We start from the raw sequence: 54,685 nt of genomic DNA, 5'->3' as shown, positions 1-54,685 counted from the left end.
GTTCCCCCGAACCGGTGATCGAAGAGCTGACCGGACTCCTGCTCCGGGTCGTCGCCGAGGCCGAGGGTGAGGGGCTGTGGCCGGCGGGGCTCACCGTGGCCGTGCCGGGCCTGGTGGCACGGGGCACCCGGACCGTCGTACGCGCGCCGAATCTCGGCTGGCGCGACACCGACCTCGGCGCCCTGCTCCCGGCACGGTTCCCGCTGACCGTGGCCAACGAGGCCGACTGCGGCGCGCTGGCCGAACTCTGGCTCGGCGAGGGCACACCACGCGACTTCCTCCATGTGTCGGCCGAGACAGGCATCGGCGCCGCCGTGGTCGTGGACGGGCGGCTGCTGCGCGGGACCCGGGGCTTCGCGGGCGAGTTGGGGCATGTGCCGGTACGGCCCGACGGCCCGGAGTGCGGCTGCGGCGGACGCGGCTGCCTGGAGCAGTACGCCGGTGAGAGGGCGGTGCTGCGCGCCGCCGGTGTGGAGCCGGGCGAGGACCGCGTGGGCCTGCTCGCCGGCCGCGCCGAGCAGGGCGACCCTGCCGTACGGCGCGCCCTGCACGACGCGGGAACGGCGCTCGGCATCGCACTGACCGGGGCGGTCAATCTCCTGGACCCGGAGAGTGTCGTGCTGGGTGGCGCGCTGTCCGGGCTCGCGCCCTGGCTGCTGCCCTCGCTCCGCTCCGAACTGGCCCGGCGCACGGCGGGCCCGGCCTGCCCCGTCTCGGTATCGGCCCTGGGCCCCGAAGGCCCCCTGCTGGGCGCGGCGCACTCGGTGGTCCGGGGAGTCCTGGACGACCCGGCTGCGGTCGCCGGAAGGGCCTGAACCCACCTGCCCCGCAGACCTGACCGGCCGGCCCCGCGCCGGCCGCTCGTCACGGGTCTCGTGGTCGGGCACGAACCCGAGCCGGTTGCCGTGTGAGGTCACGAGGTGGCCGACTGTCATGATGTGATCATCTGTAAGGGGTGCACCGCCTCACCGATCGATTACGAAACGCCCAACCACTGGTTGCCGCACGGTGAGCAGGTCACTATGAGGCCATGAAACCGGCGCAGCGAGCCATGGAGCTACTTCGGACCTGGCCCGACCTCACTGCCTGCAAGGCGGGTTGCGGTACCGGACCGGCCCTCCGCTCCGCTCGCGAAGAAATCGTCCACTTCCACTCCGAACGGGACGTCGATCTCCACCTGACCCGCCGCGCCATTCAGCGCTTCCACTACGATCTGAACGCCTCAACCGCGATCCAGCTGACCCCGGGGTCGAGTTGGGTGACGGTGCATCTGGACTGCGCCACCGACGTCGACCTGCTGCTGAGCCTGGTGAGCGTCGCGCTCAAGGCCCACCAGGCACCACCGCACCCCTCCTGCGCGCCGACGACCGCCGGGTGCAATTTCCACCGGGTCACGGTGCTGCCGCGCGACGTGGTGACAGACCACTGAGAACGCTGAGAACGCTGAGAACGCCTGGAACACCACGAACACTGCGAACACCGAAAACACCGAGTCACCCGGTGAGCCCGGGCCTTACGGCCGCAGGCCGCTGACGATGTCCGCCGTCGCGGTCAGCCCGCTGTGGATGGTGGGGGCGATGCTCGTACTGGCCAGATAGAACCCGAGCAGCAGACAGACCAGAGCGTGGGAGAGCTTCAGTCCGCCGTTGCGCAGGAAGATCACCGCCAGGACCGCGAGCAGCAGCACCACAGAGATGGAAACGGCCATCGTCAACCTCCTCCGCCACGTCCGCTTCGCGGCGTTCGGCCGTAAGTGTGGCGTAGCGGAGGGTTCGTCCGGGCGGCTGACCTGTCCTCCGAACGTGTGGTGTCTACCGCGGGCGGTACGCGTCGAGGAAGGATTCCAGTCCCGCGAGGTCGTCGGTGTTGAGGTGGTCGACGCCGGCGGCGGCCAGTTCGCCCCACAGGGCGTCCCGGGCGGGGCCCGGCTGGTCCGGGGTGGCCCAGAAGCGCACCCGCCGGCCGCGCGCGTGCGCGGTGCGCACGATGTCCCGCAGTTTTTGGCGCTCGGCGGCGGGGAACGCGCCGACACCCCGCCAGGTGAAGTGGAGCGTCCAGTTGTCGCTGATCAGCGGGATGAGAGAGGACCGGGCCGGCCCGCCGAGGTCGGTCAGCCGGCCGTCGTAGAAGGCGCGCCGCACCCGCTGGGCCTCCATGGGCGCGCGGGCCGCGCGGTCCCCGGAGACGACGGCGGTGACCGGACCGGGCAGCACTCGGCCGTCGGCGCAGGTGGTGAACAGATGCCGGTACCGGCGCAGGCGGCGGTCGAGTTCGAGGTAGGTGGACGCTCCCTCGGTCTTGATGTCGACGAGGAGTTGGAACGGTCCCCGGTGTCCCCGGTACACCGAGCCGCGATGGGCCCGCACGCGGGCGGTGAGCGGGTCGAGGTAGAGGGATTCGAGAGTGCGGGACGGGTCGAGGTCCTCGGGGTCGTGGGCGACGAGGAGTCGGTCGCCCACGAGGAAGATGTCGGCCTCGACGCTGCCGAACCGGTGGTCGAGTGCGTCGAGGAGGGGACGCGGGTGCTCGTAGTCGTTGTGGGCGTGGGCGCGCCACAACGGACGCGGGTGGTGCCTCTGTTCACCGGCCGACGCCTCGGCGGCGGGCAGGGCCACCGAGCCCGCGAAGGCGGCGCCGAGGGTGGTGAGGGCTCTGCGACGGGTGGTGAGGGCCATGCTCTGCCTCCCTGGAAGTGCCGTACGGGACCACTGGAGTATGGGGTCGGCACTCACCCGAAGAGCAGTGCCGTGCGGGGAGTTGGCCGATCCGCCGTCGCGCGTTCACCTCACCGGGACCGAGCACGCGAAGGAGCCCGCCCCGTGCGGGGCGGGCTCCTTCGGCCAGGACCGGACTTGTGATGTCGCCTCAGGGCGCCCGGAGGTCGACCAGTTCGGCCAGTGCCTCACGATGGGCGCCCGCCGTGCCGTAGGCGATGGAGTCGGCCTTGGCCCGCTTCAGGTACAGGTGGACCGGATGCTCCCAGGTCATACCGATGCCGGCGTGCAGTTGCAGTGCCTCCTCGGCGGCGTGGACGGCGACCTGTCCCGCGTAGGCCTGCGCGACGGCGACAGCCACCTCGGTGTCCTGGTCGGCGGACAGGGCGGCAGCGGCGTTGCGGGCCGCCGCACGGAGGTTGACGACCTCCAGCCACAGCTGGGCGAGCCGGTGCTTGAGCGCCTGGAAGCCGCCGACGGGCCGGTTGAACTGCCTGCGGTCCTTCAGATAGCGGACGGTCTCCGTCAACGCCCACTCGGCGACACCGAGTTGTTCCGAGGCCAGCAGTCCGGCGCCGGCTCGCAGGGCCCGTCGCACGGCAGGTTCGGCGTCGCCCAGCCTGCGTCCCCGGGCGCCGTCGAGGACGACCGTGGCGACGGGGCGGGTGAGGTCCAGGGACGTCTGACCGGTGACGGTGACCTCGGCTGCCTCGACGGCGTACAGCCCGCCGTCGTCCGCCGGTACGAGCAGCACGTCGGCCGCGGCGGCGTCGGCGATGCCGGTCAACTCGCCGTGCAGCACGCCGTCCACCGCGCGTGCGGTGGCGAAGGCCGCGCCGGGCGCGGTGTGCAGCCCGACGGCGAGGACGCCGATCCGGCGCGCGGACGCCAGGGAGGCCAGCACGCCCTCCCCGTCCGCGCCCCCGTCCGTGCAGGCCAGCAGCGCCTCGGTGGCCACGACGGCGCTGGTCAGGTAGGGCACGGGGGCGACGGCCCGTCCCAGCTCCTCCAGTACGACGGCGGCCTCCCGGTGTGTGGCGCCCTGGCCGCCGCGGTCCTCGGGCACCAGCAGACCGGCCAGGCCCATGCCGTCGGCGAGCGACTTCCACAGTGCCAGGTCGTGCGGGGTGCCCGACTCGGCGCGGGAGATCACCCCGGCCGCGTCGCAGTGGTCGGTGAGCAGGTCCCGGACGGCGGCGCGCAGCGCCTCTTCCTCCTCCGAGTAGAGCAGGTCGGGCTGCGGGTTCCCCAGGGGCGCCGTGCTCGTCGCGCTCGTCGTGTTCGTCGTGTTCGTCGTGTTCACCGGATCAGGTCCTTCCACGCGACGTCCTTGTCGGTACGCGGCTCGGACGGCAGCCCCAGGACGCGTTCGGCGACGATGTTCAGCAGGACCTCGCTCGTCCCGCCCTCGATGCTGTTGCCCTTGGAGCGGAGATAGCGGTAGCCGGCCCCGCGGCCGGTGAAGTCGACCAGTTCGGGGCGGCGCATGGTCCAGTCGTCGTACAACAGGCCGTCCGCGCCGAGGAGTTCCACCTCCAGGCCGCTGATCTGCTGGTTGAGACGGGCGAAGCCCAGCTTCATCCCGGCGCCTTCGGGACCGGGCTGGCCGGCCGCGAGCCGCTGACGGAGGCGTTCGCCGGTGAGCCGGGCGACCTCGGCCTCCACCCAGAGCCCCAGCAGGCGCTGATGCAGGTCGTGGGTGCGCAGTTCGGGGTGCTCGCGCCAGGTCCTCGCGACCGGGCCGATCATGCCGCCCTCGCGGGGCAGCCGCGTGCCGCCGATGGCGACGCGTTCGTTGTTGAGCGTGGTCCGCGCGACCCGCCAGCCGTCGCCGACCTCGCCGAGGCGGTGGGAGTCGGGGATGCGGACGCCGGTGAGGAAGACCTCGTTGAACTCGGCCTCGCCGGTGATCTGGCGCAGCGGCCGCACCTCGACACCGGGGTCGGTCATGTCGCAGACGAAGTAGGTGATGCCCCGGTGCTTGGGCGCCTCGGGGTCGGTGCGGGCGATGAGGATGGCCCAGCGGGCGAGATGCGCGCTGGAGGTCCACACCTTCTGCCCGTCGACCACCCAGTCACCCTCGTCCGTGCGGACCGCCCGGGTGCCGAGGGCGGCCAGGTCGGATCCGGCGCCCGGCTCGCTGAACAGCTGGCACCAGACCTCCTCGCCGGTCCACAGCGGACGGAGGAAGCGCCGCTTCTGCTCCTCCGTGCCGTACTGCAGGATCGTCGGCGCCGCCATGCCCAGGCCGATACCGATGCGCCGCGGGTCGTTGTCGGGTGCCCCGGCGGCCTCCAGCTCGGCGTCCACCACGGCCTGGAGGGAACGCGGGGCACCGAGTCCGCCGAGCCCCTCGGGGTAGTGCACCCAGGCGAGGCCCGCGTCGAAACGGGCGCGCAGGAAGTCGAGGCGGTCGGTGTCGGCAGACGAGGGGGACGGGCCCGCAGGGCCCTCGGTCGAGGGTGGTGGCGGGAGACGGGTGGGCGGCTGCGCCGCCAGCAACTCCCTGGTGCGGTGCCTCAGTTCGGTGGCGTCGGTCATGCCGCGGCTCCGTTCCGCGGTACGGGCAGCACGGCGACGCGTCCGGTGGTGACGCCGTCCGCGACCCGCTGCACGGCGTCGGCGGCGCCGGCGAGCGGCACGCGCTCGCTCACCAGTGGCTTGACGGCGCCTCGCGCGGCCAGCTCGGTGAGCTGTTCGTGGCAGTCCTGGACCAGCTTGGGGTTCCTGGTGTTGTACAGGCCCCAGTGCAGGCCGAGGATCGAGTAGTTCTTCACCAGGGCGTGGTTCAGCGCCGGGCTGGGGATCGTGCCGCCGGCGAAGCCCACGATCACGATGCGGCCCTCGAAGGCGACGACCTTGGCGGACTGGGCGTAGGCCTGACCGCCGACCGGGTCGTAGATCACGTCGGCGCCCCTGCCTCCGGTGGCGTCCTTCACCGCGGCGATGACGTCCTGCTCACGCCGGTCGATCACCACGTCACAGCCCAGTTCACGGGCGACGGCCGCCTTCGCGGCGCCGCCGACCACGCCGATGACGGTGGCGCCCGCGGCCTTGCCCAGTTGCACGGCCGCGCTCCCGACACCGCCCGCCGCGGCGTGCACGAGCAGGGTCTCACCGGCCTCCAGACCGGCCCTGCGGTGCAGCCCGAACCAGCCGGTCTGGTAGCCGATGTGCAGGGCGGCGGCCTCGGCGTCGTCCAGCGCGTCCGGGGCGTCCCGCAGCGCGGCGGCGTCCGCGACGGCGTACTCGGCGAACCCGCCGTACGGCAACGCGGGGTTGGCGATCACCCGGCGTCCGTCCTCGGTCTCACCGCAGATCTCCAGGCCCGGGGTGAACGGCAGCGGCGGCCTGACCTGGTACTGGCCCTGGCACATCAGCGCGTCCGGGAAGTTGATGTTCGCGGCGCGCACCCTCAGCAGGACCTGACCGTCGCCGGGCGTCGGCCGCGCCACGTCCGCGAGGCGCATGACCTCGCCCGGCTCGCCGATCTCGTGCACTTGCCATGCCTGCATGCGGAGCCTCCACGGGACTGTGAACGTCGTGTTCGCCTGACCGGGTTCCTCGCATACTAAGCGGTCGCTTGCCCGCAGGGAACCGTCGCGTACGTCACGGTCGCCCGGGACGTGCCCGTACGTGCATCCGCTCCCCCTGCGGTCCGAACAGGCTGAGGAACTCCACCGGCCCCTCCCCCGTCGACCCGAACCAGTGCGGCACGCGCGTGTCGAACTCCGCCGCCTCCCCCTCCGTCAGCACCACGTCGTGCTCGCCGAGCACCATCCGCAGCCTGCCGGACAGCACGTACAGCCACTCGTAACCCTCGTGGGTGCGGGGTTCCGGCTCGAGCCTGCGCTGCGGTTCGAGCACCTTGTACGCCTGGAGCCCGCCGGGCCGGCGGGTGAGCGGCCAGTGGGTGCGGCCGTCGCGCCGGATCGGCTTGGAGCGGACGCGCGGATCACCGACCGGCGGCGCGCCGACCAGTTCGTCCAGCGGCACCTGATGAGCCTGGGCGATCGGCAGCAGCAGCTCCAGGCTGGGTTTGCGCAGTCCGGACTCCAGCCTCGAGAGGGTGCTCACGGAGATGCCGGTCGCCTCGGACAGCGCGGCGAGCGTCACCTCCCGCTCCTTCCTGATCCGCCGCAGCCGGGGGCCCACATCCGCGAGAACGTCATCCGTGGTCATACCGGTATTGCAGGATCGGCAAAGACATTTGTCAATCCGGCAGCGACTGGGCGACCGTCGTCGTGGAGGTGGTCACGATGGACGAGACGCACAAGGACGAGGACCACAAGAACCTCGCGCACCACGACGTGGTCGTCGTGGGCGGCGGTGCGGCGGGACTGTCCGCCGCGCTGGTACTGGGCCGGGCACGTCTGCGGACACTGGTCGTCGACGCGGGTGAGCCGCGCAACGCGCCCTCGGCCCACATGCAGGGCTATCTGTCCCGGGACGGGATGTCGCCAGCCGCTTCCTAGCCGTCAACCGGGAGGAGGTCGCTCGCCACCGGGGTTTATTCGCAGCGCATCGGGGTTCACCCCGGTGGTGAAGCCAGTCCGGTGGGTGCGCCGCGGAGTGTCGCGGGATCGTTCCGGCGGAGCCGGATTCAGCCGATCCGCCCCGGACTGCCGATGGCGGGTGTTAGCGTCCGGATTATGCAGCTTCGGTACGCCTTCCGGCTCGACCCGACACCGGGCCAGCGCAGTGCGCTGGCCCGGGCGTTCGGCTGCGCGCGGGTGGTGTACAACGACGCGATCGCCGCCCGGGAACAAGCGAGGGCGGCCGGTCGGCCGTTTCCCACCGCGGCGGTCTTGTCGCGGACGCTGATCACCGAGGCGAAGAAGACCCGGGAGCGGTCCTGGCTGGGCGAGGTCTCCGCGGTGGTGCTGCAGCAGGCACTGCGGGACGTGGAGGCCGCCTACCGCAACTTCTTCGCCTCCCGCACAGGAAAGCGCAAGGGCCCGGGGCTGGGCGCGCCGCGCTTCAGGTCGCGCCGGGACGCGAGGCAGGCGGTCCGGTTCACCGCGAACGCCCGCTGGAAGATCACCCCCGCTGGCCGGCTGAACCTGCCGAAGATCGGCGAGGTGCGGGTGCGCTGGTCGCGGGCCCTGCCCGCCATCCCGTCCAGTGTGACCGTGGTCAAGGACGCGGCCGGGCGGTACTTCGCCTCCTTCGTCATCGACACCGATCCGGAACAGGACCGGACCCGTCTCGGCGAGCCGGCCCCCGACAGTGCCGTCGGCATCGACCTCGGCCTGGCGCACTTCGCGGTTCTGTCCGACGGCACGAAGATCGACTCCCCGCGGTTTCTGCGCCGCGCGGAGAAGAAACTCAAGAAGGCCCAGCGGGAGCTGTCCCGCAAGCAGAAGGGATCCAGCAACCGGGAGAAGGCCCGCCAAAAGGTCGCCCGCGCGCACGCGAAGGTGGTCGACGCTCGCCGCGAGTTCCACCACCAGCTCTCCACGAAGCTGATCCGTGAGAACCAAGCGGTCGCGGTGGAGGACCTGGCGGTGAGCGGACTGGCGCGCGCCCGGCTGGCCAGGAGCATCCATGACGCGGGCTGGTCCCGGTTCGTGCACATGCTCGCCTACAAGGCCCAGAGATACGGGCGGGCCCTCGCGAAGGTCGACCGGTTCGAGCCCACCAGCCAGGTGTGCTCCGCCTGCGGCCACCGGGACGGGCCCAAACCCCTCACCGTGCGGGAATGGACCTGCACCGGCTGCGGCACGGTTCACGACCGGGACCACAACGCCGCGAAGAACGTCAAGGCCGCCGGACTGGCGGTGACAGCCTGTGGAGCGCAGGTAAGACCGGACCCCGGTCCGGCACCGCGCGACGAAGCAGGAAGCCACGGAATCCGACCCGCAACCCGCGCCGCCTAGCGGCACAGCACTCGGTCGGAAGGCCAGAATCCCCGGGCTCCAGCCCGAGGAGCAAGTCAACGCGAGGACAAGCGCCCTCAGGAGGCGGACACGGTGGAGACGCTGCTCGCCGCACACCCCGAGGTACGGCCGTGAAGGGCGCCCGGAGTGCCGGTCTGCTGGTGTTCCGGCACACCGGTCACGGGCTCGAAGTGTTGCTCGGTCACATGGGCGGCCCGTTCTTCGCCCGCCGGGAGGCCGGCGCCTGGACCGTGCCGAAGGGCGAGTACGACCCCGGCGAGCCGGCCTGGGACGCGGCCCGCCGCGAGTTCCAGGAGGAGCTGGGGCTGCCGCCTCCGGACGGGGAGGCCGTACCGCTCGGTGAGGTCCGGCAGTCCGGCGGCAAGACCGTCACGGTCTGGGCGGTCGAGGCCGACCTCGACCCGGCGGCGGCCGTGCCCGGCACGTTCGAGAGGGAGTGGCCGCCGAGGTCGGGGCGGATCCAGGAGTTCCCCGAGCTGGACCGGGTGGAGTGGTTCGCCCTGGACCGGGCCCGGGAGTTGGTCGTCACGGCACAGACGGCGTTTCTCGACCGCCTGGCGGAGCACTCGCCCTGAGGAGCCCTTCCGCGTTGCGACGCCCACCGCGGCGCGGGAAGGTCGAGAAGCACAGCCCGTCCCGAGGGAGGCCCGCCATGCCCATCGCAACGGTGAATCCGGCGAACGGCGAGACGCTCAAGACGTACCAGGCCATGGGTGAGGAGGAGATCGAGCGCCGGCTCCAGCTCGCGGAGGCCACGTTCCGTACGTATCGGACGACGTCCTTCGAGGAGCGTGCCCGCCTGGTGCACCGGGCCGCCGACCTCCTCGACGAGGACCGGCAGAACATCGCCCGGGTGATGACCACCGAGATGGGCAAGCCGGTCAAGCAGGCCCGTGCCGAGGCCGCCAAGTGCGCCAAGGCGATGCGCTGGTACGCCGATCACGCGGCGGAACTCCTCGCCGACGAGGAACCCGACGCCTCCGACGTGAAGGACTCCGGCGCCTCCCGGGTCCTGGTGCGCTACCGGCCGCTCGGCCCGGTGCTCGCCGTGATGCCGTGGAACTTCCCGCTGTGGCAGGTCGTGCGGTTCGCGGCGCCCACGCTGATGGCCGGCAACGTGGGCCTGCTCAAGCACGCCTCGAACGTGCCGCAGACGGCTCTGTACCTGGAGGACCTGTTCCACCGGGCGGGCTTCACCGAGGGCTGCTTCCAGACGCTGCTCGTCGGTTCCGCCGCGGTCGACGAGATCCTGCGGGACGAGCGGGTCAAGGCGGCCACCCTCACGGGCAGCGAACCCGCGGGGCGGGCGGTCGCCTCCACCGCCGGGGAGATGGTCAAGAAGACGGTGCTGGAACTGGGCGGCAGCGACCCGTTCGTCGTCATGCCCTCCGCGGACCTGGACCGGGCCGCCGAGGTCGCGGTCACCGCGCGGGTGCAGAACACCGGGCAGTCCTGCATCGCCGCCAAACGCTTCATCGTGCACACGGACGTCTACGACGCCTTCGCCGAGCGCTTCACCGCGGGCATGCGGGCCCTGCGGACCGGCGATCCGATGGACGAGGAGACGGATGTCGGCCCCCTCTCCAGCGAGCAGGGCCGCGCCGACCTGGAGGAACTGGTCGACGACGCCGTACGCTCCGGGGCGGGCGTGCTGTGCGGCGGTGAGCGGCCCGACGGGCCCGGCTGGTACTACCCGCCGACCGTTCTGACCGGGATCACCCGGGAGATGCGCGTCCACCGGGAGGAGGCCTTCGGCCCGGTCGCCACGCTGTACCGGGCGGCGGACCTGGACGAGGCGGTACTGATCGCCAATGACTCGCTGTTCGGCCTGAGTTCGAACGTCTGGACGCGTGACGAGGCCGAGGTCGACCGGTTCGTCCGGGATCTGGAGGCGGGCAGCGTCTTCGTGAACGGGATGACGGCGTCCCATCCGGCGTTCCCGTTCGGCGGGGTCAAGCGGTCCGGGTACGGGCGTGAGCTGTCCGGGCACGGAATCCGCGAGTTCTGCAACATCACCACGGTTTGGCACGGTGCGTGACGTTCCCACGACTACGATCCCGACTGTGAACCGCGAAGTGACTCTGCCTCTGATCGTCGACGACCGCGGTACCCTGCAGGTCTCCGCGGCGGACGTGAGCAAATTGCTGCGCACGGTGGGCGGGCGGTGGCTGCGGCTCGTGGAGACCGGGGAGGACCGGCTCGACGAGGACACGGTGGCCGCGCTCACGATCGAGCTGGCGAAGCTGGCCGACCGGATCGACGTGGCCTGCATCGCCCACAGCAGCGGGAGCGCGCCCTGAACGGTACGGCGGCGTGAGGCCGTCGATCCCCGTCAGGCGGGGTCAGACGGGCCGCAGCAGCGTCCTCCAGAACAACGCCTCGTAGCTCTGCAGCAGGTGACCGTACCCCCGGGCACGGTTCTCGTCGAGGCGGCCCGCGTCCAGGGCGGCCTGGACCGCTTCCGTGGCCGTCCGGTCCAGGTCCGGGGCCGGTTCGGCGAAGAAGTCGAAGAACGCGCAGGCCTCGTCGGTGAAACCGTAGTGGGTGCGCAGCGCCTCGGCGATGGTGGCACAGTAACCTCCCCACGCCGAGAAGTTGGCGGTCACCGCGAGTACGGCGTCGGCGGGCGCGGCGTTGAGGGCCAGCCAGGCGATGTAGGCGGGATACGCCTGGCAGCCCGGCAGGGGGTCGTACGTCCCTGCCCGGTCGCCGCCCACGCCGCACGCCGCGGCGAAGGCGTCCAGCCGCCGTGCCGCCAGCGCTTCGCCCTCGGCGAGGGCGGTGAAGTACGCGGCGGCCCGCGGCTGATCCGCGGACCGGTCCGCCAGATGCCGGAACGCCCGGCGGTCCGCGGGAATCACCCGGTGCTGCTCGAGGGCGAGCGCGGCCAGGGTGTCCCGGTCGGCCTCACCACGGGCGATCAGCGGCACGAGAGGGTTGGACCGCGGGTCCGGGGCCAGTTCCCGCGTGATCGTCTCCAGCAGTTCCCCGGCCGTGCGCGTCATCGCGGCCTCCGTCGCGTCGGTCGGCCGGTCGGTCGGTCGCGCGGCCGGTTCCCCCACGATCTTCCCCCAGGAACCGGGGCCGCGGAACCCGGCGTGCCCCGGCGGGGTGACGGCCCCGCCGTACGGCGGCCCGACGGCGTGCGTCACACCGCCGGGCCGGCGTCCGGCTTCCTCATGGCTTCCTCATGGCCGGGACTCAGCGGATGGGCATGCCCGACAGGGTGCGGGCGATGACCAGGCGCTGGATCTCGCTCGTGCCCTCGAAAATGGTGTAGATCGCGGCGTCCCGGTGCATCCGCTCCACCGGATACTCGCGCGTGTAGCCGTTGCCGCCGAGGATCTGTATCGCCTGGGCCGTGACCTTCTTGGCCGTCTCACTGGCGTACAGCTTCGACATCGACCCCTCGGCCGCCGTGAACTGCTTGCCGTTGACCGCCATCCAGGAGGCGCGCCACACCAGGAGGCGGGCGGCGTCGATCCGGGTGCGCATGTCGGCCAACTGGAAGGCGACGCCCTGGTTGTCGATGATCGGGCGGCCGAACTGCTCGCGGGTCTGCGCGTACTCCAGGGCGACCTCGTAGGCGGCGCGGGCGGTGCCCACCGCCATGGCTCCGACCGCCGGGCGGGACGCCTCGAAGGTGGCCATCGCGGCGTTCTTCACCCTCTCCCCTCCCTGTCCCTGCCCGGCACGCTCCCGGGCACGGGCGAGGCGCTCGTCGAGCTTCTCCTTGCCGCCGAGCAGGCAGGAACCGGGGACGCGCACGTCGTCCAGGATCACCTCGGCGGTGTGCGAGGCGCGGATGCCGTGCTTCTGGAACTTCTGCCCCTGGGAGCAGCCGGGGGTGTCCGGCGGGATGATGAAGGAGGCGTGCCCCTTGGAGCCGAGTTCCGGGTCGACGACCGCGACGACGACGTGCACGTTGGCGATGCCGCCGTTGGTCGCCCAGGTCTTGGTGCCGTTGATCACCCACTCGTCCTTGGCCTCGTCGTACACCGCGCGGGTGCGCATGGAGGCCACGTCGGAGCCGGCGTCGGGCTCGGAGGAGCAGAAGGCGCCGAGCTTGACGTCGTCGGCGTCGCCGTACATCTGCGGGATCCAGGTGCCGATCTGCTCCTCGGTGCCGTTGGCGAGGACGCCGACGGCGGCGAGACCGGTGCCGACGATCGACAGGGCGATGCCGGCGTCGCCCCAGAACAGTTCCTCCATGGCGGTGGGGATGCCGAGGCCGGTGGGGTCGAAGTACTGCTGGGCGTAGAAGTCGAGGGAGTAGATGCCGACCTTGGCGGCTTCCTGGATCACCGGCCAGGGTGTCTCCTCGCGCTCGTCCCACTCGGCGGCCGCGGGGCGGATCACATAGGCTGCGAAGCCGTGGAGCCAGTCACGGACTTCCTTCTGTTCCTCGTTGAGTTCCATGGTGAACTCGGCCATGTCCCCTCCAGCGGCGGCGCACGCGCATGTTACTTACGGTAACCCGCAGTCTGTTACCGACCGGTAGGAAAGTCAACTCCTCCGGACCCCTCGGATCCCGTCCGATGCCCGGCACGCCGTCAGTGTTAGTTTGCGCAGGCGTCACCGAATCAGCACGGGTGGGGAGAGATCATGGACACCACGCAGCGGACCGATCAGCAACGGTCCGCCGACCGCCGCCGGCGCGAGTTGCTGGAGGCCGCCGACCGGGTGGTGCTCCGCGAGGGCCCTCATGCCTCCATGAACGCGATCGCGGCCGAGGCCGGCATCACCAAGCCGATCCTCTACCGGCACTTCGGTGACAAGGGAGGACTGTACGCCGCCCTGGCCCAGCGGCACACCGACGCCCTCCTGGCCTCCCTGCGGGAGGCACTGGACGCCCCGGCGGACCGGCGCGAGCGGGTCGAGAACACCCTCGACACCTACCTCGCGGCCATCGAGCTGCGCCCTCAGGTGTACCGGTTCCTGATGCACCCGGCCGAGGGCTCACCGGGCGACCAGGGTTTCGACGTCGGCAAGCACTCGGCACCGTTGCTGCGGCGCATGGGCGAGGAACTGGCCCAGGTCATCGAGGAGCGGCTGGACCTCGGACCGGGCAGCCGGCAGCTGGCCCGCGTCTGGGGGCACGGGATCGTCGGCATGATGCACGCGGCCGGCGACTGGTGGCTCGGCGAACGCCCCTGCTCCCGGGCCGAATTGGTGCGCAGCCTGGCCGATCTGCTGTGGGGCCGGCTGGCAGCGGCCGACGACCGGGTCGGCGGTCCCGGCTTCTGACCCTCAGCCGCGCCCGGCCCAGGAGGCCCGCCGTACCTGGCGGGTGAGCCTGCGCCGGCGCCAGCCCGTCAGCCGGTCGGCGTAGACGCGGCCCTCCAGGTGGTCGCACTCGTGCTGCAGGCACCGGGCGAAGAACCCGGTGCCGTGCACGGTGACCGGTTCCCCGGTCACCGTGCGGCCCTCGACGACCGCGTGGTCGTGACGTTCCGTCCCCGCCTCCAGGCCGGGCAGGGACAGACAGCCCTCCGGGCCGCGCACCACCACACCGTCCGTCTCGACCAGCCGCGGGTTGACCACATGGCCCAGGTGACGGACGTCCTCGTCGTCCGGGCAGTCGTACACGAACACCCGCAGCGGCACACCGATCTGGTTGGCGGCCAGGCCCACCCCCTGCGCGGCGTACATCGTCGCGAACAAGTCCTCCACGAGGCGGGCCAGTTCCGGACCGAAGTCGGTGACCTCCGCGCAGGGTGCGTGCAGCACCGGGTCGCCGAGCAGGGTGAGGGGCCGGACGCGTCCGTGGACGCCCGGGATGGAACCGTGTCGCATGGCGCTCAGAGTACGGTCCTCTCAACAACGCCCGTCTCATCGGTGGTGCCATGGTTCTGGAGTGCGAATGGACCTCGATAGGCTGAGGCCCACACCACGTGGCCGCCAGCCACAGGCGCGGCGCGTACGCAAGGAGGATCGAGAACTGATGGCAGGCAACTCGGACCCGCTCTCGCCGCGGGCCAAGCTGGCCGTGACCGCGGGCAAGGCGGTCGCAGCGGCGTCACGCGCCGCGGGACGCGGCAGTGGTTCGGTGATCGGCGGCCGGGTGGCGCTCAAACTCGACCCCGATCTCCTCGCCCGGCTCGCACAGAACCTGGACTGCGTCCTGGTCTCCGCGACCAACGGCAAGACCACCACCACCAGGCTCATCGCGGAGGCACTGCGCGCCGCGGGACCGGTCGTGTCCAACGCCCTCGGCGCCAACATGCCCGCCGGCATCACCTCGGCGCTCGCGGGCGGCTCGGAGTCGAAGTTCGGTGTCATCGAGGTCGACGAGAAGTACCTCGCCGGCGTCGCCCGGGACACCGACCCCAAGTGCATCGCCCTGCTCAACCTCTCCCGCGACCAGCTCGACCGGGCCGGCGAGACCCGTATGCTCGCGGAGAACTGGCGCGAGGGCCTGGCCGGTTCCAAGGCGGTCCTCGTCGCCAACTGCGACGACCCGCTGGTGGTGTGGGCCGCCTCCTCCTCCCCCAATGTGATCTGGGTCGCCGCGGGCCAGATGTGGAAGGACGACGCCTGGTCGTGCCCGTCCTGCGGCGGTGTGATGCAGCGCCCCGGCGACGACTGGTTCTGCGGCGAGTGCGGTTTCCGCCGGCCCACCCCGTCCTGGGCGCTCTCCGGCGACCACGTCCTCGATCCGCACGGTTCGGCCTGGCCGATCCACCTCCAGCTGCCGGGCCGCGCCAACAAGGCCAACGCCGCGAGCTCCGCGGCCGTCGCCGCCGTGTTCGGGGTGCCGCCGCAGGTCGCCCTGGAGCGCATGTACCAGGTGCAGGCCGTGGCCGGCCGCTACGACGTCGTCCAGTACCAGGGCCGTGACCTGCGGCTGCTGCTCGCCAAGAACCCCGCGGGCTGGCTGGAGACGTTCTCCCTGATCGACCCGCCGCCCACCCCGGTGATCCTCTCGGTGAACGCCCGCTCCGCCGACGGCACCGACACCTCCTGGCTGTGGGACGTCGACTACACCCGGCTGACCGGCCACCCGATCGTCGTCCTCGGCGACCGGAAGCTGGACCTCGCGGTGCGGCTCGAGGTCGCGAACCAGCAGTTCCAGGTCTGCGACGACCTCGACCAGGCACTGCAGCAGTGCCCGCCGGGCCGGATCGAGGTCATCGCCAACTACACCGCGTTCCAGGACCTGCGCCGCCGCGTCGGCAACTGACGCGGGCGACGTATCGCGACGTACTCACAAGGACAGTGACTTCATGAGCGACAACGGTCTGCGGATCGTGTGGATCTACCCCGACCTGCTCAGCACCTACGGCGACCAGGGCAACGTGCTCGTCGTGGAGCGCCGGGCCCGGCAGCGCGGCCTCGACGTGGCCCGGCTCGACGTGCGCAGCGACCAGCCGATCCCGACCTCCGGCGACATCTATCTGATCGGCGGCGGTGAGGACCGCCCCCAGCGGCTCGCGGCCGAGCGGCTGCGCCGGGACGGCGGACTGCACCGGGCGGTGGAGAACGGCGCCATCGTGTTCTCGGTGTGCGCCGGCTACCAGATCCTCGGCCACGAGTTCATCAACGACCTCGGCCAGCGGGAGCCCGGTCTCGGCCTGCTCGACGTCGTCTCGGTGCGCGGCGAGGGCGCCCGGTGCGTCGGCGACGTGCTGGGGGACATCGACGCGCCGCTCGGCCTGCCGCCGCTGACCGGCTTCGAGAACCACCAGGGCGTCACCCACCTCGGCCCGACGGCCCGCCCGCTCGCCCGGGTGCGCTTCGGCAACGGCAACGGCACGGGGGACGGTACCGAGGGCGCCTACAACGACACCGTGTTCGGCACGTACATGCACGGTCCGGTGCTGGCCCGCAACCCGCAGATCGCGGACCTGCTGCTGAAGCTGGCGCTCGACGTCAACGCGCTGCCGCCGACCGACGACCACTGGTACGAGGCGCTGCGCAACGAGCGCATCGCGGCCTCGCAGCAGCCCGCGTAGGACCCGCGCCACGACGTCCGCCCCGGTGTCCGCGAGCCCGTGGACACTGGGGCGCGGGCCGGGTGTCCACAGGGGCGCCACAGGCCCGTCTGACGGCTGGTCCGCACAGGTGAGCGGGCTCGTCCAGTAGGCGGACGCGCGCTGCGGGCCCACCCCCGGATGCCGTTAGGGTGGCGGGGATCGAGCCGGACGACGCGGTCCGGTCCCGGCCCACGGCGAGAAGGTTGTTTCGGGCTATGCGTATTGGTGTCCTCACGTCCGGCGGAGACTGCCCCGGTCTGAACGCCGTCATCCGGTCCGTAGTGCACCGCGCGGTCGTCGACCACGGCGACGAGGTCATCGGCTTCCGGGACGGCTGGAAGGGCCTCCTGGAGTGCGACTACCTCAAGCTCGACCTCGACGCGGTGGGCGGCATCCTCGCCCGCGGCGGCACCATCCTCGGCTCCTCCCGGGTGCGTCCCGAGCATCTGCGGGACGGTGTGGAACGGGCCAGGGGCCACGTCCAGGAACTCGGCCTCGACGCGATCATCCCGATCGGCGGTGAGGGCACGCTGAAGGCGGCCCGGCTGCTGTCGGACCACGGCCTGCCGATAGTGGGCGTCCCGAAGACCATCGACAACGACATCGCCGTCACGGACGTCACCTTCGGCTTCGACACGGCCGTCGGGGTGGCGACCGAGGCGCTGGACCGGCTGAAGACGACCGCCGAGTCCCACCAGCGGGTACTCATCGTGGAGGTCATGGGCCGGCACACCGGCTGGATCGCCCTGCACTCCGGCATGGCGGCCGGCGCCCACGCGATCGTGGTGCCCGAGCGGCCCTTCGACATCGAGGAGCTGACCGCGACGGTCGGCGCGCGGTTCTCGGCGGGCAAGCGGTTCGCCATCGTGGTCGCCGCGGAGGGCGCCAAGCCGAAGGCCGGGACCATGGACTTCGACGAGGGCGGCAAGGACGCCTACGGCCATGAGCGGTTCGCCGGGATCGCGCGGCAGCTCTCCGTGGAACTGGAGTCGCGGCTCGGCAAGGAGGCGCGTCCGGTGATCCTCGGGCACACCCAGCGCGGCGGGACGCCGACCGCGTACGACAGGGTGCTCGCCACCCGCTTCGGCTGGCACGCCGTGGAGGCCGTGCACCGCGGGGAGTTCGGGATGATGACGGCGCTGCGCGGAACGGACATCGTGACGGTGTCGCTGGCGGAGGCCGTCGAGACGTTGAAGACGGTGCCCGAGGACCGCTACGCGGAGGCGGAGTTCGTCCTGTAGCACCCGTGACGTCCCGCGCGGTGTCCGTGCCCTCCTGGGCCCGTGGCTCCCACAACGCCTGTGAGCAGAACCGCCCCCGGTCGCAGTCGCGGCAGGGGGCGGTTCTACTCTGGTGCGGACAGACAGCGCACAACCCCCACGAATCAGGAGCCGCCGGATGGATCACAGCGGGCACGGCATGACCATGGATCTGCCGCCGTTCACGCTGGCGCGAGGGCTCGCATGGTCGACCGAGCCGTTCTTCCTCGTCTCCTGCCTGTTGGGGCTGGCACTGTACGGCTGGGCGGTGGTGCGCCTGACGCGGCGCGGCGACAAGTGGCCGGTGGGGCGGACCGTCTCGTTCGTCCTCGGTGTGCTGAGCATCATGCTCATGATGTGCACCGGGCTGAACGACTACGGCATGGTCATCTTCAGCGTGCACATGGTGCAGCACATGATGATCAGCATGGTGTCGCCCATCCTGATCCTGCTCGGCGCCCCGATCACGCTCGCGCTGCGCGCGCTGCCGCCGGCGGGACGCGGCCGCAAGGGGCCGCGTGAGCTGCTGCTGATGCTGCTGCACAGCCGCTACATCCAGGTCGTCACCCACCCGGTGTTCACCATCCCGATGTTCATCGCGAGCCTGTACGGGCTGTACTTCACCCCGCTGTTCGACTTCCTGATGGGCTCCCAGGTGGGGCACATCGCGATGATGGTGCACTTCCTCGCCGTCGGCCTGGTCTTCTTCTGGCCGATCATGGGTGTGGACCCGGGTCCGCACCGGCCGGGCTACCTGATGCGGATGCTGGAGCTGTTCGCGGGAATGCCGTTCCACGCGTTCTTCGGCATCGCGGTGATGATGGCGTCCACCCCGATGGTCACCACGTTCCAGAACCCGCCGGCCTCGCTCGGCATCGACGCGCTCGCCGACCAGAACGCGGCCGGCGGTATCGCCTGGGCGTTCAGCGAGGTCCCGTCCGTGCTGGTGCTGATCGCGCTGCTCTTCCAGTGGTACGCCTCGGAGAAGCGGCACGCCAAGCGCACCGACCGCGCCGCGGACCGTGACGGCGACAAGGAGCTCCAGGCGTACAACGCCTATCTGGCCTCCCTGCACACACGCGGGAGCTGAGTCCCCCGGTCCCCGCTCCCCCCACCACCGGATCTTGCGGGAACGCCCACGTCCGGCACATGTCCAGACGTGGGATTCCCGCCTAGACTCCACCTTCATGCTGCGCGCTCTGGCCGTCGACGACGAACGCCCCTCGCTGGAGGAACTGCTCTACCTGCTGAACGCGGACCCCCGCATCGGCAGTGCCGAGGGCGCCGGTGACGCGACCGAGGCGCTGCGCCGCATCAACCGCGCCCTGGAGTCCGGGCCCGACGGCCCCGAGGCCATCGACGTCGTCTTCCTCGACATCCAGATGCCCGGCCTCGACGGACTCGACCTCGCCCGGCTGCTCGGCGGGTTCGCCCGGCCGCCGCTCGTCGTGTTCGTCACCGCCCACGAGGACTTCGCCGTGCAGGCGTTCGACCTCAAGGCCGTCGACTACGTCCTCAAGCCCGTCCGCAAGGAGCGGCTGGCCGAAGCGGTCCGCCGCGTCGCCGAACCGCGCGCCGCGTCGCAGCCCGCGGCACAGCACGGCAGCACCCCGCGCATCCCCGTGCACGAGCCCGACCCGGACCACATAGCCGTCGAGCTCGGCGGTGTGACCCGCTTCGTCGCCGTCGAGGACATCACGCACGTGGAGGCCCAGGGCGACTACGCCCGGCTGCACACCGACCGCGGCAGCCACCTCGTGCGGATACCGCTGTCCACCCTGGAGGAACGCTGGCGCTCGCGCGGCTTCGTCCGTATTCACCGCCGCCACCTGGTGGCCCTGCGCCACATCGGGGAGCTCCGGCTCGACGCGGGGACCGTGAGCGTCCTGATCGGCTCGGAGGAGCTCCAGGTCAGCCGACGGCACACCCGTGAACTGCGGGACCTGCTGATGCGCCGGACCACGGGCTAGGGGGACGGTGTGCCCCAGGACCCGACCGAACGCCGCGTGGTCGTCACCGGCCCGCCCCGCCGCGCCCGCCGCGCCTTCGGCTACTACCGCCCGCGGACCGAGATCGACGAGCAGACCACCCTCGGCCACACCTACGTCCGCTCCCTGATGCGCATCCAGCTGCGCACCGGTCTCATCGTGTTCGCGATCCTCGTGCTGCTCATCGGCCCGCTCCCGCTGGTCTTCGCCGCGGCCCCGGACGCCCGGCGGCTGGAGTGGGCGGTCCTCGGCTTCGGGCTGTACCCCCCGCTGGTCCTGCTCGCCCGCTGGTACGTGCGCCGCGCCGAACGCAACGAACGCGACTTCGTGCGGCTCGTCGAGGACCGCTGAGGTCGGGGAACGGAACGCCGGTACCGTGAACTCCAGTTACGCCGTCCCCGCCGTCGCGCTCGTCGTCCTGGCGACCGTCCTCGTCGGCGCCTTCGGCCTGCGCATCTCCCGCACCACCTCCGACTTCTACGTCGCCTCCCGCACCGTGGGCCCCCGTCTGAACGCCGCCGCCATCAGCGGCGAGTACCTCTCCGCCGCCTCCTTCCTGGGCATCGCGGGCCTCGTCCTGGTCCAGGGCCCGGACATGCTCTGGTACCCGGTCGGCTACACCGCCGGCTACCTGGTCCTGCTGCTGTTCGTCGCCGCCCCGCTGCGCCGCTCCGGCGCCTACACGCTGCCCGACTTCGCCGAGGCCCGCCTCGCCTCACAGGCGGTGCGGCGGCTCGCGGGCGCCTTCGTCGTCGGCGTCGGCTGGCTGTACCTGCTGCCCCAGCTCCAGGGCGCGGGGCTCACCCTGACCGTGCTCACCGGCGCCCCCGGCTGGCTCGGCGGAGTGATCGTCGCCGTCGTGGTCACCGTCATCGTCGCCGCCGGCGGCATGCGCAGCATCACCTTCGTGCAGGCCTTCCAGTACTGGCTCAAGCTCACCGCCCTGTTCGTGCCCGCGCTGTTCCTGGTCCTCGCCTGGCAGAGCGACGGGGCGCCCAGCCACGCCTTCGACGAACCCGCCGCCTTCCGCGAACAGCGTGTCGTCCGCATCGACGACACCCTCGACCTGCGGCTCGCCGAGCCGCTGACCGTGACCGTGGACGGCACCGTCGACGGCCGCGGACACACCGGCACCGAACTCCGCCTGCCCGCCGGCACCCACCGCATCGACGGCGGCACCCGGCTGACCTTCGCCGAGGGAGCCGAGGTCCCGGCCGCCGGGCGGGGCGCCGACGACGCCCTGTCGCCCTCGCGGGCCGAGTCCCGCGAGGAACGCCCGCTGTACGCCACGTACGGGCTGATCCTCGCCACCTTCCTCGGCACCATGGGCCTGCCGCACGTGGTGGTCCGCTACTACACCAGCCCGCACGGCGTCGCCGCCCGCCGCACCACCGTCGCCGTCCTCGGCCTGATCGGCGCCTTCTATCTGCTGCCCCCGGTCTACGGAGCCCTCGGCCGGCTGTACGCCCCCGACCTCACCCTCACCGGCAGCGCGGACGCCGCCGTGCTTCTGCTGCCCGGCCGCATGATCGGAGGAGTGGGCGGCGACCTGCTCGGCGCGCTGGTCGCCGGGGGTGCCTTCGCCGCGTTCCTGTCCACGGCGTCCGGGCTGACCATGGCCGTGGCCGGCGTGATCACCCAGGACGTCCTGCCCTCACGCGGCGTACGGCACTTCCGGCTCGGCACGCTGCTCGCCATGGCCGTCCCGCTCGGGGCGAGCATCCTGGTCGGCGGGCTGCCGGTGGCCGACGCGGTCGGGCTCGCCTTCGCCGTGTCGGCGTCCTCGTTCTGCCCGCTGCTCGTCCTCGGTATCTGGTGGCGCCGGCTCACCCCGCCCGGGGCGGCGGCCGGCATGCTGGTCGGGGGCGGCTCCGCCTTCGTCGCCGTCGCCGCGACCATGGTCGGCTTCCCGGGCCGGGGCGCACTGCACGCGCTGCTCGCCTGGCCCGCCCTGTGGTCGGTGCCGCTGGGCTTCCTCACCATGGTCCTGGTCTCCCTGGCCACCCCCGGCCGGGTGCCGCCCGGCACGGCGGCGGTGCTCGCCCGGTTCCACCTGCCGGAGGAACTGCGGACGGAGGTGTCCAAGTGAGCGGATTCCTGGCGGGACTGTGCGTCGCCGTGCTGCCCCTGCTGGCCGCGGGCTTCTGGCTCGGCCGGCGCACCGCCCGGCCCGCCAGTCTCGCCGGACTCGGCACGCCCGTCGAGCACGCCACCTTCGAGACCCTGCACACCGCCTCCCTGGCCACACCCCCGCTCCGGGCGGGCCTGACCGAGGAGGCCGCCGGCAGATCCGCCCGCAAGCTGCGCTCCCTGCTCGGCACCGACGCCCTGTGCCTCACGGACCGCGAACAGGTCCTCGTCTGGGACGGCGCCGGCGCCCATCACCGTACCGAGATCATGGAACGACTGGCCGGGCCCCTCGACTCCGGCCGCGGTGAGGCGTTCCCGCTCAGCTGCGACACCCCCGACTGCGCGGTGCGGTGGGCCGTCGTCGCCCCGCTCACCGTCGACGACCGGGTGCACGGCGCGCTCGTCGCCTGCGCGCCCCGCGAGTCCGCGGTCCTGGTCCGGGCGGCCGGGGAGGTGGCCCGCTGGGTCTCCGTCCAGCTCGAACTGGCCGACCTCGACCAGTCCCGCACCCGGCTCATCGAGGCCGAACTCAGGGCGCTGCGGGCCCAGATCTCCCCGCACTTCATCTTCAACTCGCTCGCCGTGATCGCCTCGTTCGTCCGCACCGATCCCGAGCGCGCCCGCGAACTGCTGCTGGAGTTCGCCGACTTCACCCGTTACTCGTTCCGCCGGCACGGCGACTTCACCACCCTCGCCGACGAACTCCACGCCATCGACCACTATCTGGCGCTGGTTCGCGCCCGTTTCGGCGACCGCCTCTCCGTCACCCTGCAGATCGCCCCCGAGGTGCTGCCGGTCGCGCTGCCCTTCCTCTGCCTGCAACCGCTCGTCGAGAACGCCGTCAAACACGGCCTCGAGGGCAAGACCGACAAGTGCCACATCCAGATCACCGCACAGGACGCCGGCGCCGAAGCCCTCGTGGTGATCGAGGACGACGGCGCCGGAATGGACCCCGACCTGCTGCGGCGCGTTCTCGCCCGCGAGGTCGACCACACGGGCGGCATCGGTCTGTCCAACGTCGACGACCGGCTCCGCCAGGTCTACGGCGACGACCACGGCCTCGTCATCGAGACCGCGGTGGGCGCGGGCATGCGGGTCACCGTCCGGCTGCCGAAGTACCAGCCGGGCGTGCACCTGGCGGGGCGGCTCACGCCGAGGTGAGCGCCGAACGCCACGGGTAGCTCAGGCGCTGCGCGTGGCGACCATTGCGAGGGTGATCAGCCCCAGGACGACCCAGCCGAACCACAGCCATCCGTTGCTGCCGAGCGCCACCGTGTAGGCCGTCACCGCGACGAGGCCGCCGACGGTGAGCACTCCCATGGTCTTCGTCGAGTTCGAACCGTTGTGGGAACCGGGCATCGCGACACCCTCCTCGTGGTCCTGCTGTTCGGTTTCCCTCCATGGTGCCCCGGTTCTGCCGTTACGGTGCCGGTATGAACAGCAGGCCCGCACCGTTCGACGAGCTCGACCGGAAGATCGTCACCGCTCTGATGGCGAACGCCCGGTCGTCCTTCGCCGAGATCGGCACGGCCGTCGGGCTGTCGTCCACGGCGGTCAAGCGCCGGGTGGACCGGCTCCGCGAGACGGGGGTGATCACCGGCTTCACGGCGACGGTGCAGCCGTCGGCACTGGGGTGGCGCACGGAGGCGTACGTCGAGGTGTACTGCGAGGGGGCGGCTCCGCCCCGGCGGCTGGCGGAGGTGGTGCGCAACCACCCGGAGATCGCCGCGGCGATGACGGTGACCGGTGGCGCGGACGCCCTGCTGCACCTGCGGGCGCGGGATGTGGACCACTTCGAGGAGGTGCTGGAGCGGATCCGCGCGGAGCCGTTCATCCGGAAGACGATCAGCGTGATGGTGCTGTCCCATCTGATCCCGGAGAGTCCGGAGGCGGGGGCGAGCCAGCCGGCTCCCCAGGGCCCGGAGTAGGACGCAGCGGACGTGCGCCGAGCAGCGGGAACACGCAGTATTCCTGCGTGAACACGCAACTCTCGTTCCTTGTCGCCCGCCCCGGTCGCTTTCTACCGTGGACTCACCCCTGATGACACCGCGTGGAAGCGGAGGCACCCCTCTGTGACCGGTCCCCGTGTGCCGTCCCCACGGCGCTATCTCGTCTGCGACCCCGGGCACTTCGCCGTGCGGTACGCGATCAACCCCTGGATGCGTCCCGACCGTCCCGTCGACGTCACCCTGGCCCAGCGGCAGTGGCGGACGCTGGTCGACGTCTACCGCGCGCACGGTCACACCGTGGAGACCGTGCGGCCCGTGCCGGGTCTGCCCGACATGGTGTTCGCCGCGAACGCGGCGGTCGTCGTCGAGGGCCGCGTCCTCGGCTCCCTGTTCCTGGCGCCCGAGCGGCGCCCCGAGTCCGTGCCCTACGAGAGCTGGTTCAAGGCGGAGGGCTTCGACGTCCACCGTCCCGAGTCGGTGTGCGAGGGTGAGGGCGACCTGGTTCCCGCCGGACGCTGGATCCTCGCCGGCACCGGGTTCCGCACCACCCGCGAGGCGCATCGGGAGGCACAGGAGTTCTTCGGCGTGCCCGTGATCGGCCTGACGCTGGTGGATCCGTACTTCTACCACCTGGACACGGCCCTGTTCACACTGGACGAGGAGAACATCGCGTACTACCCGGAGGCGTTCTCGCCGGGGAGCCGCGAGGTGCTGGCCCGGCTGTACCCGGACGCGGTGACCGCTACCCGCGAGGACGCGATGGCGTTCGGCCTGAACTCCGTCTCCGACGGGCGCCACGTGTTCATCTCCCCCGAGGCGACAGGCCTCGCCGCCCGGCTCACCGACCGCGGCTACGTTCCCGTCCCCGTCGACCTGTCCGAGTTCCACAAGGCAGGCGGCGGGATCAAGTGCTGCACTCAGGAGATCCGCTCATGACCGCTGCCGTCCGTACCCGTTCGTCCGCCGAGCTGATCGATGCGGAGGAACCGGTCCTCGCGCACAACTACCATCCGCTGCCCGTGGTCGTCGCCCGTGCGGAGGGCGCCTGGGTGGAGGACGTGGAGGGCCGCCGCTACCTCGACATGCTGGCCGGCTACTCGGCGCTCAACTTCGGCCACCGGCATCCCGCGCTGATCGAGGCGGCGCACCGCCAGCTGGACCGGCTCACGCTCACCTCGCGCGCCTTCCACAACGACCGGCTCGCCGAGTTCGCGGAGCGGCTGGCGGCGCTGACCGGGCTGGACATGGTGCTGCCCATGAACACCGGCGCGGAGGCGGTCGAGAGCGCGGTGAAGGTGGCCCGCAAGTGGGCCTACGACGTGAAGGGCGTCCCGGCCGACCGGGCGACGATCGTGGTCGCGGCGGACAACTTCCACGGCCGGACGACGACCATCGTCAGTTTCTCCACGGACGAGACCGCACGCGCCGGTTTCGGGCCCTTCACGCCCGGCTTCCGGGTCGTGCCGTACAACGACCTCGCGGCGCTGGAGGCGGCGGTCGACGAGACGACGGCCGCGGTGCTGATCGAGCCGATCCAGGGCGAGGCGGGGGTGAACATCCCCGACGACGGCTATCTGGCGGGCGTGCGGGAGCTGACGCGCCGCGCGGGGTGCCTGTTCGTCGCGGACGAGATCCAGTCGGGGCTCGGTCGTACGGGCCGCACGCTGGCCGTGGAGCACGAGGCGGTCGTCCCGGACATGGTCCTGCTCGGCAAGGCGCTGGGCGGCGGCATCGTCCCGGTGTCGGCGGTGGTGGCCCGGCGTGAGGTGCTCGGGGTGCTGCACCCCGGGGAGCACGGGTCGACCTTCGGCGGCAATCCGCTGGCCGCGGCCGTCGGTACGGCGGTGGTGGAGTTGCTGGAGACGGGCGAGTTCCAGCGCCGGGCGGCGGAACTGGGCGTGGTGCTGCGCGGCGGGCTGGAGGCCCTGGTCGGCAAGGGCGTCGTCGGCTTCCGCTCGCGCGGACTGTGGGCGGGCGTCGACGTGGACCCCGTGCTGGGCACCGGCCGGGAGGTGAGCGAGCGTCTGATGCGGGAGGGAATCCTGGTCAAGGACACCCACGGGTCCACCATCCGGCTGGCCCCGCCGCTCACCATCGGGAGCGAGGAGCTCCGGGAGGCCCTGGAGACGCTGGGGAAGGTGCTGGGCCAGGGCGGCTGACCCGCCCGGGCCCCGGCCGCCGGCCCGTTCCCGCCTGCCTGACCTGCGGGGCCGCTGTCCGGGGGGGGTGGGAACGGGCGTTTCCGGACGGCGCCCGGGAAGCCCCCTGCCCGGTTCCCGGGTGAAGATGGGAACAAGAGGTGGTAGACTACTCTCAGCGACAGAGAGGTCGACCGTGGGCGGACACGAGGACGGACACGAGGAGCCGGGGGTCGCCCGGCAGGGGTTCGACGTCGCCGACGCCGCTCCCCTGCTGCTCGATCCGCAGGGCGTCGTGACGAACTGGACCGGTCCGGCCGAGCGGCTGCTGGGGTATCCGGCGGTCGAGGCGGTGGGCAGGAAGCTGGCCGAGCTGCTCACCGCCGAGGACGCCGCGCGGGTGCCGGACCTGGTCGGGCGCTGCCGGGCGGACGACGGCTGGGCGGGTGCGATGACGGCCCGGCACCGGGACGGACGGCCGGTCCCCGTCATGGTCCGGCTCATGCGGACCATGGAGCCGCGGGGCCGCTCGTCCCTGCTGGTGCTGCTGTCGGAGCTGGCCGGTCCCGTCGGCCGGGACATGAGCCGCTCCGCCGGCTGGGACCTGAGCCGCGCGGTGCTCGAGCAGATGGTCGCCGGATCGTCGATCGGGCTCGCGATCGTGGACACGGACCTGCGGTACGTGTGGTCGAACACCGCCCTGGAGCGGTTCGGCGGCGGCCCGGCCCAGCGGCGGCTGGGCCTGCGGTTCGCCGACGTCCAGCCCGGCCTGGACGCCGAGTCCGTCGAGGCGCAGATGCGCCACGTGCTGGAGACCGGCGAGCCGGTGGTCGGCCACGAGTACGTCGGCCAGGTCCGTTCGGCGCCGCTGCGCGAGACGGCGCACATGCTGTCGTTCACCCGGCTCGACGACGACCGGGGCCGTCCGATGGGCGTCTACTACAGCGTCGTGGACATCACCGAGCGCCACCGGGCCCGCCAGCGGCTCGCCCTGCTCGACCGGGCCGGCGAGCTCATCGGCCGCACACTGGACGTCATGCGCACCGCCCAGGAGCTGGCGGACGTCGCCGTCCCGGAACTCGCGGACTTCGTGGTCGTGGACCTGCTGGAGACGGTGGTGCGGGGCGCCGAACTCCCGCCCGGGCCGCTCGCGGAGACGGACAGGGTGCCGCTGCGCCGCGCGGGCCACCGGTCGCTGTACGAGGACCTGCCGCGGAAGGTCCGGGAGACGGGCGCGGTGACGAACTTTCTGGCCGGTTCACCGCCGGTCCGCTGCCTGACCACGGGCCGGTCCTGGCGCCAGGAGCAGCTCGACCCGCTCGCCACGGAGTGGATCGACGGCACACCGGACGGCCGGAAGGCCACCTTCCTCGAGCTCGGTCTGCAGAGCGCGATGATCGTGCCGATCCGTGCCCGGGGCATCACCCTGGGTGTCACCGGGTTCTTCCGGCGCCGCCCGGACCCCTTCGGCGAGGACGACCTGACCCTGGCCGAGGACCTCGTCTCCCGCGCCGCCGTCTGTGTGGACAACGCCCGGCGCTACGCCAGGGAGCGCGACGCGACGCTCGTACTGCAGCGCAGTCTGCTGCCCCGCCGGCTCCCGGAGCTGGACGCCGTCGAGGTGTCGGCCTGTTACCGCCCGGCCGACGAGCTGACCGGCCTGGGCGGCGACTGGTACGACCTGATCCCGCTGTCGGGTGCCCGTGTCGCCCTCGTCGTCGGAGAGGTCCCCGGCCACGGCATCGCCGCGGCGGCGGCGATGGGCCGGCTGCGTACCGCCGTACGGACCCTGGCCGCACAGGATCTGCCGCCCGAGGAGGTGCTCGCGCATCTCGACGACCTGGTGTCCGGCTCGGCGCGGGAGGAGGGCGCAGAGCCGGACGAGCCTGAGGGGACCTACGGCCAGGCCGTGGGCTCCGGCTGCCTGTACGTCGTCTACGACCCGGTCGACGGCCGGTGCACGATGGCCGCCGCGGGCCATCCCGCGCCCGCCCTGGTGGCCCCCGACGGCACGGTCGGCTTCGTCGCTCTGCTGCCGGGACCCCTGCTCGGCGTGGGCGGCCCGCCGTTCGAGGCGACGGAACTCTCCCTGGCCGAGAACAGCACGCTCGCCCTGTACACCGACGGTCTGCTGACCGACACGAAGACCGGTTCGACCGCGGGCGGCCAGGACCGGTTGCAACGGGTACTGCAGAGGGCCGCACCCTCACTGGAAACACGGTGCCGGGCCGTGGTGGACGCCCTGGTGCCGATCCGTCCGTACGACGACGTGGCACTGCTGATGGCCCGTACCCGGCTCCTGGACTCCGGCCAGGTGGCGGCCTGGGACCTGCCGCCGGATCCGGCCGTGGTGGCCGAGGCCCGCAGGACGGCCACCCGGCAGCTGACCCACTGGGGTCTGGACGAGCTGGTCTTCACCACGGAGCTGATCGTCAGCGAACTGGTCACCAACGCCATCCGGCACGCCGTCGGTCCCGTCCGCCTGCGGCTGATCCGGGAGCGCGCGCTGGTCTGCGAGGTGTTCGACGGCGGCGCCACCACACCGCACCTGCGCCATCCCCGCGCCATGGACGAGGGCGGACGCGGGCTGCTGCTGGTCTCGCAGCTCGCTCAGCGGTGGGGCACCCGTTTCGTTCCCGACGGGAAGGTCATCTGGGCCGAGCAGTCGCTGACCGGACCGGGGGATCTTCCCCTCGAGATGGCCTTCCCCTCGGAATGACGCTCCCGTCAGGAGGCGGTGGCCATGACGCGGACGGCGATCGACTACGCGGCGGTGTACCAGGCCCTGCCCGGCATGGTGGCGCTCCTCACCCCCGATCTGGTGTACGCGGACGTCAACGAGGCGTTCGTCCGCGGGACCGGGAAGTCCCGCGAGGAACTGCTGGGCCGCTACCTGTTCGACGTCTTCCCGGACAATCCGAACGACCCGGACTCCTCGGGCGCGCACAACCTGCACGCCTCCCTGCTGCGGGTCGTGGCCACCGGCGAGCGCGACACCATGGCCCTGCAGCGCTACGACGTCGAGAGCCCGGAGCGGCCCGGCGAGTGGGAGGCGCGCTACTGGAGCCCGGTGAACACACCGGTGCTGGGCGGCGACGGCTCCGTGGTCCTGATCGTGCACCGGGTCGAGGAGGTCACCGAGCTGATGCGGGCCCGCCACCGCGCGGGCGTCGACCAGAGCCGGGTCCTGGAGGCCGAACTGTACACGCGCGCCCGCGAGCTGCAGGAACTCAACAACCGCCTGCGCCAGGCGCACGCCCGGGAGCGGCAGGTGGCGCTGGCACTGCAGAGGTCCATGCTGCCCGCACCGCGGCAGGTGGGTCACCTGGCCGCCGTGCGCTATCGGCCGGCGGTGGGCGCGCTCAACGTCTGCGGGGACTGGTACGACCTGGTCGACCTGGTGCGCGGCCACCGTATCGGCGTGTCCGTGGGCGACGTGGTCGGGCACGGGCTGGAGGCGGCCGGCGTCATGGGCCAGCTGCGCAGCGCGCTCACCGCCGCATCCCGGGTCGCGGCGGGGCCCGCCGAGGCGCTGGACGTCGTGGCGCGCTACGCCCACGTGGTCGACGGCGCCGAGTCGGCGACCGTGGTCACCACCTTCGTCGACTTCGACCGGCACACCATCGACTACAGCAGCGCCGGCCATCCCCCGCCGGTGCTGGTCCACCCGGACGGGCGGGTGGAGTTCCTCGACCGGGCCACCGACCCCCCGCTCGACGCCCGTCCCGAACCGGTGCGCAGGCCCGAGGCGACGACCACGTTCACGCCCGGGGCGACTCTCGTGCTCTACACCGACGGTCTGGTCGAACGCCGCCGGGAGGACATCGACACCGGGCTGCTCCGGCTCGCCGAGTCGCTGCGCCGCCACCGGGCACGGGATCCGGAGTCGCTGGCCGACATCGTGCTGCGGGAGTTGCTGCCGCCCGGCGGCGCCACCGACGACACCGCGCTGGTCGTCGTCCGGCTGTGATCCGCCGCGGGGCGGCGGTACGGCTCAGCCGGTGGGCCGGGCGCCGTCGAGCCGGCCCACCCGGTCCACGTTCTGCCGGTCGTCGGCGTCCTGTCCGGCCACCCCGGCGAACCAGGCGTCGAGGATCTCCTTCAGCAGCGGCTCGGACGTCAGCCGCAGGCCGAGCGCCAGCACGTTCGCGTCGTTCCAGCGGCGCGCGCCGTCCGCCGTGTAGGCGTCCGTGCACAGGGCGGCCCGTACGCCCGGCACCTTGTTGGCCGCGATCGAGGCGCCCGTGCCGGTCCAGCAGCACACCACCGCCTGGTCGGCGGTTCCCTCGGCGACGTCGCGGGCGGCCGCCTCGGAGCAGAACGCCCACCGCGAGTCGCCCCCGGGGCTCAGGGCGCCGTGCACGCGCACCTCGTGGCCGCGCTCGCGCAGTTCGTCGAGCAGGGCCCGGGCGACGGGTTCGTCCATGTCGGAGGAGACGGAGATCCGCATGGGCCGAGCCTACTCGCGCGTGCGACGCCCGGTGGCGTCCGGGCGTCGCACACGTCCCCGCCGGTGCCCCGCCGTCGGGCGCTCGGTGCGAACGCCCGAGCCATGACCGGGATGCCGAACCCGGCCGCGCTCCGCACGAGCGTGTCGTGCGGAGCAGATATACGGCCTCGGTCCCGGCGGAGTCGCATGTCCGACTGTCGCCGATTCGGCCGTGGTTCCGGCGGGACGGTCACGGAGTGCCGTCATCGGGCCGGCCCCTTGCCGGTGGCCGGGATCGGCCCCGTGCGTGGCAACGGTGTCCGAGCGGCAGCCGGGACGGCGATTCCCTTCCCCCGGCCGCACACCGGCGTAGGCGCTTCGGTTCACCGCGACGTGTGCTGGTCGGCGGTTCCCCGCTGGAAGGTGGAGTACAGCAGCCACAGCGACGGGACGAGCACCACCGCTCCCACGCCCAGCACCACGAGGACCGCCGACAGCACGGAGGCGTTCGCCGCGGCCTCGGTCACCGTCGTGCTGCCGACCAACAGGGCCGGGTACTGGGCCGCGCCCCACGCCCACAGGATGGCGGCGACCGCCAGGGCCGCGGCTGCGCGGGCGGCCACGAAGCGCTGCCGGGCCAGCAGACCGAGGCCGGTCAGACCGGCTACCGCGCTGATGATCACCAGTGGCAGCGCGCGGTGGGTCAGTCCGTGGAACAACTCGGGGGCGTCCGCGTTCAGCACCGCGATGCCCGCAAGGGCCACGACGCCCGCTACCAGGCCGCTGACCACCGCGTCGCGGGTGAAGGCCGCGGCGAGCTCCGGCCGTCCCTCCCGATGCGCGTCGGCGCACAGGTACACCGCCGCCAGGTGCGCACAGGTCACCACGGCCAGCAGCCCGCCCAGCAGCGACGTCGGATTGAGCCAGCTGGTGACCACGTCGCCTTCGGCGAGCCCCGGCGGAACGCGGCCGGAGGCGACACCGCCCGCCACCGTGCCGAGGAAGAACGGCGTCAGCAGCGACGACAACGCGAAGCACGCGCCGAACAGCCGCTGCTGCCACAGTTCGGTGCTCGCCTTGCGGAAGGCGAAGGCGGCGCCCCGGGCGATGATGCCCAACGCGGCGAGGGTGAGCGGGATGTACAGGGTGGACATCACCGCGGCGAACACCGGCGAGAAGGCCGACCACAGCATCACGACCACGAAGATCAGCCACACGTGGTTGGCCTCCCAGACCGGCCCGATACTGTGCTCGATGAGCCCGCGCCGGGCCCGGCCGCGCTCGGCGCCGCCGGCCAGCAGGTCCCAGACCCCGGCGCCGAAGTCGGCCCCGCCGAACAGGGCATAGCAGGTCAGGCCCACCCACATCACGGCGAGCGCCGTGTCCGCGAGCACGGTCACCTCCAAGGGGTCGTCCAACGGGCTGCGGGAGGATCACACGACGGGATACCCGGTGACGTCCTCCTCCTGCGGTGCCTGCGGCACCGGGGTGCCCCGGGCGAGGCGACGCAGGACGTAGACGGTCGCGACGGTCATGGCCGCGTACACCACAAGCACCAGCCACAGTCCGGTCATCAGGCCGGGAGCAGGGTTGACGGCATCGCGCACGCTCATCAGGCCCCACACGATCCAAGGCTGACGGCCCAGCTCCGTGACGGTCCAGCCGCATTCGAGGGCCACCACTGCGGCCGGGCCGCCGACCGCGGCCAGCGCCAGGAAGAGGCGGGGGGTGGACAGCTCGCCGCCGGTGCGGCGACGGCGCCACCACGCCCACAGCAACCACACGCCGAGGGCGAGCAGGAAGAATCCGACGGCGACCATCAGGTCGAACGCCCAGTGCACGCCGGTGACCGGCGGATGCTGGGCGGGCGGCACACGATCGAGGCCCTTGACGACGGTGTCGGGACGGTAGCCGATCAGCAGCGACAGCCCGTTGGGGATCTCCAGGCCGTACTTCAGCCCGTTGTCACCCGCGACGCCGCCGATCGTCAGCGGTACGTGCGAACCGGTGCGGTAGACGCCTTCGACGGCCGCGAGCTTGGTCGGCTGGTAGTCGGCCAGGAAGCGTGCCGCCCAGTCGCCCACGACGATCTGGAACGGTGTCACGATCGCGCCCAGCGTGAACGGGATGAAGAACCCCGCCCGGTGGTAGGTGTCGCGGCGCCCGCGCAGCATGGCCACGGCGTACACGGCGGCGGTCAGGAACGAGGCGACCATGAAGGCGGCCAGAATCATGTGCACGGTCTGCGGCGGGGCGGCCGGGTTGAGCATCGCCGCCCACGGATCGACGTCGACCACCTTGTCCTCGCGCAGGGTGAAGCCGCGCGGCTGGTTCATCCAGGCGTTCGCGCACACGACGAAGAACGCCGACGCGGTGCCCGCGATCACGATGGGGAGGCCGACCAGCAGATGGCGGCGGGGCGGCAGCCGGTCCCACGCGTACAGGTAGATGCCCAGGAAGATCGCCTCCACGAAGAAGGCGATGCCCTCCAGCGCGAAGGGCAGCCCGATCACCTGACCGAACCTTCCCATCAGGCCGGGCCACAGCAGCCCCATCTCGAAGCTGAGGATCGTGCCGGACACGGCACCCACGGCGAACAGCACCCCCATGGCACGCGCCCACCGGCGGGCCAGCAAACGGTGCGCCGGGCTGCCGGTGCGGATGCCGTACCACTCGGCGAGCAGCGTCAGCGCCGGGAGCCCGACGCCCAGACAGGCCACGATGATGTGCCAGGCGAGGGAGAAACCCATCTGCGCCCGCGCCGCCGCCAGATCGCCCTCCGACACCCGATCGGCCACGTATCCGATGAGCACCCACGGGCCGGTGAGCAGAGTGTGCGTCATGAGACCCGTCAGTACCCGGATCGGACGGTTGAAACCGGTATCCGGCGAAACAGCGGACCGAAGGTACGAAAGGCAGGTCGGGGCGTGGTGATGCCCCTCGACGAGAAGATCGAGCAGGCCGCCACCGGTCGACCGCTTCGGGAGGGTGCGGACTGATCGTCCCGGCGGCGATCCGCCCCGTGGCACGCTCGGCCGACACATGCTCGACCTCGGCGAAGGAAGCCTCCCGCGACCGGGAGCTTCTCGGTTCCGTCGTGGTCGGCGTATGTGGCCGAGAGACGTGGTCACGTTGACGGGGGTGTGAGCGGCCCGGGGCGTGCCGGGGCGTGTTGCGGCCTGGCCGGTGTGCCGGGTCAGGCCGGGCCGGTGCTGCCGGTGGCCTGTTCCCGGATGGTGGAGCAGAGCCTGTCCGCCCGCGCGGAAAACCGGGTACCCGGGTGGTGCGGATCTCCTCCTGCCCGTGCCCGCGGCGGGGGCAGGAGGAGATCGCGGCCCTGGGTACAGGCCGCCCGGGCGGGTGAAACGGGGGACCGCGGGGCCGCCCGGGCGGCGCCCGGCACTCTCTGCCGCAGTACTCGGCCTTTCGTGGGCGGGAGCCCCTGGGGCCGCCCCTCGACCGATCACAGCAGGTAAGGAGCAGCAGCCATGCGCGGTGTCGTGATGCGCGCCCCCGGGGATGTCCGGGTGGAGCAGCGCGAGGACCCGGGGATCGTCTCACCGACGGACGCGGTGATCCGCCTGTCGGCGACCTGCGTGTGCGGGTCGGACCTGTGGCCCTACCGCGGGATCGAGCCCGTCCGGGGCCCGGCCCCGATGGGCCACGAGTACGTGGGCGTCGTGGAGGAGGTCGGCGGCGAGGTGACGGACATCAGGCCCGGCCAGTTCGTGGTCGGCTCGTTCTTCGCCTCCGACAACACCTGCGAGATCTGCCGGGCCGGCTACCAGTCCTCCTGCGTCCGCCGCGAGCCCATGGGCGCGCTCGGCGCCCAGGCGGAGCGGCTGCGCGTCCCGCTCGCCGACGGCACCCTGGTCGCCACACCCGACATTCCCGACGACGACCTGGTCCCCGGCCTCCTGGCCGCCTCCGACGTGCTCGGCACCGGCTGGTTCGGCGCGGTGGCCGCCCAGGCCGGTCCCGGCAAGACGGTCGCGGTCGTCGGCGACGGCGCGGTCGGCCTGCTCGCGGTACTGGCCGCCCGGCAGCTCGGCGCGGAGCGGATCATCGCCATGAGCCGCCACGCTCCGCGCCAGGAGCTCGCCCTGGAGTACGGCGCCACCGACATCGTCACCGAACGCGGCGACGACGGCGTGGCGAGGATCAAGGAGCTGACCGGCGGGCTGGGCGCGCACTCGGTCATCGAGGCGGTCGGCACCCAGCAGTCGATGGGGCAGGCCATCGGCTCCACCCGCCCCGGCGGGCACGTCGGCTACGTGGGCGTCTCCCACGACGTGACACTGGACGGTCAGGAGCTGTTCTTCTCCCACGTGCACCTGCACGGCGGCCCGGCCCCGGTGCGGCAGTACCTGCCCGAGCTGATCGGCCTGGTCTGGAACCGCCGGATCGATCCCGGCAAGGTATTCGACCTCGCCCTCCCCCTCGATCGGGCCGCCGAGGCCTACCGTGCCATGGACGAACGCCGCGCCATCAAGACCCTGCTGCACGTGTGACCCCGCTGCCGAGCCGCCCCCCTCGGCGGAGCCGGGGCGAGCGGTCGCACAGGGCCGCCGGCGCCGAGCCCCGGGAGAGACCGCGCACCTCCCCCGTGCGCAGGTGCTTCGGACGTCGGCACCTCATGGCTGACGAGATGTCAGTAAAGTCGGCGAAGGGTCAGCACAAGCCCGGCCGAACGCGGTTGCAGATGACTGCGGATGCGCGTCGGCCGACACCCGGGATCATAGACTTGACCTGCGAGAACCCGATCTGAAGCGGACCTGGTGAAGCGAGGGATGAGCCGTGTTCTACTACTTTCTCAAATACGTGCTGCTGGGCCCGCTGCTGCGACTGGTCTTCCGGCCTCGAATAGAGGGCCTGGAGCATGTGCCGTCGTCCGGTGCCGCCATCGTCGCAGGCAACCATCTGTCGTTCTCGGACCACTTCCTGATGCCCGCGATACTCAAACGGCGCATCACCTTCCTCGCCAAGGCCGAGTACTTCACCGGCCCCGGCCTCAAGGGCCGGCTGACGGCGTTCTTCTTCCGCAGCGCGGGGCAGATCCCGGTCGACCGCTCCGGCAAGGACGCCGGCCAGGCCGCGATCCGGGAGGGCCTCGGAGTGCTGGGCAAGGGGGAACTGCTCGGCATCTACCCGGAGGGCACCCGGTCGCACGACGGGCGTCTCTACAAGGGCAAGGTCGGGGTCGCGGTGATGGCCCTCAAGGCCGGCATCCCGGTGATTCCCTGCGCGATGATCGGCACCTTCGAGGCGCAGCCGCCCGGGAAGGTCGTCCCCCGCGTCCACCCGGTGGTGATCCGCTTCGGCAAGCCCCTCGACTTCTCGCGCTACGCCGGCATGGAGGACGAGAAGGCGATACTGCGCGCCGTCACCGACGAGATCATGTACACCATCCTGAGCCTCTCCGAGCAGGAGTACGTCGACCAGTACGCGGCCGTCGCCAAGGCGGAGGACGCCGAACGCAGGGCGGCGGAGAAGCGCCGGCTCCCGCGGCTGCCGCTGGGCTGAGCGGCCCCACCCGTACGGAACCGTGCACCCCCGCCGCAGCGGCGGGGGTGCACGGTTCCGTTTTCCGGGGCCTTCCCTGTGACCTATGAAGGGGCCGTTCCGCGGTGTTCCGCGGCGATGCCGAAACGCTGCTGTTCGCGTGAAGCGGACGCAGCCTCGTGGACGCCGGAAACCGTGCTGACCACCTGATCCCCGGTGGGCTCCCGTCGCGCGTCGAGTTCCTGGAGCTGCTCGAGTCGTCGCAGGTCATCGGCGGACACGAGGGCGACGAGAGGCTTTCCGTGCCGGGTCACGACGACGCGCTCACCGCCGTACACCACACGGTTGATCAGGTCGGCGAGTTCAGCCCTGGCTTGCGTCACCGGAATCTCGTAGGCCATGCCCCCATCATAACGTCACGTACGTCCTGTACATTTTTTACAGACAGCTGCCACGAGGAGGGGCTCCCATGACCCGACCGTTCGCCCGCCATGTCCTGCCCGAGTTCACCGAACACACGGCGTCCGGGCGCCGGAGCACGGATCCGTACTCGAAGCTGATGGAGGAGCGGATCGTCTTCCTCGGGACACCGATCGACGAGACCTCCGCGAACGACGTGATCGCCCAGTTCGTGCACCTGGAGCACCGGGCCCCCGGCCGGGACATCTCCCTCTACGTCAACTCGCCCGGCGGCTCCTTCCACGCCATGTCGGCGATCCACGACACCCTGCGCCACCTCGCCTGCGAGGTGGAGACGGTCTGCCTGGGCCAGGCGGCCGGGACAGCCGCGCTGCTGCTGGCCGCCGGGACGCCGGGCAAGCGGTACGTACTGCCCGGGGCCCGACTGGTGCTCCGCCAGCCCGTGCTGACGGAGCCGGTGGAGGGCAGGGCGAGCGACCTGGCCGTGCAGGCCGAGGAGCTGACACGCGTTCGGGCCCGGATCGAGGAGATGCTGGTCCGGCACACCCGCCGCACCCCGGAGCAGGCACGGTCGGACATCGAGCGGGACACGGTCCTCGACGCCCGGGCAGCGGTGGACTACGGCCTCGCGGACCGGATCGTGACCCGCCGCGAGGGCCTCCAGGCCACTCCCGGCACGAGGTGAGCCGCCGATGTTGCCACCCGAACTACCGCCGCTGCCCGCGCTGACCAGCGCCGAGGCCGAGTTGATCGACCGTTACCTCGAGGCCGTCGACCTGCTCGGCCGGATCAACCCGGCCCGCGACGGTGACACCTACCGGGGACTGCGTGCCGCGCAGGCACTGGTCGGCAAGGCCGTCGCCCTGCGCGACGCACTGGCCCTGATGCACCGGCGCGGCGAGACCGAACTGCACACCGCCACCCTGGCCCGCGCGTTGCGGGTGCTGGACGGCGAGCGACGCACGGCCCGCGTCATCCTGCCTCCGGGCTCCGGCAGTTGACGCCCCTACCGGTCCGGACGGGGCGTGCGCCGGCGTCACGTCCGCACCTGAGTCGAAACGGACCAAAAGACGTACCCCCATGCGGCGTAGATGCGCGACTTCTTTTCGGGCCGCCGAGGTTGCGCACCACGCGCACCCCATTTCGGAATCAAGTACTCCGATGCTGGTCCGGGGCTCCTCGGCACCCTGGACGGTGCCCCGAACGCAGCGCTGTCCACCCGAACGGATGAGTGGTGAGTAACAACACAAACCCCCGGTTCCAGTGGGATTTCGGGCCGACCATTGCCAAGATCGCTCACTGACGACAAGCCCCCGCCGCCGCGGCGGGGCGATCCGGGCGGACGCCGAGTCCTGCCGCCGCCCGGATGACCGGTCGACAGGAGTGGATCGGCAGGAGTGGAGGACCCGAGCACGACGGGTCGCCGGAGCGGAGGTTCTCGTTCCGAGCAGCCCTTGGGGTGAAGCCGCACATGTGCGGCCGGGCAACTTCGCCAGCCCGAATCCGACAGGTCATCCTTCACAGGCGGCTGACGAAGGGTTGCGCATGTCCGCGCTCAATCGTGTCCCGTCTCTCATGGCTCGGGCCGGCACGGCCTCGGCTCTCACCCTCGCCGCCGTGGGCGGCTCGCTCGTGGTTCCCGGTGCCGCCTCGGAGGCGGCGGCAGCGAGTACGGCCACCAAGGCCCTCCAGGTCGCGGCGTCCAAGGAGGGTTCGCCCTACCGGTGGGGCGCCACCGGACCGTCCCGCTTCGACTGCTCCGGCCTGACCCTCTACTCCTTCAAGAAGGCGGGCAAGAAACTGCCGCGCACCGCCGCCCAGCAGTACAACAAGACACGCCAGGTCTCGGCCTCCCAACGCAAGGCGGGCGACCTGGTGTTCTTCCACTCGGGCCAGAACATCTACCACGTCGGCATCTACGCGGGCCAGAACAAGATCTGGCACGCCCCGAAGACCGGGGACGTGGTGCGCCTGCAGAAGATCTGGACCCGCAGCGTCTGGTACGGCCGGGTCGGCTGAGCCGCGGGGCGGCGGCACACCCCCCTGTCGCCGCCTCCGCCGCTTTGTCGGGGAGTCACCGACGCGGCTGAGCCGTGCCGTTCCGTCGTGGCCCCTACGGCTCCTGCCGTCCCGCCGCCGTGACCGGCTCGGCCGGGACGGCCCACGGGAGCACGACGAAGACGGTCTTGCCGCCGTCCCTGGTGGGGCGGACCCTCATCCTGCCGCCGCGCTCCGCGGTCAGCCAGCGGATGATGACCAACCCCCGGCCGTTGTCCTGCTGGACCGCGGCGGGGAGCCGCTTGGGGAACCTCGGATGACTGTCGGTGACTCCGATGCGCAACCGCTCGTCGTGGTCGAGGGCGATGTCCACCGTGAACGTGGGCGACTGCCCGAGGGTGTGCTGCACGGCGTTGGTGGCCAGTTCGGACACGATCAGCCGCACGGTGTCGGACACTTCCGTGTCCGCCGGCATGCCCCACTCCGCCAGCGTGTCCATCACATGGACGCGCGCGGCGGAAACCGAGGCCGGATCGCTCGGCAGAGTGATGGATGCTTCCAGATGGTCTGCCATGGCGACGTCGTCCCTTTCCCACGGGTCCACGGTCCGGCACGGAGCGGCTGATTCGAGTACGGTCCCGCACTGGTGCTTCGTCGCCAGACTGCCATCACCGCAGGGTGTGGGCGACGATACGGCCAAGATATGCATATATCTGTCGCTCAAATCGGTGAACTCTGCGACGAGAGACCGTATGCGGGTGGCTCATGGGGAGTAAGGGGGAACGATGCAGCACGGTCCCGCGGTACGCCGCCGGAAACTGGGTGCCGAACTGCGCTCGCTGCGCACGTCGGCGGGGTTCACGAGCGGTGAGGCGGCCCGCCTGGTGGGCTGGCACCAGTCGAAGGTGAGCCGGATCGAGACGGGCACGAGCGGGGTGAAACCGGCCGATGTGCGGTTACTGCTCGACGCCTACGGCTTGGCGGACCGTCAGCTGCGGGAGTTGCTGCTGGTGTTGGCGGGGTCCGACGACAGCGGCGGACGGCATCACTGGTGGCACGCGTACCGGGGGGTACTGCCACCCACCTACCGGGACTTCATCAGCCTGGAGTCCCAGGCCGGCGCGATGCGCACCCTGGAGACCACAGTGGTTCCCGGGCTGTTGCAGACACCCGAGTACGCGCGGGCGGTGACCGAGGCCGCGCTGGAGGGCGCTTCGAAGGAGCGGCTGGACACGCTGGTGGAAGTGCGGCTGGCCCGGCAGGACGTGCTGCGGACGGAGCCGCCCCTGGAGCTGGCCGCCGTCCTGGACGAGGCGGTGCTGCGCCGGGAGGTCGGCGGTCCCGGCGTAATGACCCGGCAGCTGAACCGGCTCGTGGAGGCGGCACGCCTTCCCCATGTGCGGCTCCAGATCCTGCCGTTCACGGCAGGGGCGCACATCGGCGTCACCGGTCCTTTCGTCATCTTCTCATTTTCGCGCACCGCCGATCTGGATGTCGTGGTTCTCGACCACTTGACGAGTAGCCTCTATCTCGAGCGGAAAGAAGACCTCCGGGTGTACTCGGAGGCTTTCAACGCCCTTTCGATCCACGCCCTTTCGCCCGAGGACTCGTTGGATTTCATCGCCGGGACAGCTGCCGGCGCGTAAGGAGGCACGATGCCCGTACCGCCTCGGACCCTTCCCTCCAGCACCGACCTGCACGGTGTGCGGTGGCTGCGCAGCAGCCACAGCACGGGAGCGAACAACTGCGTCGAGACGGCCAGGCCCGCCACCGGCCCGGGTGCCGGGCTGCTCGCCGTACGCGATTCCAAGGACCCGTCCGGACCCGCGCTGCTCATCTCCCCCGGGAGCTGGACGAAGTTCGTGGCCTCGGTCCGCTGACCGGCAGCACCACCGACCCGACCACCCGACCGGCACCACCGACCGAACCGTCCGTCGTCGAGCGACCCACGGCCGTGCCCCGCCGACTCATGGCCGCGTCTCGCCGACCACCTGTACAGCGCGTTCGATCTCGGCCCCGGACAGGTCCGCGCGGGCGGTCAGTCTGAGCCGTGAGATGCCGTCGGGCACGGAAGGAGGACGGAAGCAGCCCACGGACAGGCCGGCCGCCCGGCAGTCGGCCGCCCATCGCACGGCCTGCTCCGGGGACGGGGCGCGCACGGAGACGACCGCGGCGTCGGGACGCACCGCTCGAAGACCCGCGGCCGTCAGCCGTCCGTGCAGTTCGCGCGCCACCTCGCCCGCCCGTGCGGCACGCCCGGGTTCCCGGCGCAGCAGCCGGAGCGCCGACAGCGCGGCGCCGGCGGCCGCGGGGGCGAGGCCCGTGTCGAAGATGAACGTCCGGGCCGCGTTGACGAGGTGTTCGACGACCCGTGCCGGGCCGAGCACCGCCCCGCCCTGGCTGCCGAGCGACTTGGACAGCGTGACCGTCGCGACGACGTCGTCGGCGCCGGCGAGTCCGGCCGCGTGCGGGGCGCCGCGTCCGCCGTCGCCCAGCACCCCGAGGCCGTGGGCGTCGTCGAGCACCAGTCCCGCGCCGTGCTCCCGGCACGCCTCGGCCAGCGCGGTGAGCGGGGCGGCGTCCCCGTCGACCGAGAAGACCGTGTCGGACACCACGACGGCCGGTCCGGCGTGCCCGTCCAGCGCCTTGCGCACGGCGTCCGGGTCGGCGTGCGCCGCGACCCGCGTCCCGCCGCGGGCCAGCCGGCAGCCGTCGATCAGCGAGGCGTGGTTGCCCGCGTCGGACACGATCAGCGAGCCGTGCGGGGCCAGCGCGGTGACGGCGGCGAGGTTGGCCGCGTAGCCGGAGGAGAAGACGAGGGCCGCCTCGAAGCCACAGAAGTCCGCCAGTTCGCGTTCCAGCGCGGTGTGCAGTTCGGTGGTGCCGGTGACGAGCCGGGACCCGGTCGCCCCGCCGCCCCAGGTCCGCGCGGCCCGTGCCGCGCCCTCAGTGACCTCCGGATGGCGGGCCAGGCCCAGGTAGTCGTTGCTCGCCAGATCGAGGAGCGGCGCGTCGGCGGCCCGCGGGCGCAGGGTCCGTACGAGTCCGGCCCGGCGCCGCAGCTCCGCCTGCTCATCGATCCAGCCGAACGCCATGGGTCCTCCGGGGCTTTTGTAGGCAATGCACAGACCTTAGCCGGGCGATCGGCGGACCCTTGTGTGGCCATGCCCACACCTGTGAAGCGCCTCTGTTGTGCGAACCCTCCTTGGCCACGGCGGCCGAATAGGACAGGATCGGCTTTCATGGATCTGCTGAACACGCTGGTGGACAAGGGGCTTCGGCGCGAGACGCCGACCCGCGAGGAAGCGCTGGCCGTCCTCAGGACGTCCGACGACGACCTGCTCGACGTGGTGACCGCGGCCGGGAAGGTGCGACGGCACTGGTTCGGCCGACGGGTGAAACTCAACTATCTGGTCAACCTCAAGTCGGGCCTGTGCCCGGAGGACTGCTCCTACTGTTCCCAGCGGCTCGGTTCCAAGGCCGACATCCTCAAGTACACCTGGCTCAAGCCGGAGCAGGCGTCGGAGGCGGCCGCGGCCGGGCTGGCGGGCGGCGCCAAGCGGGTGTGCCTGGTGGCCAGTGGCCGGGGCCCGACCGACCGTGACGTGGACCGGGTCTCCGACACCATCAAGGCGATCAAGGAGGGCAACGAGGGCGTCGAGGTGTGCGCCTGTCTCGGTCTGCTCTCCGACGGCCAGGCGGAGCGGCTGCGCGAGGCGGGGGCGGACGCCTACAACCACAACCTGAACACCTCCGAGGCCACTTACGGGGACATCACCACGACGCACACGTACGCCGACCGGGTGGACACCGTGCACAAGGCGCACGCGGCCGGCCTGTCCGCCTGCTCCGGGCTGATCGCCGGCATGGGCGAGAGCGACACGGATCTGGTCGACGTGGTGTTCTCGCTGCGCGAGCTGGACCCCGACTCGGTGCCGGTGAACTTCCTGATCCCGTTCGAGGGCACGCCGCTCGCCGAGGAGTGGAACCTCACCCCGCAGCGGTGCCTCAGGATCCTGGCGATGGTGCGGTTCGTGTGCCCGGACGTCGAGGTGCGGATCGCGGGCGGCCGGGAGGTGCACCTGCGCACGATGCAGCCGCTCGCGCTGCACCTGGCCAACTCGATCTTCCTCGGCGACTACCTCACCAGCGAGGGCCAGGCGGGACGGGCCGACCTGGAGATGATCGCGGACGCCGGGTTCGAGGTGGAGGGCACCGACCAGGTGACCCTGCCCGAGCACCGGACGGGCGGGTGCGGGTCGCACGACGGCGGCGGGGCCTGCGGTACGGCGCCCGCGGGTGCGGGTGCGTGCGCGGGGGCGTCGTCCTCCGGCGGGTGTGCGGAGACGGAGGCGCCCGCGGGTGCCGGGACGGCCGCGGAGGGGGCCGGCCGGGCCGACGGGCCGCGTACCGATCTCGTCGCGGTCCGCCGCCGGGGCGCCGGAACGGATCTCGCTCCCAATGCCTGAGCTGTCCGTCCCCGAGCTGCTCGAGCTGGACCGGCGGCACGTCTGGCATCCGTACGGGCCCATGCCGGGACGCGGGGAGCCGCTGGTCGTCGAGTCGGCGACCGGGGTGCGGCTCAGGCTCGCCGACGGCTCGGGCGAACTGGTCGACGGGATGGCGTCCTGGTGGTCGGCGATCCACGGCTACAACCACCCGGTGCTGAACGAGGCCGCGGCCGACCAGCTCGGGCGGATGAGCCATGTGATGTTCGGCGGGCTCACGCACGAACCCGCCGTCCGGCTGGCGAAGCTCCTTGTCGACATGTCACCCGACGGGCTGGAGCACGTCTTCCTCGCCGACTCCGGCTCGGTGTCCGTCGAGGTCGCCGTCAAGATGTGCCTGCAGTACTGGCGTTCACTCGGGCGGCCCGAGAAGCGGCGGCTGCTGACCTGGCGGGGCGGCTACCACGGTGACACCTGGCAGCCGATGTCGGTCTGTGATCCCGAGGGCGGGATGCACGAGCTGTGGACCGGGGTCCTGCCGGAGCAGGTGTTCGCCGAGGCCCCGCCCGCCGAGTACGAGGAGGCGTACGCCGACCGTCTGCGGGAGCTGATCGGGCGGCACGCCGGGGAACTGGCCGCGGTGATCGTGGAGCCGGTGGTGCAGGGCGCGGGCGGGATGCGCTTCCACTCCCCCGCGTATCTGCGGGTGCTGCGCGAGGCGTGCGACGCGCACGGCGTGCTGCTGGTGTTCGACGAGATCGCGACCGGGTTCGGGCGCACCGGCGCGTTGTTCGCGGCGGAACACGCGGCCGTGACCCCGGATGTGATGTGTGTCGGCAAGGCGCTGACCGGCGGCTATCTGACCATGGCGGCGACGCTGTGCACCCCACGGGTGGCCGACGGCATCTCGCGCGGCGAGGTGCCGGTGCTGGCGCACGGTCCGACCTTCATGGGCAATCCGCTGGCGGCGGCCGTGGCCTGCGCCTCGATCGAGCTGCTGCTCGGACAGGACTGGCGCGCGGAGGTCAAGCGGATCGAGTCGGGCCTGCGGGACGGGCTGAGCCCGGCGGCGGAGCTGCCGGGCGTCCGTGACGTGCGGGTCCTCGGCGCCATCGGCGTCGTCCAGCTCGATCACGCCGTGGACATGGAGGCGGCCACGCGGGCCGCGGTGCGCGAGGGCGTGTGGTTGCGGCCGTTCCGCGATCTGATCTACACCATGCCGCCGTACGTCACCGGTGACACGGACGTGGCCCGGATCGCACGCGCGGTGTGCGCTGCGGCTGCGGCCACTCAGGAAGGATGACATGCCGGTACTGGTGATCACGGGCACGGGCACCGAGGTCGGCAAGACGGTGGTGACGGCGGCTCTCGCCGCGACGGCGCTGGCGGCGGGCCGGTCGGTGGCCGTGCTGAAGGCGGCGCAGACGGGTGTGGCGCCGGACGAGCCCGGAGACGCCGAGGAGATCACACGGCTCGCCGGTGCCGTCACGGCCACCGAGATCGCCCGGTACCCGGACCCGTTGGCGCCCGCCACCGCCGCCCGCCGGGCCGGCCGGGCGCCGGTGCATCCGCACGACGTGGCCGAGGCGGCCGCCAAGCTGGCCACCGAGCACGACCTGGTGCTGGTGGAGGGCGCCGGCGGGCTGCTCGTACGGTTCGACGCGGCCGGCGGGACGCTCGCGGACGCGGCGGCACTGCTGGCGGCGCCGGTGCTGGTGGTGGTGTCGGCGGGCCTGGGCACCCTGAACGTCGCGGAGCTGACGGCCTGCCACCTGCGCTCGCGCGGGCTCGCCCCGGCGGGTGTGGTGATCGGCAGCTGGCCCGCCGAGCCCGATCTGGCCTCGCGCTGCAACCTGCAGGACCTGCCGGACGTGACGGGGGTCCCGCTGCTGGGCGCGGTGCCGGCCGGGGCGGCCGCCCTCGCCCCGGCCGGCTTCCGGGCCTCGGCACCGCACTGGCTGGCACCCCGGCTGGACGGCACCTGGGACGCGGAGGCGTTCCAGGTGCGGGAGGCACGCCGGGGGCGGAGGACGTAGCGGGCCCCGGTCGAGGGATGCGAGGTGTCCTCGCGGGGGACAATCGCGGTAAGGCCGGTTCCGGGGGGCTCAGTCCTCGGCCCCCGGCTTCTCGGTTTCCTCACGGCAGGGAGGTGCCCCATGTCCGCCGGCTCCGCGAAGGTGGCGCGGGATCCCGTGCACCATCCGTTGTTCGCCCGCTGCTACGCCCGGCTCAGTGTCACCGCGGAGACCCGCGGGGGCATGGCCGCGGTGCGCCGGAGGCTGCTTGACGGGCTGTCGGGCCGGGTGATCGAGGTCGGCGTCGGCAACGGTCTCAACTTCGCGCACTATCCGGACACCGTCTCGGAGGTCGTCGCCGTCGAGCCGGAACGGGTACTGCGCCGGCTGGCCGTGGAGGCCGCCCTGCGCGCCCGTGTCCCGGTGGAGGTCGCGCCGGGTGCGGCGGAGGCGCTGCCGGTCGAGAGCGAGGCGTTCGACGCGGCGGTGGTCTCCCTGGTGCTCTGCAGTGTGCGGGACCTGCCGCGGGCGCTCGCGGAACTCCGGCGGGTGCTGCGGCCGGGCGGCGAGGTGCGGTTCTTCGAGCACGGCCGGGGCGGCGGCCGGGTCATGCGGCTCACCCAGCGTGCCCTGGACCGGACGGTGTGGCCGCCGCTCGCCGGTGGCTGCCATGTGGCGCGCGACCCGGTGGGCGCGTTGCGGGAGGCGGGGTTCGAGCTCGGCCCGTACCGGAGGACGCTGATGCCGGAGAGCGGTCCGAAGCTGCCGACGTCGTACTGCGTGCTGGGGACCGCGTGGCGGCCGGCGACCGATGCGGTGGCCGGCGCGCCGGCCGGCCGGAGCTGATCACTCGCTCCAGCGGCGCAGCTCGGCGGCGATGTCGTCCACGGTCGCCTCACCGTTCTTGACCAGCCGGGCCAGATCACGCACCTGCTCCGGCGAGGTGACGACCTTCAGACCGCTGGCGACGAGGTAGGCGTACGCGACGGCGGAGGCGAACAGGGCGTTGGAGCGTTCCAGCGCGGGCACGTGGAGCAGCAGCTGGAGCAGCGCGGCGGCACGGGCCTGCGGGCTGCCGTAGACGGGGACGTCGAATATCTCGGCCTCGTGGCGGGCGACGGCGGCGACGAGGGCTCCCCAGTCGGTGACCTGGGGGTCCCCGGGAGTCTGCTGTTCGGCGAGCATCAGCAGCCAGGCGAGGTCGATGCGCAGACCGTCCAAGGGATCAGCGGCGACCTTCGCGCGGGCCCTCGGGGTTCTTCTCCCCCGCTCCCGGCGTCGCCCGCGCGGGCGACGTCCCGTCGAACTCCTCGGCGAAGACGCTCTCGTACTGCTTCATGAAGTCGGCGGCGGCCTCCACGAAGGTGTGGCCGACCTCACCGGCGTCCTGCCGGACCAGTTCCTCGATGTAGCGGTTGACGCTCATCCCGCGGGCCAGTGCGCGCTCCCGCGCCGCTCGGGCGGTGCCCTCGTCCACGCGTACGTTCAGCTGGGTCTTCGCCATGCCTCGAAGCTAGCGCCGAGGTGCTAGCACCGGCAAGTGCCGCCATGGAACGTGCCCCTTACAGCGATATGAGGCGGTTTTGCGCCTGCGGAGGATATTTGGCGTGGAGCGGGTCACACTGGCCTCGGGTGTGGCAGGCGCCTCGGCTCGGTCCGACGCCCGCATGTGCAGATCCTCGCCTGTCCACATGCCGGCATGTCCACATCGCCCTGTCCCTACATCTCCAGACGGAGGAGGCGGCCTTGTCCACACCTGCTGCGGAGCACTTTCCCGGCCTCACGTCGGCGGACGGGATCGCGGCCCGCGCACGCGGCCTGACCAAGGCGTACGGCACCGGCGAGACGACCGTGCTCGCCCTGGACGCGGTGGACGTGGCCATCGCGCGCGGCCGGTTCACCGCGGTGATGGGGCCCTCGGGGTCCGGGAAGTCGACGCTGATGCACTGTCTGGCCGGACTCGACACCGTTTCGGCCGGACAGGTGTGGCTCGGCGACACCGAGATCACCGGATTGAAGGACCGTGAGCTGACCCGCCTGCGCCGGGACCGGATCGGGTTCATGTTCCAGTCGTTCAATCTCATCCCGACCCTGAACGCGCTGGAGAACATCACCCTCCCGATGGACATCGCAGGCCAGAAGCCCGACGAGAGGTGGCTGGCCCAGGTCATCGACACACTCGGCCTGCGGAACCGGCTGAAGCACCGGCCGGCCCAGCTCTCCGGCGGCCAGCAGCAGCGCGTGGCCTGTGCGCGGGCGCTGGCCTCCCGGCCCGAGCTGATCTTCGCGGACGAGCCGACCGGCAACCTCGACTCGCGCGCCGGTCTGGAGGTGCTCGGCTTTCTGCGCGAGGCCGTCGACCGGCTGAACCAGACCGTGGTGATGGTCACGCACGACCCGGGCGCCGCCTCCCACTCCGATCTGGTGCTGTTCCTGGCGGACGGCCGGATCGTCGACGAGATGCGGCGGCCCACGGCGGAGGCGGTGCTGGAGCGGATGAAGCGGTTCGACGTGCTCCGCGCCCAGAGCGACGACGGCGGCCCCGCTCCCGGCCTCGCCTCCGGCCTCGTCGGCGACGGGGCCGTCCGGCCCGACGAGTCGGTCCCGGGCAAGGGCTGAGACCGTGCTGAAGGCGACGCTCAGGAGTTTCCTCTCGCACAAGGGGCGGCTGCTGCTGTCCGCGTTGGCCGTCGTCCTGTCCGTGGCGTTCGTCGCGGGCAGCCTGATCTTCTCCGACACCGTCGCCCGCACCTTCGACCGGCTCTTCGCCTCCACCTCCGCCGACGTGACCGTGTCGCCCCCGGACGACCTGGAAGCGGCTGTGCCCACCGGCCAGGTCCGGACCGTGCCGGCCTCGCTCGCCGAGCGGCTGGCCGGGATCGAGGGGGTCGAGTCCGCCCGCCCGGTCGTCAGGGCCGGGAACGTCACGGTCGTCGACAGCGACAACGAGCCGGTGGGACCGACGAGCGGCGCACCGGCGCGCGCGATGACCTGGTACGCCGACGAACACAGCGTCGTGGAGCTGGCCTCCGGACACGCCCCGCACGGTGCCGGAGAGGCCGTGCTGGACGCGGACACCGCCGACGCCGAGGACCTGACGATCGGCGACACCCTGTCGGTGCAGGCCCAGCCGGGCACCTTCCGCGTCAAGATCGTGGGGATCGCCGCCTTCACCACCCCCAATCCGGGCTCAGCCCTCGTCTTCCTCGATCCCGAGGTCGCCGCCGTCGAGCTGCTGGGCTCGGCGGACCGGGCCACGAGCATCGCCGTCGAGGCGGGGCCGGGTGCGACCGCCGAGGAGGTCGACCACCGTGTCACCGAGGCGCTCGGCTCCGGCGCCTACCGGGTGGAGACGGCCGACGAGCAGGCCGCGACGGCCACCGACGAGCTGGGCGAGTTCCTCTCCGTGATCAAGTACGTGATGCTCGGCTTCGCCGGGATCGCCGTGCTCGTCGGCACCTTCCTGATCGTCAACACTTTCTCGATGCTGATCGCGCAGCGCACCCGTGAACTCGGGCTGCTGCGGGCGATCGGCGCCGACCGGCGGCAGGTGCGCCGATCGGTGCTCACCGAGGCGGTGCTGCTCGGCCTGTTCGGCTCGACGCTGGGCATGGCGGCCGGTATCGGGCTCGCCCACGGACTGATCCGGCTGATGAGCGTCTTCGGCATGAACCTGAACACCACGGAGATGGTCATCGGGTGGGGCACGCCCGTCACGGCGTACGTGGTCGGGGTCGGGGTCACCTTCGTGGCGGCGTACCTTCCGGCCCGCCGTGCGGCAGAGGTGTCCCCGATGGCCGCCCTCGCCGACGCCGAGATCGCCGGGGTGGGCCGGCCGTTGCGGACCCGCGCGGTGGTGGGTTCCGTCGTCGGGGCGCTCGGCGCGGCCGCTCTGGCGGGCTGCGCCGTGTCCACCGAAACGGGACCGGCGGCGCTCCTGCTGGGGCTGGGTGTCGTGCTGACCCTGATCGCGACCGTCGTCGCCGGTCCGTTGCTGGTGCGGCCGGTGATCCGGGTGCTGGGCGGGGCCTTCCCCGCCCTGTTCGGACCGGTCGGGAGGATGAGCCAGCGCAACGCCCTGCGCAATCCCCGCCGTACGGGTGCCACCGCCGCCGCACTGATGGTGGGACTCGCCCTGGTCGGTGGCATGTCGGTGGCCGGCGCCTCCATGTCCCGCTCCTTCGACGAGCAGATCGACAGGACGCTGGGCGCCGATTTCGTCGTCCAGAACGCCAACTTCCAGCCGTTCACCCAGGAGGTCACCGACAAGGTGCGGCACACGGAGGGCGTGGGCGTCGTCGTACGGCAGCGGTTCGCGCCGGTGGCGGTGCGGCTGCCGGACGGGGAGAGGATCGAGACGACCGCCGCCGGGTACGACCACCGGATCGACGACGTCGCCCGGCTCACCTACGCGAGCGGCGACACGGCGGCGGCACTGGCCGACGGCGGTATCGCCATGGACGCCGGATTCGCCGCGGACCACGGCGTCCGGACGGGCAGCACGATCCCTGTCGAGTTCCCGGGCAGGCAGCACACCGAGCTGACCGTGGGCGCCCTCACCGACATGGAGAACGGCGACGGCTTCGGCGTGCAGGGCGGACTGTTCCTCGGTATCGCGACGGTCGAGAAGTACGTGCCCGGCGGGCAGGACTCCGCGCTGTACGTGAACGCCGCCGACGGCACGAGCGCGGATGAACTCCGTGACCGGCTGGATACCGCTCTCGCCCCGTACCCGCAGGTCCAGGCACGTGACCAGGCCGACTACAAGGACCTGGTGCACGACCAGATCTCGGTCCTGCTGTACCTCGTCTACGCCCTCCTGGGGCTGGCGATCATCATCGCGGTGCTCGGCGTGGTCAACACCCTGGCGCTGTCGGTGGTGGAGCGCACCCGGGAGATCGGGCTGCTGCGGGCCATCGGACTGGCCCGGTGGCAGCTGCGGCGCATGATCCGGCTGGAGGCGGTGGTGATCGCGGTGTTCGGCGCGGTGCTGGGCCTCGTGCTGGGGCTGGTGTGGGGTGTCTGCATGCACCAGGTGCTGGCACTGCAGGGCATGACCGCGCTCGCGATCCCCTGGAGCACGATCGTGGCGGTCGTCATCGGTGCGGCGGTGATCGGCGTCGCCGCGGCGCTACTGCCCGCCCTCCGCGCGTCGCGGATGAACGTCTTGGAGGCGATCGCGCACGAGTGACACGCACGGGGCTCTCGTGCCGGGCGTCCTGATCGTGGAACTCCGTGTCGCGGACGGCGCCGCGTGCGGGTGGGCACGAGCGATCGTCGGGTCCACGGAGACCTCCCGGGCGATCAGGCCCTTCACCGGTGCCGGCGAAGTCACCGGTTTCGGTTGCCATCACCGTCTCCTCGGGCCCCTGCCCCTGTCCCTCTCTCACTCGAACGTGCGCTGGTGGTCGGGGCGGTCGACCGGTCGTCCGGTGCGGCGGGAGCGGACCAGGGCCAGTCGGCTGAGGACCGCGGCGACCACCCCCAGCACCAGGGCCAGGGCGCCACCGAGCACTCCGTTGCCGGTGCCGGGACCGCCGTCGGCGACGGCCAGATTCACCGCACCGACGACCATGCCGATCATCCCCGCCACCAGGGACACGATGGCCCCCCTCTTCCCGTTGCCGTGGCCGATACGGCCGACGGAGCGGGCCAGGGCCAGCCCACCGATGACCACGCCGGCCAGCGCCACCAGTGCGGCCACGGTGCCCACGAGTCGCCCGGTGGTCAGGGAGGCACCGGCGGCGACCGACTGGGCGGAGGCGTGCGCGGCCGCCGGTGCGGCAAGCCCGGACTCCCCGAGCAGGGCGCCTGCGGCGCCGGCAAGCACGTAACGGACGGACATGAGGTGCTCCTTCTCCTCGTACGACTCCTGCTGCTGGACGTCGCTCGATCCTGTCCGCCGGACCCACCGCCGGTCGTCCCGCAGACGGACTCACTTTGCGCTGCCGCCGACGGCGCACCCGACTACCGCGGACGCCGCAGGAGCCGCGCGGGTACCGCGGACGCGGTAGAGGGCCGCTCCTCCGCGAGCGGGACTCGCCCGCGCGGGCATCCGGCTAGGGTGCGCCCATGGGCAGACGACGGTTCGGTGTCCCGGCCGGTGTCGGGGACTGGCTGATCGCCGTGAGCGTGGCGGCGTTGATGCTGCGCACCGGGTCGTCCGGGGCGCACCCTGGCACGGGGCCCGACCTGCTCGGCTACGCGCTGCTGGCAGTCGGCGGCCTGGCGCTGGCCGCGCGCCGCCGGGCTCCGGTTGTCGTCCTGGCCGTCACCGGGCTGTGCGCGGTCGGTTACCAGACGGCCGGGTTCGACGTGCTCGCCGTCGCGTACCTGGTCGCGGTGTACGGCGCGGTGCGGGCCGGGCACCGCGCCCTCGCGGTGACGGCGTCCGTGACCCTGCTGGTGGTTCTCCAGCTCATGGCACTGGCCGTCCACGACGGGCCCGTGGGCGAGGCGTCGGTGCAGGCCCGTGGCACCCTGGAGATCGCCTGGCTCATCGCCGCCTTTGCCGCGGGCGAGGCGCTGCGGCAGGCCGAGCAGCGGGCGGACGAGGCCGAGCGCACCCGCGAGGAGACCGCGCGGCGCCGCGCCGACGAGGAGCGGCTGCACATCGCGCGGGAACTGCACGATGCGCTCACCCACCAGATCTCGGTCATCAAGGTGCAGTCCGAGGTCGCCGTCCACGTGGCCCGAAGACGCGGTGAGAAGGTGCCGGAGGCCCTGCTGGCCATCCAGGAGGCCGGACGTGAGGCGAGCCGGGAACTGCGCGCGACCTTGTCGGTACTGCGCGACGACGACACGACCCCGCCGCGAGGGCTCGGCCACATACCGGAGTTGGTGGAGCGGGCCGGCAGGACCGGTCTGAAGGCGACGCTGACGATCGAAGGGCAGCAGCACGACGTCCCGGCCGCGGTGGGCCGGACCGCCTACCGGATCGTTCAGGAGTCGCTGACCAACATCGTCCGACACGCCGCCGCCACTACGGCATCGGTCCGGATCGACCACCGGCCCGACGCCCTCGCGCTACGCATCGACGACGACGGCAAGGCCACGCCGGGCACCGCCCCGGTGCCCGGCGTCGGGCTGCTCGGCATGCGCGAACGCGTCACCGCCCTCGGTGGTCTACTGCGTGCCGAACCGCGCGACGAGGGGGGCTTCACCGTCCAGGCCGAACTCCCCGTGGACCGGACGTCATGATCCGCGTCCTGCTGGTCGACGACCAGCCACTCATCCGCAGCGGATTCCGCGCCCTCCTCGACCTCGAGGACGACATCGAGGTGGTGGCCGAGGCCGCCGACGGCAAGGAGGGCCTGGAACTCGCCAGGGAACACCTGCCCGACGTCGCGCTCGTCGACATCCAGATGCCCGTCGTCGACGGCATCGAGGCGACCCGGCGCATCGCCGCGGACCCGGCCCTGGCCCAGGTGCACGTCGTCATCCTGACCAACTACGGCCTGGACGAGTACGTCTTCGACGCGCTGCGCGCCGGCGCCGCCGGATTCCTCGTCAAGGACATCGTCCCGGACGACCTCCTGCACGCCGTTCGCGTGGCCGCACGCGGCGATGCCCTGCTCGCCCCCTCGATCACCCGCAAGCTGATCGACAGGTACGTCTCCCAGCCCCGTCTCGACACCGGTGCCGGGACGGGGCTGGAAGAGTTGACCGGCCGCGAACGCGAGGCCGTCGCCCTCGTCGCGCGGGGCCTGTCCAACGACCAGATCGCCGACCGCATGGTGATCAGCCCGATGACCGTGAAAACCCACATCAACCGGGCCATGGCCAAGCTCCACGCCCGTGACCGCGCCCAGCTCGTGGTCCTCGCCTACGAATCCGGACTGGTCGCCCCACGCAACCCCTGACACCCGCGGACCGCTGCCGCCGACCGGCTCCGGCGTGATCGTCGGTCGGGAACCGGCGAGCAACAAGCCTCGCTCGGCTCCTGCACGCCGCCCTGGGGCTGCGGGCGAGCGTTGAGCGAACAGCCTGCCCGGCAGCGAAAACCGTTCGCCAGGCAGTCGAGCGCTCTGCTTGGCTCACCCCATGAGCGATCTCCACATCCGCCACGCCACCCTCCCGGACATCGACACCGTGCTGCGGTTCTGGCGCGACGCCGCGGAAGGAACGAGCATCAGCGACGACCACGACGGAGTGGCCCGCCTCATCACACGAGACCCCGAAGCCCTGCTCCTCGCCGAGCGTGACGGCCTGCTCGCCGGAACCGTCATAGCCGGCTTCGACGGATGGCGATGCTCCGCCTACCGACTGGCCGTACACCCCGACCACCGCCGGCAGGGCATCGCCACCGCCCTGCTGGAAGCAGCCGAACAACGCTTCGCCGCCCTCGGCGGGCGCCGCGTCGACGCCATGGTCCTGGAAGCCAACGAACAGGCCCACCACACCTGGGCCGCGGGTGGCTACCACCGCGAGAACCACTGGAGACGCTGGGTCAAGTCCCTGTAGATGCGGGCAGCGGGATGTTTGTGAGCAGCCATGATCCGACGGGTGAAAACGGCAGCAGAGTCTTCAGCAGGGTGAGCACGAGTCCGTGCGGGTCCGGCCGGAACCCGGCTCACTCAGGGCGCTCGCGGGCGACGGCCGTTTGCTCGCCGCCCGCGGCGGCCGGCCATGGACGGAACTCGGACGCCTGCCCGAGGACGGTCGGGCCACGGTGCCGACCGCGGTGACCGTGCAGCAGCTGCCGGCCGCCGACAGCACCGACGCCGTCCACGAATCCACCGGTGGCGGCCGCACCTGGACCGTGCTCCACCGGCCGGACAACCGAGCGGAACGCCCCTGGAGGGCGCCTGCCGGGGTATGGCCGGCCCATGAGGCCCGCCGAACCCGCAGATGCGCTCACCCCCATGGTCGGGGTGGTGCGTCCGCAATGCGTTGCCGCCGGGCACGGCGCAACGACGCTGCCCGTACCGGCCGGTTCGGCAACCTTGTACCGGGGTGTGCCCGTGTCCGTGGTGTGGGGTGACGGTGGTCATCGGGGTTCGCCTCCCTCGTGCGTGCCGCCGGTCGTGGGGGCGGTGTAGCGGTCGGGGGCGGCGTCGAACGTGGTGGCGCAGTGGGCGGAGCAGAAGGAGTAGGTGCCGTGCTCGGTGTGCCGGTGCTCGGCGGCGGTCGCCTTGCCCACCCGCATGCCGCACACCGGGTCCGTGACCACGGTGTCGCCGTCGTCCCGGGAGGCGGGATGGTGCCCGTCGCCCGCCGGGGCGGCCGTGCTGCCGGCTCGGGCCCGGTCGGCGGCGGACTCGACCCGGGGCCGCACACGCGCCGGGCGGGCATCGGGCAGCGGTGGGGGGTGCCGGCGGCGCAGCCGGGAGGCGTTGGTGACGACCGACAGCGAGCTGAGTGCCATGGCCGCGGCGGCGATGACCGGGCTGAGCCGGATGCCCCACAGCGGATACAGGGCGCCGGCGGCGAGGGGGACGCCGATGGTGTTGTAGACCAGGGCGAAGAACAGGTTCTGCCGGATGTTGCGCATCGTGGCCCGCGACAGCCGGATCGCGGTGACGACACCGCCGAGCGAGCCGGAGATCAGGGTGATGTCGGCGGCCTCGATGGCCACGTCGGTGCCGGTGCCGATGGCCAGGCCGACGTCGGCGGCGGCCAGGGCGGGCGCGTCGTTGATGCCGTCGCCGACCATGCCGACGGTGCGGCCCTCGCCCTGCAGACGTCGGATCTCGTCGGCCTTGTGCTCGGGCAGCACCTCGGCCAGCACCCGGGTGACGCCCACCTGGGCGGCGATGGCGGCGGCCGTGCGGGCGTTGTCGCCGGTGAGCATCACGACGTCGACGCCCAGGCGCTGCA

General features: G+C 72.1%; 56 protein-coding genes, 1 pseudogene and 1 riboswitch (2 of these 58 running past the window's edge). Of the genes and pseudogenes, 37 read left to right on the top strand and 20 right to left on the bottom strand.

The features are described 5' to 3' along the window. Both JL475_RS01340 and JL475_RS01335 read left to right on the top strand, forming a co-directional pair. Nucleotides 1-815, top strand: partial view of an ROK family transcriptional regulator gene (locus tag JL475_RS01340; protein WP_202274080.1) — the 3' portion only. Its footprint begins 421 nt before the window's first position; the window shows 815 of its 1,236 coding nt (coding positions 422-1,236); its start codon lies beyond the left edge, outside the window; it ends in the stop codon at nucleotides 813-815. Between the two features lie 215 nt (nucleotides 816-1,030). Then, entirely contained in the window at nucleotides 1,031-1,429 is a 399-nt protein-coding gene (locus JL475_RS01335; RefSeq protein WP_202274079.1) for a luciferase family protein, read from the top strand. Between the two features lie 84 nt (nucleotides 1,430-1,513). Here JL475_RS01335 and JL475_RS01330 read toward each other — a convergent pair whose 3' ends face one another. The 6 genes from JL475_RS01330 to JL475_RS01305 all read right to left on the bottom strand — a co-directional run bounded on the left by JL475_RS01330 (nucleotide 1,514) and on the right by JL475_RS01305 (nucleotide 6,896). Continuing rightward, a complete protein-coding gene (locus JL475_RS01330; protein WP_109380715.1) occupies nucleotides 1,514-1,708 on the bottom strand; it encodes a hypothetical protein in 195 nt (64 codons plus the stop codon). A 103-nt stretch (nucleotides 1,709-1,811) separates the two neighbouring features. After that, on the bottom strand, nucleotides 1,812-2,675 hold the full coding sequence (locus JL475_RS01325; RefSeq protein ID WP_202274078.1) for a phosphatidylinositol-specific phospholipase C/glycerophosphodiester phosphodiesterase family protein: 864 nt from the start codon (nucleotides 2,673-2,675) through the stop codon (nucleotides 1,812-1,814). Nucleotides 2,676-2,865: 190 nt separating this feature from the next. Next, complete coding sequence (locus JL475_RS01320) at nucleotides 2,866-3,966, bottom strand: acyl-CoA dehydrogenase family protein (protein WP_202274599.1); 1,101 nt, start codon at nucleotides 3,964-3,966, stop codon at nucleotides 2,866-2,868. Between the two features lie 47 nt (nucleotides 3,967-4,013). Next, nucleotides 4,014-5,255 carry an acyl-CoA dehydrogenase family protein gene (locus JL475_RS01315; protein ID WP_202274077.1) on the bottom strand — a complete coding sequence of 414 codons (1,242 nt, stop codon included), beginning with the start codon at nucleotides 5,253-5,255 and terminating at the stop codon, nucleotides 4,014-4,016. Continuing rightward, entirely contained in the window at nucleotides 5,252-6,229 is a 978-nt protein-coding gene (locus tag JL475_RS01310; protein ID WP_202274076.1) for an NADPH:quinone oxidoreductase family protein, read from the bottom strand. The genes JL475_RS01315 and JL475_RS01310 overlap by 4 nt, the downstream gene beginning before the upstream one ends. A gap of 94 nt (nucleotides 6,230-6,323) precedes the next feature. Next, nucleotides 6,324-6,896 (bottom strand): helix-turn-helix domain-containing protein, encoded by a 573-nt coding sequence (locus JL475_RS01305; protein ID WP_202274075.1) that lies wholly within the window; start codon nucleotides 6,894-6,896, stop codon nucleotides 6,324-6,326. A gap of 62 nt (nucleotides 6,897-6,958) precedes the next feature. On the opposite strand from JL475_RS01305, the pseudogene JL475_RS01300 reads away from it, so the two are divergent. The 5 genes and pseudogenes from JL475_RS01300 to JL475_RS01280 form a co-directional block, all read left to right on the top strand. Then, nucleotides 6,959-7,218, top strand: a pseudogene (locus tag JL475_RS01300) (FAD-dependent oxidoreductase); the annotation flags it as partial. Between the two features lie 148 nt (nucleotides 7,219-7,366). Then, entirely contained in the window at nucleotides 7,367-8,593 is a 1,227-nt protein-coding gene (locus JL475_RS01295) for an RNA-guided endonuclease TnpB family protein (RefSeq protein WP_202274074.1), read from the top strand. A gap of 131 nt (nucleotides 8,594-8,724) precedes the next feature. Then, on the top strand, nucleotides 8,725-9,189 hold the full coding sequence (locus JL475_RS01290; protein ID WP_202274073.1) for an NUDIX domain-containing protein: 465 nt from the start codon (nucleotides 8,725-8,727) through the stop codon (nucleotides 9,187-9,189). Between the two features lie 77 nt (nucleotides 9,190-9,266). Next, on the top strand, nucleotides 9,267-10,652 hold the full coding sequence (locus tag JL475_RS01285; protein WP_202274072.1) for an NADP-dependent succinic semialdehyde dehydrogenase: 1,386 nt from the start codon (nucleotides 9,267-9,269) through the stop codon (nucleotides 10,650-10,652). Between the two features lie 25 nt (nucleotides 10,653-10,677). Beyond that, the gene (locus tag JL475_RS01280; RefSeq protein ID WP_202274071.1) at nucleotides 10,678-10,914 is read left to right on the top strand and encodes a DUF6213 family protein; all 237 of its coding nucleotides are present in this window, start codon (nucleotides 10,678-10,680) and stop codon (nucleotides 10,912-10,914) included. A gap of 42 nt (nucleotides 10,915-10,956) precedes the next feature. Here the strand turns inward: JL475_RS01280 and JL475_RS01275 are convergent, their stop codons facing one another. Beyond that, nucleotides 10,957-11,619: a transcriptional regulator gene (locus JL475_RS01275; protein ID WP_202274598.1), complete on the bottom strand. Its 663-nt coding sequence runs from the start codon at nucleotides 11,617-11,619 to the stop codon at nucleotides 10,957-10,959. Nucleotides 11,620-11,815: 196 nt separating this feature from the next. Next, on the bottom strand, nucleotides 11,816-13,048 hold the full coding sequence (locus JL475_RS01270) for an acyl-CoA dehydrogenase family protein (RefSeq protein ID WP_202274070.1): 1,233 nt from the start codon (nucleotides 13,046-13,048) through the stop codon (nucleotides 11,816-11,818). A 171-nt stretch (nucleotides 13,049-13,219) separates the two neighbouring features. On the opposite strand from JL475_RS01270, the gene JL475_RS01265 reads away from it, so the two are divergent. Then, nucleotides 13,220-13,861, top strand: a complete 642-nt coding sequence (locus JL475_RS01265) for a TetR family transcriptional regulator (RefSeq protein WP_202274069.1) — start codon at nucleotides 13,220-13,222, stop codon at nucleotides 13,859-13,861. Between the two features lie 3 nt (nucleotides 13,862-13,864). On the opposite strand, the gene def is transcribed toward JL475_RS01265, so the two are convergent. Beyond that, on the bottom strand, nucleotides 13,865-14,410 hold the full coding sequence (gene def / locus JL475_RS01260) for a peptide deformylase (RefSeq protein ID WP_202274068.1): 546 nt from the start codon (nucleotides 14,408-14,410) through the stop codon (nucleotides 13,865-13,867). Between the two features lie 148 nt (nucleotides 14,411-14,558). On the opposite strand from def, the gene JL475_RS01255 reads away from it, so the two are divergent. The 8 genes from JL475_RS01255 to JL475_RS01220 all read left to right on the top strand — a co-directional run bounded on the left by JL475_RS01255 (nucleotide 14,559) and on the right by JL475_RS01220 (nucleotide 23,128). Next, nucleotides 14,559-15,797 carry a MurT ligase domain-containing protein gene (locus JL475_RS01255; protein WP_202274067.1) on the top strand — a complete coding sequence of 413 codons (1,239 nt, stop codon included), beginning with the start codon at nucleotides 14,559-14,561 and terminating at the stop codon, nucleotides 15,795-15,797. Between the two features lie 43 nt (nucleotides 15,798-15,840). After that, entirely contained in the window at nucleotides 15,841-16,569 is a 729-nt protein-coding gene (locus tag JL475_RS01250) for a type 1 glutamine amidotransferase (protein WP_202274066.1), read from the top strand. 236 nt (nucleotides 16,570-16,805) lie between these two features. Continuing rightward, complete coding sequence (locus JL475_RS01245; protein WP_109380730.1) at nucleotides 16,806-17,831, top strand: 6-phosphofructokinase; 1,026 nt, start codon at nucleotides 16,806-16,808, stop codon at nucleotides 17,829-17,831. A 157-nt stretch (nucleotides 17,832-17,988) separates the two neighbouring features. Further along, on the top strand, nucleotides 17,989-18,939 hold the full coding sequence (locus tag JL475_RS01240) for a cytochrome c oxidase assembly protein (protein WP_109380731.1): 951 nt from the start codon (nucleotides 17,989-17,991) through the stop codon (nucleotides 18,937-18,939). A gap of 97 nt (nucleotides 18,940-19,036) precedes the next feature. After that, nucleotides 19,037-19,819, top strand: coding sequence for a LytTR family DNA-binding domain-containing protein (locus JL475_RS01235; protein WP_202274065.1), 783 nt, complete (start codon nucleotides 19,037-19,039; stop codon nucleotides 19,817-19,819). A gap of 9 nt (nucleotides 19,820-19,828) precedes the next feature. Further along, entirely contained in the window at nucleotides 19,829-20,188 is a 360-nt protein-coding gene (locus tag JL475_RS01230; RefSeq protein WP_202274064.1) for a hypothetical protein, read from the top strand. Between the two features lie 25 nt (nucleotides 20,189-20,213). Next, nucleotides 20,214-21,926, top strand: coding sequence for a cation acetate symporter (locus JL475_RS01225; protein WP_202274063.1), 1,713 nt, complete (start codon nucleotides 20,214-20,216; stop codon nucleotides 21,924-21,926). Then, entirely contained in the window at nucleotides 21,923-23,128 is a 1,206-nt protein-coding gene (locus JL475_RS01220) for a sensor histidine kinase (protein WP_202274062.1), read from the top strand. The genes JL475_RS01225 and JL475_RS01220 overlap by 4 nt, the downstream gene beginning before the upstream one ends. 21 nt (nucleotides 23,129-23,149) lie before the next feature. Here JL475_RS01220 and JL475_RS01215 read toward each other — a convergent pair whose 3' ends face one another. Continuing rightward, complete coding sequence (locus tag JL475_RS01215; protein WP_202274061.1) at nucleotides 23,150-23,326, bottom strand: hypothetical protein; 177 nt, start codon at nucleotides 23,324-23,326, stop codon at nucleotides 23,150-23,152. Nucleotides 23,327-23,400: 74 nt separating this feature from the next. On the opposite strand from JL475_RS01215, the gene JL475_RS01210 reads away from it, so the two are divergent. The 5 genes from JL475_RS01210 to JL475_RS01190 all read left to right on the top strand — a co-directional run bounded on the left by JL475_RS01210 (nucleotide 23,401) and on the right by JL475_RS01190 (nucleotide 30,024). Next, nucleotides 23,401-23,895, top strand: coding sequence for an Lrp/AsnC family transcriptional regulator (locus tag JL475_RS01210; RefSeq protein ID WP_202274060.1), 495 nt, complete (start codon nucleotides 23,401-23,403; stop codon nucleotides 23,893-23,895). A gap of 159 nt (nucleotides 23,896-24,054) precedes the next feature. After that, nucleotides 24,055-24,852: a dimethylargininase gene (gene ddaH / locus JL475_RS01205; RefSeq protein ID WP_368860222.1), complete on the top strand. Its 798-nt coding sequence runs from the start codon at nucleotides 24,055-24,057 to the stop codon at nucleotides 24,850-24,852. Beyond that, entirely contained in the window at nucleotides 24,849-26,075 is a 1,227-nt protein-coding gene (gene rocD / locus JL475_RS01200; RefSeq protein WP_202274058.1) for an ornithine--oxo-acid transaminase, read from the top strand. Before ddaH ends, rocD begins: the two co-directional genes overlap by 4 nt. Nucleotides 26,076-26,250: 175 nt before the next feature. After that, the gene (locus tag JL475_RS01195) at nucleotides 26,251-28,773 is read left to right on the top strand and encodes a SpoIIE family protein phosphatase (RefSeq protein ID WP_307824929.1); all 2,523 of its coding nucleotides are present in this window, start codon (nucleotides 26,251-26,253) and stop codon (nucleotides 28,771-28,773) included. 24 nt (nucleotides 28,774-28,797) lie between these two features. Next, nucleotides 28,798-30,024 (top strand): PP2C family protein-serine/threonine phosphatase, encoded by a 1,227-nt coding sequence (locus JL475_RS01190; RefSeq protein WP_202274057.1) that lies wholly within the window; start codon nucleotides 28,798-28,800, stop codon nucleotides 30,022-30,024. A 24-nt stretch (nucleotides 30,025-30,048) separates the two neighbouring features. Here JL475_RS01190 and JL475_RS01185 read toward each other — a convergent pair whose 3' ends face one another. The 3 genes from JL475_RS01185 to JL475_RS01175 all read right to left on the bottom strand — a co-directional run bounded on the left by JL475_RS01185 (nucleotide 30,049) and on the right by JL475_RS01175 (nucleotide 33,326). Then, nucleotides 30,049-30,504, bottom strand: coding sequence for an RpiB/LacA/LacB family sugar-phosphate isomerase (locus JL475_RS01185; RefSeq protein WP_202274056.1), 456 nt, complete (start codon nucleotides 30,502-30,504; stop codon nucleotides 30,049-30,051). A 362-nt stretch (nucleotides 30,505-30,866) separates the two neighbouring features. Then, a complete protein-coding gene (locus JL475_RS01180; RefSeq protein ID WP_202274595.1) occupies nucleotides 30,867-31,877 on the bottom strand; it encodes a cytochrome d ubiquinol oxidase subunit II in 1,011 nt (336 codons plus the stop codon). 39 nt (nucleotides 31,878-31,916) lie between these two features. Then, nucleotides 31,917-33,326 (bottom strand): cytochrome ubiquinol oxidase subunit I, encoded by a 1,410-nt coding sequence (locus JL475_RS01175; RefSeq protein WP_202274055.1) that lies wholly within the window; start codon nucleotides 33,324-33,326, stop codon nucleotides 31,917-31,919. Nucleotides 33,327-33,971: 645 nt separating this feature from the next. Here JL475_RS01175 and JL475_RS01170 point away from each other — a divergent pair. Beyond that, the gene (locus tag JL475_RS01170) at nucleotides 33,972-34,994 is read left to right on the top strand and encodes a zinc-dependent alcohol dehydrogenase family protein (protein WP_202274054.1); all 1,023 of its coding nucleotides are present in this window, start codon (nucleotides 33,972-33,974) and stop codon (nucleotides 34,992-34,994) included. A 286-nt stretch (nucleotides 34,995-35,280) separates the two neighbouring features. Then, entirely contained in the window at nucleotides 35,281-36,006 is a 726-nt protein-coding gene (locus JL475_RS01165; RefSeq protein WP_202274053.1) for a 1-acyl-sn-glycerol-3-phosphate acyltransferase, read from the top strand. Between the two features lie 83 nt (nucleotides 36,007-36,089). Here JL475_RS01165 and JL475_RS01160 read toward each other — a convergent pair whose 3' ends face one another. Further along, nucleotides 36,090-36,386 carry a type II toxin-antitoxin system Phd/YefM family antitoxin gene (locus JL475_RS01160; protein ID WP_202274052.1) on the bottom strand — a complete coding sequence of 99 codons (297 nt, stop codon included), beginning with the start codon at nucleotides 36,384-36,386 and terminating at the stop codon, nucleotides 36,090-36,092. Nucleotides 36,387-36,454: 68 nt separating this feature from the next. On the opposite strand from JL475_RS01160, the gene JL475_RS01155 reads away from it, so the two are divergent. From JL475_RS01155 to JL475_RS01145, 3 genes are all read left to right on the top strand, one after another. Beyond that, the gene (locus tag JL475_RS01155) at nucleotides 36,455-37,090 is read left to right on the top strand and encodes an ATP-dependent Clp protease proteolytic subunit (protein ID WP_202274051.1); all 636 of its coding nucleotides are present in this window, start codon (nucleotides 36,455-36,457) and stop codon (nucleotides 37,088-37,090) included. Between the two features lie 7 nt (nucleotides 37,091-37,097). Beyond that, nucleotides 37,098-37,406, top strand: a complete 309-nt coding sequence (locus tag JL475_RS01150) for a hypothetical protein (RefSeq protein ID WP_202274050.1) — start codon at nucleotides 37,098-37,100, stop codon at nucleotides 37,404-37,406. Between the two features lie 332 nt (nucleotides 37,407-37,738). Then, nucleotides 37,739-37,947, top strand: a riboswitch (cyclic di-AMP (ydaO/yuaA leader). A gap of 3 nt (nucleotides 37,948-37,950) precedes the next feature. After that, complete coding sequence (locus JL475_RS01145) at nucleotides 37,951-38,424, top strand: C40 family peptidase (RefSeq protein ID WP_202274049.1); 474 nt, start codon at nucleotides 37,951-37,953, stop codon at nucleotides 38,422-38,424. A gap of 94 nt (nucleotides 38,425-38,518) precedes the next feature. Here JL475_RS01145 and JL475_RS01140 read toward each other — a convergent pair whose 3' ends face one another. Next, nucleotides 38,519-38,977: an ATP-binding protein gene (locus JL475_RS01140; RefSeq protein WP_202274048.1), complete on the bottom strand. Its 459-nt coding sequence runs from the start codon at nucleotides 38,975-38,977 to the stop codon at nucleotides 38,519-38,521. A 211-nt stretch (nucleotides 38,978-39,188) separates the two neighbouring features. On the opposite strand from JL475_RS01140, the gene JL475_RS01135 reads away from it, so the two are divergent. Together JL475_RS01135 and JL475_RS01130 are read left to right on the top strand one after the other, a co-directional pair. Continuing rightward, the gene (locus JL475_RS01135; RefSeq protein ID WP_202274047.1) at nucleotides 39,189-40,049 is read left to right on the top strand and encodes a helix-turn-helix transcriptional regulator; all 861 of its coding nucleotides are present in this window, start codon (nucleotides 39,189-39,191) and stop codon (nucleotides 40,047-40,049) included. Between the two features lie 9 nt (nucleotides 40,050-40,058). Then, nucleotides 40,059-40,283, top strand: coding sequence for a DUF397 domain-containing protein (locus JL475_RS01130; RefSeq protein WP_202274046.1), 225 nt, complete (start codon nucleotides 40,059-40,061; stop codon nucleotides 40,281-40,283). 87 nt (nucleotides 40,284-40,370) lie between these two features. Here JL475_RS01130 and JL475_RS01125 read toward each other — a convergent pair whose 3' ends face one another. Further along, nucleotides 40,371-41,498, bottom strand: coding sequence for an 8-amino-7-oxononanoate synthase (locus JL475_RS01125; protein ID WP_202274045.1), 1,128 nt, complete (start codon nucleotides 41,496-41,498; stop codon nucleotides 40,371-40,373). Nucleotides 41,499-41,645: 147 nt separating this feature from the next. Here JL475_RS01125 and bioB point away from each other — a divergent pair, with 147 nt between their 5' ends. The 4 genes from bioB to JL475_RS01105 all read left to right on the top strand — a co-directional run bounded on the left by bioB (nucleotide 41,646) and on the right by JL475_RS01105 (nucleotide 45,712). Then, a complete protein-coding gene (gene bioB / locus JL475_RS01120; RefSeq protein WP_202274044.1) occupies nucleotides 41,646-42,872 on the top strand; it encodes a biotin synthase BioB in 1,227 nt (408 codons plus the stop codon). Further along, nucleotides 42,865-44,154, top strand: a complete 1,290-nt coding sequence (locus JL475_RS01115) for an adenosylmethionine--8-amino-7-oxononanoate transaminase (RefSeq protein ID WP_202274043.1) — start codon at nucleotides 42,865-42,867, stop codon at nucleotides 44,152-44,154. The genes bioB and JL475_RS01115 overlap by 8 nt, the downstream gene beginning before the upstream one ends. A 1-nt stretch (nucleotide 44,155) precedes the next feature. After that, nucleotides 44,156-44,887: a dethiobiotin synthase gene (gene bioD / locus JL475_RS01110; protein WP_202274042.1), complete on the top strand. Its 732-nt coding sequence runs from the start codon at nucleotides 44,156-44,158 to the stop codon at nucleotides 44,885-44,887. Between the two features lie 120 nt (nucleotides 44,888-45,007). After that, the gene (locus JL475_RS01105; protein ID WP_202274041.1) at nucleotides 45,008-45,712 is read left to right on the top strand and encodes a class I SAM-dependent methyltransferase; all 705 of its coding nucleotides are present in this window, start codon (nucleotides 45,008-45,010) and stop codon (nucleotides 45,710-45,712) included. On the opposite strand, the gene JL475_RS01100 is transcribed toward JL475_RS01105, so the two are convergent. Further along, complete coding sequence (locus JL475_RS01100) at nucleotides 45,713-46,087, bottom strand: fic family toxin-antitoxin system, toxin component (protein WP_202274040.1); 375 nt, start codon at nucleotides 46,085-46,087, stop codon at nucleotides 45,713-45,715. Nucleotides 46,088-46,091: 4 nt separating this feature from the next. Then, complete coding sequence (locus JL475_RS01095; RefSeq protein WP_202274039.1) at nucleotides 46,092-46,370, bottom strand: toxin-antitoxin system HicB family antitoxin; 279 nt, start codon at nucleotides 46,368-46,370, stop codon at nucleotides 46,092-46,094. Nucleotides 46,371-46,612: 242 nt separating this feature from the next. Between JL475_RS01095 and JL475_RS01090 the strand changes: the two genes are divergently transcribed. Continuing rightward, nucleotides 46,613-47,485 (top strand): ABC transporter ATP-binding protein, encoded by an 873-nt coding sequence (locus tag JL475_RS01090; RefSeq protein ID WP_237405856.1) that lies wholly within the window; start codon nucleotides 46,613-46,615, stop codon nucleotides 47,483-47,485. A 4-nt stretch (nucleotides 47,486-47,489) separates the two neighbouring features. Continuing rightward, nucleotides 47,490-50,057 (top strand): ABC transporter permease, encoded by a 2,568-nt coding sequence (locus tag JL475_RS01085; RefSeq protein ID WP_202274038.1) that lies wholly within the window; start codon nucleotides 47,490-47,492, stop codon nucleotides 50,055-50,057. Nucleotides 50,058-50,252: 195 nt separating this feature from the next. Here the strand turns inward: JL475_RS01085 and JL475_RS01080 are convergent, their stop codons facing one another. After that, entirely contained in the window at nucleotides 50,253-50,711 is a 459-nt protein-coding gene (locus JL475_RS01080) for a DUF6223 family protein (RefSeq protein ID WP_202274037.1), read from the bottom strand. Nucleotides 50,712-50,938: 227 nt separating this feature from the next. Between JL475_RS01080 and JL475_RS01075 the strand changes: the two genes are divergently transcribed. The 3 genes from JL475_RS01075 (at nucleotide 50,939) to JL475_RS01065 (ending at nucleotide 53,329) form a co-directional block, all read left to right on the top strand. Beyond that, entirely contained in the window at nucleotides 50,939-52,066 is a 1,128-nt protein-coding gene (locus JL475_RS01075; RefSeq protein WP_202274036.1) for a sensor histidine kinase, read from the top strand. Continuing rightward, the gene (locus tag JL475_RS01070) at nucleotides 52,063-52,728 is read left to right on the top strand and encodes a response regulator transcription factor (RefSeq protein ID WP_202274035.1); all 666 of its coding nucleotides are present in this window, start codon (nucleotides 52,063-52,065) and stop codon (nucleotides 52,726-52,728) included. Before JL475_RS01075 ends, JL475_RS01070 begins: the two co-directional genes overlap by 4 nt. A 181-nt stretch (nucleotides 52,729-52,909) precedes the next feature. Then, on the top strand, nucleotides 52,910-53,329 hold the full coding sequence (locus tag JL475_RS01065; protein WP_202274034.1) for a GNAT family N-acetyltransferase: 420 nt from the start codon (nucleotides 52,910-52,912) through the stop codon (nucleotides 53,327-53,329). A 526-nt stretch (nucleotides 53,330-53,855) separates the two neighbouring features. On the opposite strand, the gene JL475_RS01060 is transcribed toward JL475_RS01065, so the two are convergent. Further along, nucleotides 53,856-54,685, bottom strand: the final stretch of a protein-coding gene (locus JL475_RS01060) for a heavy metal translocating P-type ATPase (RefSeq protein WP_202274033.1). It continues 1,972 nt past the right edge of the window; 830 of the gene's 2,802 nt are visible here — the last part of the coding sequence; its start codon lies off the right edge, out of view — the gene reads right to left on this strand; its stop codon occupies nucleotides 53,856-53,858.

It is taken from the genome of Streptomyces sp. M2CJ-2 (genome assembly GCF_016757295.1).
GTDB lineage: Bacteria > Actinomycetota > Actinomycetes > Streptomycetales > Streptomycetaceae > Streptomyces.
The sequence above is the reverse complement of the archived record's forward strand: the minus strand, read 5'-3'. Positions and strand labels throughout refer to the sequence as shown.

What these genes read in the sequence shown, in the direction of transcription:
- JL475_RS01335 (WP_202274079.1), top strand. Translation starts at nt 1,031, where the DNA reads ATGAAACCGGCGCAGCGAGCCATGGAGCTACTTCGGACCTGGCCCGAC.
- JL475_RS01330 (WP_109380715.1), bottom strand. Translation starts at nt 1,708, where the DNA reads ATGGCCGTTTCCATCTCTGTGGTGCTGCTGCTCGCGGTCCTGGCGGTG.
- JL475_RS01325 (WP_202274078.1), bottom strand. Translation starts at nt 2,675, where the DNA reads ATGGCCCTCACCACCCGTCGCAGAGCCCTCACCACCCTCGGCGCCGCC.
- JL475_RS01315 (WP_202274077.1), bottom strand. Translation starts at nt 5,255, where the DNA reads ATGACCGACGCCACCGAACTGAGGCACCGCACCAGGGAGTTGCTGGCG.
- JL475_RS01310 (WP_202274076.1), bottom strand. Translation starts at nt 6,229, where the DNA reads ATGCAGGCATGGCAAGTGCACGAGATCGGCGAGCCGGGCGAGGTCATG.
- JL475_RS01305 (WP_202274075.1), bottom strand. Translation starts at nt 6,896, where the DNA reads ATGACCACGGATGACGTTCTCGCGGATGTGGGCCCCCGGCTGCGGCGG.
- JL475_RS01295 (WP_202274074.1), top strand. Translation starts at nt 7,367, where the DNA reads ATGCAGCTTCGGTACGCCTTCCGGCTCGACCCGACACCGGGCCAGCGC.
- JL475_RS01285 (WP_202274072.1), top strand. Translation starts at nt 9,267, where the DNA reads ATGCCCATCGCAACGGTGAATCCGGCGAACGGCGAGACGCTCAAGACG.
- JL475_RS01275 (WP_202274598.1), bottom strand. Translation starts at nt 11,619, where the DNA reads ATGACGCGCACGGCCGGGGAACTGCTGGAGACGATCACGCGGGAACTG.
- JL475_RS01270 (WP_202274070.1), bottom strand. Translation starts at nt 13,048, where the DNA reads ATGGCCGAGTTCACCATGGAACTCAACGAGGAACAGAAGGAAGTCCGT.
- JL475_RS01265 (WP_202274069.1), top strand. Translation starts at nt 13,220, where the DNA reads ATGGACACCACGCAGCGGACCGATCAGCAACGGTCCGCCGACCGCCGC.
- def (WP_202274068.1), bottom strand. Translation starts at nt 14,410, where the DNA reads ATGCGACACGGTTCCATCCCGGGCGTCCACGGACGCGTCCGGCCCCTC.
- JL475_RS01255 (WP_202274067.1), top strand. Translation starts at nt 14,559, where the DNA reads ATGGCAGGCAACTCGGACCCGCTCTCGCCGCGGGCCAAGCTGGCCGTG.
- JL475_RS01250 (WP_202274066.1), top strand. Translation starts at nt 15,841, where the DNA reads ATGAGCGACAACGGTCTGCGGATCGTGTGGATCTACCCCGACCTGCTC.
- JL475_RS01245 (WP_109380730.1), top strand. Translation starts at nt 16,806, where the DNA reads ATGCGTATTGGTGTCCTCACGTCCGGCGGAGACTGCCCCGGTCTGAAC.
- JL475_RS01240 (WP_109380731.1), top strand. Translation starts at nt 17,989, where the DNA reads ATGGATCACAGCGGGCACGGCATGACCATGGATCTGCCGCCGTTCACG.
- JL475_RS01235 (WP_202274065.1), top strand. Translation starts at nt 19,037, where the DNA reads ATGCTGCGCGCTCTGGCCGTCGACGACGAACGCCCCTCGCTGGAGGAA.
- JL475_RS01215 (WP_202274061.1), bottom strand. Translation starts at nt 23,326, where the DNA reads ATGCCCGGTTCCCACAACGGTTCGAACTCGACGAAGACCATGGGAGTG.
- JL475_RS01210 (WP_202274060.1), top strand. Translation starts at nt 23,401, where the DNA reads ATGAACAGCAGGCCCGCACCGTTCGACGAGCTCGACCGGAAGATCGTC.
- rocD (WP_202274058.1), top strand. Translation starts at nt 24,849, where the DNA reads ATGACCGCTGCCGTCCGTACCCGTTCGTCCGCCGAGCTGATCGATGCG.
- JL475_RS01190 (WP_202274057.1), top strand. Translation starts at nt 28,798, where the DNA reads ATGACGCGGACGGCGATCGACTACGCGGCGGTGTACCAGGCCCTGCCC.
- JL475_RS01185 (WP_202274056.1), bottom strand. Translation starts at nt 30,504, where the DNA reads ATGCGGATCTCCGTCTCCTCCGACATGGACGAACCCGTCGCCCGGGCC.
- JL475_RS01175 (WP_202274055.1), bottom strand. Translation starts at nt 33,326, where the DNA reads ATGACGCACACTCTGCTCACCGGCCCGTGGGTGCTCATCGGATACGTG.
- JL475_RS01170 (WP_202274054.1), top strand. Translation starts at nt 33,972, where the DNA reads ATGCGCGGTGTCGTGATGCGCGCCCCCGGGGATGTCCGGGTGGAGCAG.
- JL475_RS01160 (WP_202274052.1), bottom strand. Translation starts at nt 36,386, where the DNA reads ATGGCCTACGAGATTCCGGTGACGCAAGCCAGGGCTGAACTCGCCGAC.
- JL475_RS01155 (WP_202274051.1), top strand. Translation starts at nt 36,455, where the DNA reads ATGACCCGACCGTTCGCCCGCCATGTCCTGCCCGAGTTCACCGAACAC.
- JL475_RS01150 (WP_202274050.1), top strand. Translation starts at nt 37,098, where the DNA reads ATGTTGCCACCCGAACTACCGCCGCTGCCCGCGCTGACCAGCGCCGAG.
- JL475_RS01145 (WP_202274049.1), top strand. Translation starts at nt 37,951, where the DNA reads ATGTCCGCGCTCAATCGTGTCCCGTCTCTCATGGCTCGGGCCGGCACG.
- JL475_RS01140 (WP_202274048.1), bottom strand. Translation starts at nt 38,977, where the DNA reads ATGGCAGACCATCTGGAAGCATCCATCACTCTGCCGAGCGATCCGGCC.
- JL475_RS01135 (WP_202274047.1), top strand. Translation starts at nt 39,189, where the DNA reads ATGCAGCACGGTCCCGCGGTACGCCGCCGGAAACTGGGTGCCGAACTG.
- JL475_RS01130 (WP_202274046.1), top strand. Translation starts at nt 40,059, where the DNA reads ATGCCCGTACCGCCTCGGACCCTTCCCTCCAGCACCGACCTGCACGGT.
- JL475_RS01125 (WP_202274045.1), bottom strand. Translation starts at nt 41,498, where the DNA reads ATGGCGTTCGGCTGGATCGATGAGCAGGCGGAGCTGCGGCGCCGGGCC.
- bioB (WP_202274044.1), top strand. Translation starts at nt 41,646, where the DNA reads ATGGATCTGCTGAACACGCTGGTGGACAAGGGGCTTCGGCGCGAGACG.
- JL475_RS01115 (WP_202274043.1), top strand. Translation starts at nt 42,865, where the DNA reads ATGCCTGAGCTGTCCGTCCCCGAGCTGCTCGAGCTGGACCGGCGGCAC.
- bioD (WP_202274042.1), top strand. Translation starts at nt 44,156, where the DNA reads ATGCCGGTACTGGTGATCACGGGCACGGGCACCGAGGTCGGCAAGACG.
- JL475_RS01105 (WP_202274041.1), top strand. Translation starts at nt 45,008, where the DNA reads ATGTCCGCCGGCTCCGCGAAGGTGGCGCGGGATCCCGTGCACCATCCG.
- JL475_RS01095 (WP_202274039.1), bottom strand. Translation starts at nt 46,370, where the DNA reads ATGGCGAAGACCCAGCTGAACGTACGCGTGGACGAGGGCACCGCCCGA.
- JL475_RS01080 (WP_202274037.1), bottom strand. Translation starts at nt 50,711, where the DNA reads ATGTCCGTCCGTTACGTGCTTGCCGGCGCCGCAGGCGCCCTGCTCGGG.
- JL475_RS01075 (WP_202274036.1), top strand. Translation starts at nt 50,939, where the DNA reads ATGGGCAGACGACGGTTCGGTGTCCCGGCCGGTGTCGGGGACTGGCTG.
- JL475_RS01070 (WP_202274035.1), top strand. Translation starts at nt 52,063, where the DNA reads ATGATCCGCGTCCTGCTGGTCGACGACCAGCCACTCATCCGCAGCGGA.
- JL475_RS01065 (WP_202274034.1), top strand. Translation starts at nt 52,910, where the DNA reads ATGAGCGATCTCCACATCCGCCACGCCACCCTCCCGGACATCGACACC.